The sequence below is a fragment of the Colidextribacter sp. OB.20 genome (genome assembly GCF_009911595.1).
In the GTDB taxonomy this organism is placed as follows: Bacteria; Bacillota; Clostridia; order Oscillospirales; family Oscillospiraceae; genus Lawsonibacter.
The window spans coordinates 1-55,462 of record NZ_QWKG01000005.1; the positions used below are offsets into that span (position 1 = coordinate 1).

A 55,462-nucleotide genomic window follows, 5' to 3' on the forward strand; every position below is an offset into this window, starting at 1 on the left:
CGGCGCTCCAGCCCGGCCCGCTCGGCCTCCAGAGCGGCGGCCTGGCCGGCCACCTCCTCCAGCTCCGCCAGCCGCGCCCGGACCTGGGCCAGCTCCCCCTCCAGCTTGGGAATCTCCCCCACGCTGCGGTTGACCTGCCGGCGGTTTTTCCACTCCTTCAGCCGCCCCATGGCCTGGGAGAAGGACACGTCCTCCTGTCCGGAGGACACCAGAGCGGCGATGCGCCGCTCCAGCTCGGGGGCGGTGGTCAGGGACAGGTTTCCGTCCCCCAGAAAGGCGGAGCGGGCAAAAACCTCCGCCCCCACCCCGGTGAGCAGCTCGCCGCAGCGGGCGGCGGTGAGGCCGGGCACCGGCTCCTGTGTGCCGGTGTAGACGGCGGAGAAGCTCCCAAAGGGGGTGTTCCCCCGGGGGCCCCGTCGGACGGTGATGTCCCGGCCCTCAAATTCCAGGATGATCTCCCCCTCCATGGGGGCGCCCGACCAGGGCTGATAGCGGTTTTTATCCGCCAGATAGCCCTTTTTGTCCCGGTCCCGGGTGTCGATGCCATAGAGCATGGCCCGCCAGAAGGCGGCCCAGGTGGACTTGCCCCCCTCGTTGGGGGCGTGGATCAGGTTGAGGCCGGGGCCGGGCTCCAGCCGGGCCCGCTCCAGCTTGCCAAAGGTGGCGGTCATGGCTTTGATTTTCACGCGCCCGCCTCCTCTCCGCTCTCCAGCGCGGCCAGCCCATACCGGGCGGCCAGCTGGAGCAGGGGGTCGTCAGGGTTTTCCTGGCACTTCTCCCACATGGCCCCCAGAAACAGCCCCGTCAGGTTGTCCTCCTCCCGCCGGGCCCACAGGTCCCGGGGCAGGCGGGTGCGGTCGATGATGGCCAGGCCATAGAACTCCGGGGAGAGCATCTGCTCCAGATTTGCCAGGTTGGGGGCCTCCCCCTCTCCGGTGAGAATGATCCGGCAGACGAGGTCGCTGGTCTTTCCGGGCAAAACCTCCAGGATGTTGGACAGCGCCCCCTCCGGCCCGGTAATATCCACTGTAAAAATTTCATACCGCACCTTCGCCAGAGGGACAAACCGGGCCTTGACCTGCCCCGGCTCCGCCTCCAAATAGAGCACGCCCTTCTCCCCCAGCTCGTCAAAGCCCCTCCCCTCAGGACAGCCGGGGTAGGCCCAGAAGGTCTTTCCCTCTTTTTTCAGGCCGCTGGCCTGGTGGACATGGCCCAGGGCCAGATAGTCCAAACCGCTGGCCGCGATGTCCATGGGGGTGATGGGGCCGTAGCCCCCCGTCCCGTTCAGATCGCCGTGGAGGCAGGCGATGTGAAGCCTTCCGTCGTCGGAAACGGCCAGCCCCTCTAAGGGGCAGCACTCCTCATGGGCGTCAATGAAGGCCCGGCCCCACAGGGCGCACCCGGGCAGATCCACCCGTTCCAGCTCCCGGGAGCGGAAAATATGTACGTTGTCCGGCCAGTCAAGGGCGGCCCAGACGGACCGCTCCGAATAGAAGTCGTGGTTGCCCGGGGAAATAAACACGGGGCAGGGGATGGAGGCCAGAGCGGCACGGAGGGCCTGGGCGGTCTCCCGGTAGACCCGCTCCGAGTCCAGCAGGTCCCCCGCCAGCAGCACCAGGTCGGCCCCCTTCTCCCGGGCCAGCTTGGCCAAGGCGTCCAGCAGCTCCCGCTGCTCCCCCCGGCGCCGGGCGGCCCGCTCCGGAGTCAGGCCGGAAAAGGGGCTGTCCAGATGGAAGTCGGCCCCGTGGATGATTTTCAGCATGGTGTTACCCCTTTGTCGTTTTGTAGGGGCGCACATTGTGCGCCCGCCGGTATGCGGCACGCCCGCATTATTCCATAATATCCGTCCTCGTCACATTGACGCACTTCTTCTTATCCGTGTCGATGGTAAACAGGCAGGCGTTGAGCTTGCAGTTCCCCTCCGCCTCCTCATACCGCCGGGGCAGCCCCCCCAGAAACAGGTTCAGGGAGTTCTCCGGTTTGATGCCCAGCACCGAGCGGGCCGGCCCGGTCATCCCCAGGTCGGTGACAAAGCCGGTGCCCTGGGGGAGAATCTGGCAGTCTGACGTGGGCACATGGGTGTGCGTGCCCCAAACCGCCGCCGCCCGGCCGTCCAGGTGCCAGCCCATGGCCCCCTTCTCGCTGGTGGCCTCGGCGTGGAAATCCACCAGCGCCAGATCGTATTTCTCCCGGCTGAGCAGGAAATTCGCCGCCTTGAAGGGGCTGTCCAGGTTGGAGTTCAGGTCCACCCGGCCCATCAGGTTTAGGACCAGGATGTCCAGCCCTTGGCACTGGTAGACCCCCGCCCCCCGGCCCGGGACCCGGCCGGCGTAGTTGGCAGGGCGGAGAATGCGCTCCTCCTTGTCCAGATAGGCCCCGATCTGGATGCGGTTCCAGGTGTGGTTGCCCAGGGTGATTACGTCCGCGCCGGCCTCCAGAATGCGCCGGGCCTGGGCGGGGGTGATGCCCACGCCGGAGGCGTTCTCCCCGTTGACCACACAGAAATGGACCCCCAGCTTCTCCCGCAGGCCAGGCAGCCGCCGGGACAGAATGTCCTGGCCGCCCTCGCCCACTACGTCGCCTACCGCTAGCACGTTTAACTGCATAACCAATCTCCTCCAGATACAGCCTATAAACTTACAGCCTAATTATAATGCAAAATTGGAAAAACAGCAACAGGAAAAGCGTTAAACCCGCCCGGAATATAAAATCGCTCCGCCTCACTTGACAAAGAGGGCTGTTTTGGTATAATGGACACAGAAAGGGCGCCGTTACCAGCGGCTGGCCCTTATCGCTTCAACTTAAACTAAGTTGACCGCTTGGGGGCTAGCCGAGCGGTCAACACGCTTTTGGGGCGGTGAGGAGCATTACTAAAACAGTAATGCCTGCACACACCACGAAACGCAGGACCTTCGTCCCGCGGCCGTTTCCCATCCGCACCACCTCCCCCATAATGGATTTCGCTATGAGGTACAAACGGTGGGCCAACCGCCAATATGTAACAGCGCTCTTTCAGTCCCCTCTGGCTGAGGGGCATTTTTATTTTATCACAGCAGATCGTTTATTGTCAAATTCTGCCGTATGCCCTACCTTGGGTACGGCGACCTCTCTTTTGTCAGGCCCAGCAGATAATCCACACTGGTATGATACAACTCCGCCAGCTGAATCAGCGTTTCAGGGGTCATCGAGTTGACGCCCGTCTCATATGCGGAGTAGGTGCGGCGGTTAATGTTCAAATAATCTGCCACATACTGCTGGGTCCAGTCGTTATCTTCTCTCAAGCTGCGGATATTATAATAAATCACAGTATTCACCTCAGATTTATTATAAATGCCAGGATTTATGCCATTGATTTTTGGCATAAATTCTGGCATCATGATTTTGAGGTGGTAAAAATGACAGCTTTAGAGATGAAAGTGAACTTTTGTGAAAAAGTAGCCGAGCTTCAGGCAAGGAAAAATATCTCTCTTCAAGATCTGGCCCGCCGCAGCGGGCTTCCACTGAAAATGCTGGAGGAGCTGGAGAAAGGGGTCATTCCCAAGGAAATGACGGTGGACAACGCTATTGACCTGGCGGGAACGTTTGGCTGTGAAATTCAGGAACTGTTCCGGTGAAGCGGGAGCTTTCAGAGGAGCGTCAAAAGCCTCCTTTGGAAAGGAGGTGCCCCCGAAGGGGGCGGAGGATTGCGTTTTGCGAAGCAAAACATACGAAGTAAACAAGATTTTGCAAGACTATGTTTATTTCATACATTTTGCCTGCGGCAAAATACAATCCTCAGTCAGCCTTCGGCTGACAGCTCCTTTCAAAAGGAGCCTTGCCCCGCGGGGGAAGGCAAAAGCGGGGCGGCCGAAGCCGTCCCGCTGAAAATACAGATTTACTTGATGGGCAGACCGGCCTCTTTTTTGGCCTTGATCTCCCGGAGGGCGTCCTTATAGGACAGGTTGACCCGGCCCTTCTCGTCGATCTCGGTGACCTTGACCCAGATCATGTCGCCGATGTTGACCACGTCCTCCACCTTCTCCACCCGGTGCTCAGCCAGCTTGGAGATGTGGACCATGCCGTCCTTGCCGGGGGCCAGCTCCACAAAGGCGCCGAACTGGAGGATACGCACCACCTTGCCGTAGTACAGCTCGCCCACCTGGGGCACAAACACGATGGTCTCGATCATCTTCTTGGCGGTCTCGCAGGAGGCGGCGTCGGGGGAGGCGATGTGGATGGTGCCGTCGTCCTCAATGTCGATCTGAGCGCCCGACTCGGCGGTAATCTTCTGGATGACGGAGCCGCCCTTGCCGATGACCTCGCGAATCTTGTCCGGGTCGATCTTCACGGTGATCATCTTGGGGGCGTACTTGCTCACCTCGTCCCGGGGGGCGGAGATGCAGGGGAGCATGACCTCGTCCAGGATGGCGAACCGGGCGTCGCGGGTGATGTCCAGGGCCTCCTTGATGATCTCGTGGGTGAGACCGTCGTTTTTCAGGTCCATCTGGATGGCGGTGATGCCCGACTTGGTGCCCGCCACCTTGAAGTCCATCTCGCCGTGGAAGTCCTCCACGCCCTGGATGTCGATGAAGGTGGTGAAGCCGCCGTTGTCGTCCTGAATCAGGCCGCAGGAGATGCCAGCCACCGGGGCCTTGATGGGCACGCCGGCGTCCATGAGAGCCAGGGTGGAGCCGCAGATGGAGCCCTGAGAGGTGGAGCCGTTGGAGCTGAGCACCTCAGAGACCACCCGGATGGCGTAGGGGAACTCCTCCACAGAGGGGAGCACGGGAACCAGAGCCCGCTCGGCCAGGAAGCCGTGGCCGTACTCCCGGCGGTTGGTGGACCGGGGAGCCCGGGCCTCGCCCACGGAGTAGGGGGGGAAGTTGTAGTGGTGCATATACCGCTTCTCGGTCTCCTCCCAGATGGTGTCCAGCTTCTGGGAGGCGGCCAGGGTGTTCAGGGTGCACACGGAGAGCACTTGGGTCTGGCCGCGGGTGAACAGGCCGGAGCCGTGGACCCGGGGCAGCATCCCCACCTCGGCGGCCAGGGGACGAATCTCATTCTGGGCCCGGCCGTCCACACGGTGGCCCTCCAGCAGCCATGCCTTGACAATCTTCTTCTGGAACTTGTAGGTGAACTCCTCCAGGTACTGGTCCATATCCGGATACTCCTCCAGATACTTCTCGTGCCAGTGCTCGATCATCTCGTTCCAGCGCTGCTCCCGGACGGTCTTGTCGTCGGTGTCCATGGCAGCCTTGGCCTCGTCCATGAAATTGGCAACGATGTCGTCAAAGAGCTCCTGGTTGAACTGGGCGTGGTCATACTCCATCTTGGGCTTGCCGATCTCCCGGACAATCTGGTCGATGAAGTCAATCTGCTTGCGGATCTCCTCGTGGGCCTTGACGATGCCGGCGTACATGATCTCGTCGGGGATCTCGTCGGCCCCGGCCTCGATCATCACCACCTTCTCCCGGGTGGCGGCCACGGTCACGTCCATACGGCTGGTCCTGCGCTGCTCCTGGGTGGGGTTGAGGACGATCTGCCCGTCGCAGAAGCCCACCTCCAGGCAGCCGATGGGGCCGGCGAAGGGAATTTCACTATAGCTCACGCAGGCGGAGGCGCCGATCATGGCGGCCACCTCGGGGGAGCAGTCGTAGTCCACACTCATGACGGTGCACTGGATGCACACGTCGTTGCGGAAGTCGTAGGGGAACAGGGGGCGCATGGGCCGGTCGATGAGGCGGCTGGCCAGCACGGCGGGCAGAGAGGGCCGGCCCTCCCGGCGCATGAAGGAGCCGGGAATCCGGCCCACAGCGTAGAGCTTCTCCTCAAACTCCACAGACAGGGGGAAGAAGTCGATGCCGTCCCGGGGACGGGGGGAGACGGTGGCGGCCACCATCACGGTGGTCTCGCCGTACTTCACCAGGGCGGAGGCGGAGGCCAGCTCAGCCACCTTGCCCACCTCGATGGTCAGAGGCCGGCCGCACAGGTCCATGGTCCAGCTCTTGTACTTGGGGAACTGTTTGTGCTTGATAATCGTTGACATGTCGATTCTCCTTTTCGTTTGGTGTCCCCGGAGGTTTGTCTGCCCTTTAGCACTTGAATACGGGTTTGGGAACCTTCCTCCCGCCGCAGCGAAAGCCTCCCTTCGCAAAGGGAGGTGGCATTTACGAAGCAAATGGCGGAGGGTTTCTCCTATCGGGACGAATCTGTTTTCGGGAGAACCCCCCAGTCAGCTTCGCTGACAGCCCCCTTCGCGAAGGGGGCCTTTTTGTGCTCTCCAATCCCATATTCAACTGCTAAAAGACCAGAAAAAACGCCGGGGGTATATGCGAACATAGGGCGGAGCGCAAAAACGCCCGCCCTATATTTCACAATCTTACTTACGGATGCCCAGCTTGGCAATAATCGCGCGGTAGCGCTCGATGTCCTTGGCCATCAGGTAATCCAGCAGCTTGCGGCGCTTACCGATCATCTTGTACAGGCCGCGGCGGCTGTGGTTGTCGTGGATGTGCACCTTCAGGTGCTCGGTGAGCTCGTTGATGCGGGCGGTGAGAATGGCAATCTGGACCTCGGGAGAGCCGGTGTCGTTCTCGTGGGTGCGGTTGGCCTCAATGACGGCCGTCTTTTCGTCCTTGCGGATCATGGAAAATTCCACCTTTCAAAATGTTCTGTCCAAGGGCCGGGCAGCGGGCGGGTGAGTCCCCGCGCACCTGCGCGGGCAGTGTCCCAGCAGCCAAGCAGTGGACGGCGCACATTCTCGTGCCCGGATAATATATCATAGTTTTTTCCGGATGTAAAGAAAAAAGTCCGGAATTTCAAGAAAAATTTTTAGCTTTTCTCTTTTGGTTCTTTCCTGGCGGGAAAGGGGATCAAATTTGTGAATGGAACTTCTTCCGCCATTGAAAGCTGAAGCTCCTCTAACTCTTTCATAGCTTCTTCCGCAAGCACACATATCGTATCCAGGCAAGCAAAAGTTTTACAATATAACTCATAATATTGCTGTGCGCTCAGCATGTGTTCTTCATGTTCCATAAGGACCCTCCATTTATGCATAACGATTATTTTCGACAATCATATAATATCAAAGACACGGAAAGACTGTCAAGCGTTTTGATTTTCTTTGATATACAATGATTGTCAAAGGGGGCGTTTGCGTGGATAAGACCCAAACACAAATCAGCTTTCGCGTAACGAATGAGTTTAAGGAACGGCTGGAGGTGCAGGCGGAGAAAGAGCGCCGCAGTGTGGCCGGTATGGTCCGCATTGTGATGGAGGATTACCTTGCCGAAAAGGAGAAGGAAACAAAATAATTGGACAAACAGCTCGCCCGGCGTTATAATGAGGCAAAAGGGGGAACCACTATGCCGAAAATCGACGCCCAGCTGGGTATTCGCCTGACCAAGGACCTGAAAGCCCGTCTGACCGCCCAGGCCAAAAGCGAGATGAAGAGCGTCTCCACCCTGGTGGTTCAGCTGGTGGAGGAATATCTGGAGTCCCAGGGGGACGGAAAAAAAGACTGAAAGGACCGCCCGGCGCGGATACGCGCCGGGCGGTCCCTGTGCTTATGCGTTTTTCGCCATTCTCCGGCAGGCCAGGGCGGTTGCCAGGAAATAGCCTCCGTAGACCACCAGGAGCACCCCGGCGGTGACGGCGCTGCTGGCGGCGCTGTCCACCTTGCCCACGGCCAGAATGACGTCGTTGGCCGCCTTCATGCCCACGGCGGAGTGGATCAGGGCCAGAATCAGGGGCAGGAGGAAGGCCAGAGCCACCTGCTGTGTGGCGGACCGCTTCACCTGCCGCTCCTCGGCGCCCAGACGGCGGAGAATGGCGTACCGCCCGGTGTTGTCCGCCCCCTGGCTCAGCTGTTGGAGGGCCAGCACCGCCGCCGCAGCCAACAGGAAGGTGAAGCCCAGATAGAGCCCCAGGAACAGGGCCAGAATCTTGTTGCCCATGGTATCGCCATAGATGGACAGCCGGGTCTCCTCCCGGATGGCCAGCTTCTCCCACAGGGGGGTCACCAGCTCCAGCAGCCGCCGCTCCGTCTCCTCCCGGTTCTCCCCGGCGTAGTCGGCAGACCAGACCTGGCGGCGGACCTCCAGCTGGCCGGCCATCTCGTCGGGGACGGCCGCGCAGACCATCCCCAGGCCGCCGGTTGCCAGGCCGTCGGAGTCCTTGAAGTCCATCAGGGCAGGCAGGGGGCCGGTGTAGGCGGGCTTCCCCTGGCGCTCCAGCAGGGCGTTCAGGTCGGAGACCCGGATGGCGCCCGAGGCGTCCTCGATGCCGGTGATCTCCTTTTTATTGTAGTAGTACAGCACATCCCGGCTCCAGGCCAGCTCCTTGTCCGGGTCGAAGCCCCCCGCCCGGAGGACCGCGTCGAAGTCCACCGTCTCCACATCCCCGGACTGGTTCTGCACCGAGATGTCGAAGGGGGTCTGACTGCCGCTCATGGCGGACAGGGTGGAGTTGAGCCCCAGGCAGCTGGCGGTGATGCCGATGGCCAGCAGCAGGAGGATGCACACCACTGTCTGGGCCAGGTAGGTGGTGTGGACCTTGCTGATCCACTGGCGCAGGGTGAACATGTTCAGGTTTTTGTAGTACAGCCCCGGGCGGCTCTGGACAAACTTCATCACGAACCCGGACATGGATCGGAAGATGAGCAGGGTGCCCAGCGTCCCCAGCCCCAGCATGGGGAAGCACAGGAAGGGCACCGCCACCGACACGGCCATGCCGAAAATGAGCAGGATGGCGTAGGCGGCCAGCAGGCAGGCCACCCCCAGCACAAACTGAAGCACCGCCACCGACAGGGGCCGGGGCTTCAGGATCTCATTTTTCCGCTCCCCGTGAATCAGGTCGATGAGCTTCGACTTGGACACCTGCACCCCGCTGAGGGCCATCACCAGCAGAAAGATGACGCCGAAGTAGAGGACGGTTTTCACCGCCGCCCCGGGAGAGAAGTTCAGGGCCAGCAGGTCGGACACGTCCATCTCGAACATGGACAGGGTGAGGGCGGACATACCGAAGCTGGCCGCCACCCCCAGAGCCAGCCCGGCCAGCAGGGAGACCACTCCGATGAGTCCCGTCTCCAGGAAGAGCAGCCGGGACACCTGGCCCTGGCTCAGGCCCAGGAGGAGATAGGTGCCCAGCTCCCGCTTCCGCCGGCGGAGGAGGAAGCGGTTGGCATAGAGAATGAGGCAGGCCAGCACCACCGCCACAAAGACGGAGAAGATGTCCATCAGCATGGTGATGGCTTCCACAATGGGGTTGCCGTTCTGGGCCAGATAGACCAGCGCCCCCTGGCCGTCCAGGGAGTTGAAGGTATAGAACAGGCACACGCCGAAGGTGAGGGTGAGGAGGTAGACGCCGTAGTCCCGGAAGGACCGGCGGACATTGCGCACAGCCAGCTTAGAGAACATCGGCCATCCCTCCCCCCATCCGGGCGGTCACCTGGATGATCTTTTGGAAAAAATCCCTCCGGCTGCCCCTCTCCCGGTGGAGCTCCAGGAAGAGCTTCCCGTCCTGGAGGAAAACCACCCGGCGGCAGCAACTGGCGGTGAAGGCGTCGTGGGTGACCATAAGGATGGTGGCCCCCAGCTCCCGGTTCAGCTCCTCCAGCCGGTCCAGCAGCAGCTGGGAGGACTTGGAATCCAGCGCGCCGGTGGGCTCGTCTGCCAGCACCAGGGCCGGGCGGGTCACCATGGCCCGGGCGGCGGCACACCGCTGCTGCTGCCCCCCGGACATCTGGTAGGGGTACTTGTTCAGGCAGTCGGAGATGCCCAGAAGCTCCGCCATCTCTCGCACCCGCTTGTCAATCCTCTGGGCGGGGGCCTTCACAATGGACAGGGCCAGGGCGATGTTCTCAAAGGCGGTGAGGGTATCCAGGAGGTTGCAGTCCTGGAAGATGAAGCCCAGCCGCTCCCGGCGGAACTTGGCCAGCTCCCTGCCCTTGAGGCGGGTGAGCTCCCTACCGTCGATGACGATGGAGCCGGAGGAGGGCCGGTCAATGGTGGACACGCAGTTTAAAAGGGTGGTCTTGCCCGAGCCCGAGGGGCCCATCACACCCACAAACTCACCCGCCTCCAGAGACAGGGACACCCCGTCCAGGGCCCGGGTGACCGCTCCACCCCGGCCGTAGACCTTCTCCAGGCCGGCAACTTTTAAAATTTCAGACATATCGCAGTGCTCCTTTCAGGTTTCCCGTGAACTGTACTAGAGCATATCATACAGTTGTGAAAAATGCTCTAAAGGAAATATGAGGATTTCATTAAGAAGCGATTAAGGTTTCCTGATTTTCCCCTGTAGGGGCGGACATTGTCCGCCCGCTTTTCCCACCCGACCGGTTGACGGCGGGCGCACACTGTGCGCCCCTACATATCTCTGCCCCTTGATTTTTCCCTGAAAATATGCGATACTGCTAAGTAAAGAAAGGGGGGAGGACCATGCTGGAGGTTCGTCAGCTGTGCAAGAGCTACGGCGGGCGGCAGGTGCTCTCGCCCATCCGCTTCCTCCTGCCCCCGGGCCAGTGCCTGGGGCTGGCGGGGCACAACGGCTCGGGCAAGTCCACCCTTCTGCGGCTCATCGCCCAGGTGGAGAGGCCCGACGGGGGAGACGTCCTCTATGAGGGCAGATCCGTCCTGGGGGACCGGGCCTTTCTGCGTCAAAGTCTGGGCTACGTCCCCCAGAGTCCGGAGCTGGCCCGGGAGCTGACGGTGCGCCAACAGCTGGAGCTGTGGCAGGCGGCCTGCGGACTGTCCGGTCCTCTCCCGGACGACGTTCTGGAGCTGCTGGGCTTGGAGCCCCTTTTAAAAAAGCCCATCCGGGCTCTGTCCGGCGGGATGGCCCAGCGGGTGAGCATTGCCCTGGCCCTGCTGTCCCGGCCCCGGGTGCTGCTCATGGACGAGGCCGCCTCCGGCCTGGACCGGGACTATGTTCCCAAGCTGCTGGACTGGCTGGAGGGCTATCTGTCCAGGGGGGGCAGCCTGGTGTGGTGCAGCCACCACCGGGAGGAGCTGGACCGGCTGTGCGGCGCGGTGCTGACCCTGGAAAACGGTGTTTTAGGCGCTTGAAGAAAGGATGGAGAAGCGTATGATTTGCAGAAGCTGCGGACGAGAGATCAGCGACGGGGCAAAATTCTGCCCCTACTGCGGGATGAACCCGGCGGAGTCCGCCGGGTCGGGGAGCACCTGGGGCTCCGCCCCTGAGCCGGCAGGCTATACCGGCCCGGAGGCCCCGGTGCCGGGCGGCGGCAAAAAGAAGGGCCTGCTCATTGCCGGCGCGGCGGCCGCTGTGGTGGTGCTCGCCCTGATTGCGGCGGCAGCCGCCGGCCTGTTCGCCAACCCCAAAAAGCAGGTGGCGGCCGCCCTTGCCAAGTCCGCCGCCGCCTACGCCGCCGCCGAGGAGAAGCTGGGGCTGCCCGACGTGGACCAGTGGCGAAGGGACCAGTCCATCTTCCAGAGCATATCCCTACAGCTGCGGGACATCAACAGCCAGCTGACGGGCTATGATCTGTCCGCCCTCAGCGGTCTGGAGTTCGGTATGTCCGCCGGCTACAGCGGCGAAGACCGGTATATGCTGGCCGAAGCGGCCGCCAGCTGGGGCCCGGATGAGCTGTTCCTCTTCCGGATGGTCGCGGATGACGCCGAGCTGTACTTCCACTCCCCCCAGTTCACCGGCGACGCCTACTACGGCGTGAACACCGAGACCCTGGGGGCCGACCTGACCAGAATGACCGGGGACAACTCCATGGACAGCGTCAGCTTTAACTTCTTTGACCTGATGGAGCTGGCCCTGGAGCGGGTGGAACCGGAGGCCATGGAGCAGGCCGTCCGCGAGGCCAATCAGGCCCTCTGGCAGGCCGCCCAGGTGAAAAAGGCAGGGACCAGGACCCTGACCCAGAACGGCGCCGAGACCAAATCCACCCTCTACCATGTGACCGTCCCCCAGGAGGCCCTGGAGCAGTATGTGGACGATATGGAGACCATGCTGTCCCTCATCAACTACTTCGACCTCTATGAGGAGCTCTATCAGTCCATGGGTATGCCTCAGGACCAGATCGACGAGATCCTGGATATGCTAGAGAACCTGGATATCTACGGCGAGCTGGCCGACGGCCTCCGGGATGCCCTGGACGACCTCGGCGATCTGGAGCTGGACGTCTGTCTCTACGACGGCTATGTGTCCGCCATACTCTTTGAGGACGAGATCTACGGCTCTGACGTCTCTCTGACCCTGTATCTGGGGGGCAGCGGGGCGTATGTGGACAGCCTGAGCGCCAAATTCTCCGTGGATGACACGGAGATCGCCCTGGAGTCCTCGGGCAGCCACGCCATGGACGGCCAGGTCTATACCGACAAGACCACCATCCGGCTCAGGCAGTCAGGGACCGCGGTGGCCAGGATCACCTCTGAGCTGTCCTATGACCCCAGAGAGGACGAGGAGAACTTCCAGTGGGACCTGGAGGTAAACAGCTCCGGCCTCAGCATTTTTTCGCTGGACACCCAGGGCACGCTGTATGTGGAAGAGGACATCATTGACCTGACCCTGGACGACGCTGTCTTACGCGTGATGGGAATGGAGCTATGCAGCCTGCACCTCAACTGCAGGGCCAGCCGCTGCCCGGACTGGCTGGAGCAGCCTATGGAAAAGGCCAGGCTGATTACCGGGATGGAGCAGGCCGAGCTGATAGCCTTCGCCAATGAGCTGCAAAACAACGCCGAGGCCTGGGTGGAGGATATGGAGGCGCTGTTCCTGGCCCGCCTGCCCCAGGAGCTGCTCTGGGCGGTTATGTACGCATGAGTGACCGGCGGTTTTGGGGAAAATATTTTATTCTGACCATGGGACAGCTTCGCCAACAGGGTTGGCTGTTGGCGGGGCTTGTCCTTTTGTGCCTTCTTCTGCCCCTGGGGGCGGGCCTGGCGGCCAGTGAGCTGCTGAGCCGGGGAGTGGACTTCGCCCCCGTCACCCTGGCTGTCACCGCCCCGGAGGGGGACCAGGTCCCCCGACAGCTGGAGCAGTACATGGGGGGCATGGAGGACATCGCCCAGTACTGCAAAATCAAAGCCATGGGGGAGGCGGAGGGGCTGGAGGCCCTCCGCCGGGGAGAGGTCACCGCCGTGCTGGCCCTGCCTGAGGACTTTATCCACGGGGTGATGTGGGGGACCAACCCGGACCTGCGGCTCATTGTGTCCGGAGACCGGCCCCTGGAGTCCCTGCTGCTGCTGTGGGTGGGCCAGAGCGCCAGCGACATTCTGGCCGCCTTTCAGAGCGGGGTATACGCCGTGCTCGACCTGTATGAGGAGGCCCCGCCCCCCGGTCTCACCCGGGATCAGGTGGTCCTCGACATCAACCTGCGGTATATCCGGCTGGCCCTGGACCGGGGCGGGCTGTTCCGGACCGAGACAATCTCCGCCACCGGCGTCCTGCCCGTCTCCCTGCACTATGCCCTGGCCCTGATCTCCTATTTCGCCCTGGCCGCCGCCCCTCTGTTCGTCCCCCTGTACACCGGCAGCTGGCTGACCTTCCAGCGCCGGCTGCGGTGCGCCGGCCGGGGGACTACGGCTGGCTGTCTCGCCGCGGCAGCCGCCCAGACGTTGGCTCTGCTTCTCCTGCTGGTCCCCGCTCTGTTGCTCACGGGGGAGGGGGGTCCCGCCGTTTTGGCCGCCGCCCTGGGGATGGCCCTGTTCTGCTCCCTGTTCGCCTCGGTGTGCTGTCTGGCTACGGAGAGCGCCGCCGGGTGCGGGACGGTATCCTTTTTGACCGCTCTGCTGGCTCTGGCACTGGCCGGGGGGATTGTCCCCCCGGTGCTCCTCCCCGCCGGGGTGCGGCAGCTGGCCCCCCTGTCTCCCGTGACCTGGCTGATGGGTCTGGCCGCCTGGCCCATGGGCTATGACCTGCCCCCGGCCTCTCTGGCCGGGCTGCTGCTGGCCGGGCTGGGGATGCTGGGGGCCGGGCTGGTCCTGTACCGCCGCCGGGCGGACCGTCAGGGGGTGGCCCTATGAGCTTTTTCGCCGCCGCCTTTGCCTCTGGCCTCCGGGCCCGGCTGGCCCACTGGCGGACCTGGGTCCTGCTCCTGCTGCTCCCCCTCACCGCCTTTGGGGCGGCCCGGCTGCTCCCCCCGGAGGAGGTCTCCGCCCCTGTCCAGGTGGGGGTGGTCCTGCCGGAGGAGGGAGGGGAGCTGTTTTGGGAAAAATTACAGGCCCGGAGCGGTCTGGCAGTCACCTTTCACAAGGCCGGGCTGGCTCAGGCCCGGCGTCAGGTGGGGCTGGGCCGGTGGGACTGCGCTCTGGTCCTGCCGGAGGACTTCTACCGCCGGCTGGAGGCGCTGGACACCGGAGAGTTGTTCACCCTGCTCATTGGCCCCGGCTCCGCCGTCTACCCCCTGGTGCGGGAGACGGTGGCCGCCTGTGTGGCCGAGTGCGTCTCCCCCGCCATGGCGGAGGAGTATCTGCTGGACAGCGGCATTACGGCCCGGGATGATCTCCCCACCGTGCGCCCCCGGCTCCGGGAGGTCCTGGGGGACCAGGACCGGGTGCTGCTGGCTCTGGAGACGGCAGACGGCCGGCCCCTGGACCCCCTGACTCTGGCCGGCCGGGGGGTGTCCGATCTGGCCGCCGGCCTGACCGCCATTCTGCTGCTGATCTGGGCCCTGTTCACCGCCATGGATCTGGGCCGCTGGCTGGACAGCCCCTTCGCCCGGCGGCTGGCCCCCCTGCAGGGGACCACCGCCCTGCTCCTGCCCCGGCTGGCGGGGGCCTTGCTTCCCGCTCTGTGCGCCGGGGGGCTGGCCCTGCTGGCGGCGGGGGCTCCCGCTCCATGTGTCCCGGCCCTGATCCCCTACCTGCTGTTCTGGGGCGGGGCGGCACTGGCGCTGGCCCGGTTCCCAGGAGTCTGGACCGCCCTACCGGTGCTCACCCCCTTTGTACCGGCGGCCGGGCTGCTGCTCTCGCCGGTGCTGCTGGACCTGTCCCTGCTCTTTCCCGCTTTGGGGCCGGCGGTGCGGTGGAACCCCGTCACTCTCTACCTCCGCACCTGCGGCGGCAGTCTGGGAGACGGCGCCCTTCTGGCAGCTGGCGGCGGGGTGCTGCTCCTTTTCTCCCTGATGCTGGATCGCAAATAGGAGATGTCCCGCCACACCAGATTCTCAAGTCTATCTAGGAGGCGCACACTGGCCCCCAAAAGCAAAACGCCGTGTATTTTACGAGCGGTAAAATACACGGCGTTTTAAAATTATTCCTTAATAGGCCAGCTTCTCCTCCAGCCAGGCCTTCAGCTCGCTGATGGGCACCCGGACCTGGTCCATAGTGTCCCGGTCCCGGATGGTGACGGCGTTGTCTGCCTCCTCGGTGTCGCTCCCCACGGTCTGGAAGTCCACGGTGACGCAGTAGGGAGTGCCGATCTCGTCCTGGCGGCGGTAGCGCTTGCCGATGGAGCCGGCGTCGTCATAGTCCACCATGAAGTATTTGCTCAGCTCGGCCTGAATCTCCCGGGCCTTGTCCCCCAGCTTTTTGGACAGGGGCAGCACGGCGCACTTGAAGGGGGCCAGGGCGGGGTGGAAGTGGAGGACAGTGCGCACATCGTTCTTGGCCTCGTCCACAACCTCCTCGTCGTAGGCCTGGCACAGGAAGGCCAGGGTCACCCGGTCGGCGCCCAGGGAGGGCTCGATGACGTAGGGAATATAGTGCTCATTGGCCTCCTGGTCGAAGTAGGTCTGATCCTTGCCGGAGGTGGTCTGGTGGGCCTTCAGGTCGAAGTCGGTGCGGCTGGCCACCCCCCACAGCTCGCCCCAGTCGGTGAAGGGGAAGGCGAACTCGAAGTCGGTGGTGGCGTTGGAGTAGTGGCTGAGCTCCTCGGGCTCGTGGTCCCGCAGCCGCAGGTCCTCGTCCTTCATGCCCAAATCCAGCAGCCACTGGTGGCAGAACTTTTTCCAGTAGGCGAACCACTCCAGCTCGGTGCCCGGCTTGCAGAAGAACTCCAGCTCCATTTGCTCAAACTCCCGGGTGCGGAAGGTGAAGTTGCCTGGGGTGATCTCGTTGCGGAAGGACTTGCCGATCTGGCACACGCCGAAGGGCAGTTTGCGCCGGGTGGTGCGCTGAACGTTCTGGAAGTTGACAAAGATGCCCTGGGCGGTCTCGGGGCGGAGGTAGACGGTGTTCTTTGCATCCTCGGTGACCCCCTGGAAGGTCTTGAACATCAGGTTGAACTGGCGGATGTCGGTCCAGTTGAACTTGCCGCAGGAGGGACAGACAATCTGGTGCTCCTCAATGAACTCCTTCATCCGGGCCTGACTCATGGCGTCCACGCTGTGGCCCAGGTCGAAGCTGTTCTCCTGACACCAGTCCTCGATCACCTTGTCCGCCCGGAAGCGCTCGTGGCACTCCTTGCAGTCCATCAGCGGGTCGGAGAAGCCCCCCACGTGGCCGCTGGCCACCCACACCTGGGGGTTCATCAGGATGGCGGCGTCCAGACCCACATTGTAGGGGTTCTCCTGGACAAACTTCTTCCACCAGGCCTTCTTGATGTTGTTCTTCAGCTCCACACCCAGAGGGCCGTAGTCCCAGGTATTGGCCAGGCCGCCATAGATTTCGCTGCCGGCGAAAATGAAGCCCCGGCTTTTACACAGGTTTACAATCTTGTCCATGGTCTTTTCGCTGTTTTTCATTGTGAATGCTCCTTTTCTGATTTCTGCCCTCGCCGGGCGGGCGTTCTTTTCTTGAAAGAAAAGAACCAAAAGAACTTTTGTGCAAAGCTTCGCTTTGCTTTCGGCTCAGAACGAAAAACGCCCCGAGCCTCTTCGGCTCAGGGCGAACAAAATGTCCGTGGTTCCACCTGAATTCGTATCTGGCTGATACGCACTCTGACCCGGTAACGGCGGGGACCGGCGGGGCATTTCCTCCCCGCGCTCCAGGGGGCCTTTCCGCCACAGCTTCGGAGAATTTTCACCGGCCATCCTCTCTCTGACGCCCCGCTGTGAGGTACTGTTCCCTGTCAATGCTTTACGAGCCCTTATTGTATGCTACTTTTTACCCCCTGTCAAGGGGAATCATTCGCTTTTTTCTCGATTTTTGTCCTTGAGTTTTTTATATTGAATTAAAACCATCATGATATAGGCATTGTCCTCCAATGCTTGTTCCATCCATTTCTCTTCCGCCTCCTCCGACATGATTTCCCCCGAATCTATCATATCCAGGATATCCATGTGGTACAAAAGCCACAGAATCGCCCCCTGCTGCTCTTTTTTTAAATGTTCAAGGTTTTGTATCAGCTTCCTTTCCTGCCTTAGATCCTCAATATTGAAAATATTATCTTCTTTATTCTGCATTGTATCCTCTCCTTCATAACTGCGACGTATTATCAATACAATATTACTACAATCAAAATCAAAGTTTGGAATGTATACATTCCAAATTCAATTCTTCTGCCAATTATCTTTAAAAATTTAAAGACTTTCTTTTAAAATACTAAGCAGAATTTTAAAACGCCACTTGACAACCCGGCCAAAACCGGATAAGATATGGGACACATATGAAAAATGCGCGGAAAAGGACAAGTACCCGCTCTCAAGACGCAAAGAGAGCCGCCGTTTGGTGCAAGGCGGACGGGAGGGAGCGGTGAACATCACCTTGGAGCTGAGGGCTGAACATCAGTAGGCCCCTCCGGACGCCCCCGTTATCAGGCAGCTTTTGAGTGGCCGGGCCCTTGCGCCCCGGCAAGAAGAGTGGTACCGCAGAGGTTTGCGCCTTTGTCTCTTTATGGGACAGGGGCGTTTTTATTTTGGGAAAGGAGCGGTCAAAAATGGATTCGGTCTCTATTCAAGTTGTTGACACCCCCGAGAAATTCCACCCTGCGGCTGAGGAGGCCGCCCAGGCGCTGACATCCCTGCTGCGGGAGCTGGCGGCCATGGAGAATAAGAGTTTTGCGCAGTACACCCGCCTGTGCAAAAAAGGGCAGGTTGTCGAGTTTAAGGGCGGTGTGCGCAGGGAATTTACCGACGTCCAGGACTGGAAAGAGGAGAGAAAGCTCCGCTTCGCCGCCCTGCTGGACCCCCACTGCACCCAAAAACTGATTACCCAGCGGCGGGACTGTCTCCATGCGGATCACTTTCCCTCCTCATTCAACTGCGTAAATACCGGCTGTACACTGTCTGTCACCATGAAAAGCGCCGGAAAGGCGGTGGCGCAGCTGGTCCCCGATGAGGACAGCGTGCCCTTTGACCTGTCCGACCCGGATGTGCGCTATCTGGTGGAGGATGCGAAACGCGGCGGGCACGGCGCCCAATGCTATGGCTATTTTCAAAAATATCGCTTTGTCCTCAAGCGCGAGGCGGAGGAGTGGCACATTGACGAGGTGTCCTGCGACAGTCTGCACGGGGACCGCTGGCGACGGGATTATTACTTTTAAGGAGGGAGCCCGGCCTATCTCTGCCAGGCTTGCCGCAAGCTGATTGCGGATTATTGAGAATACAATTTGAAATAAAGTGAAGGAGTAATACAAAATGGACTACAACAAGACCATCAATCTGCCAAAGACCGACTTCCCCATGCGGGCGGGCCTGCCCGCCCGGGAGCCCGATATGCTCAAGCGGTGGGAGGAGATGGACCTCTACCACGAGCTGCTGAAAAAGAATGAGGGCAAGCCCCTGTACTCCCTCCACGACGGCCCTCCCTTCTCCAACGGCGCCCTGCACATGGGTCACGCCCTGAACAAGTCCATCAAGGACTTCATCACCCGCACCGCCGCCATGCGGGGCTGCCTCACCCCCTACATCCCCGGCTGGGACAACCACGGCATGCCCATCGAGAGCGCCATCATCAAGCAGAACAAGCTCAACCGGAAGGCCATGTCGGTGGCCGAGTTCCGCACCGCCTGCCACGAGTTCGCCCAGCACTATGTGGACGTACAGCGGGAGGGCTTCAAGCGGATGGGTGTCATCGGCGACTGGGAGAACCCCTATCTGACCATGGCCCCCTCCTTCGAGGCCGAGGAGGTGAAAATCTTCGGGGCAATGTACAAAAACGGCTACATCTACAAGGGCCTGAAGCCGGTGTACTGGTGTCCCCACGACGAGACCGCCCTGGCCGAGGCGGAGATCGAGTATCAGGACGACCCCTGCACCACCGTCTATGTGAAGTTCCCCATGTTGATGGACAACGCCAAGCTGACCCACCTGGCCCCCGCAAACCTCTTTTTCCTGATCTGGACCACCACCATCTGGACCCTGCCGGGCAACCTGGCCATCGCCCTCCACCCCAGGGAGAGCTACGCCATCGTCCAGGCGGACAACGGAGAACAGTATATCCTGGCTGAGGCCCTGGTGGAGAAGGTCATGAAGGTGGGCGGCGTGGAGAACTATAAGATTCTGGAGACCCACCCCGGCAGCTTCTTTGAGAACATGGAGGCCAACCACCCCTTCCTGGACAAGACCAGCCGTCTTGTGACCGCCGAGTACGTCACCATGGACAGCGGCACGGGCTGCGTCCACACCGCCCCCGGCTTCGGCGCGGACGACTACGAGACCTGCAAGCGGTATAAGATCGAGATGGTGGTGCCTGTGGACGACCGGGGCCGCCACACCGACTACGCCGGCAAGTACGCCGGCATGAAGACCGAGGAGAGCAACCCCGTCATCCTGGCCGACATGAAGGAGTCCGGAGCCCTGTTCGCCTCTGAGGACATCGTCCACTCCTATCCCCACTGCTGGCGCTGCAAGAAGCCCATCATCTTCCGGGCCACCCCCCAGTGGTTCTGCTCGGTGGAGTCCTTCAAGGATGCCGCCGTGGCCGCCTGCGACGACGTGCGCTGGCTGCCCGGCTGGGGCATCGACCGGATGAAGTCCATGATCCAGGAGCGGGCCGACTGGTGTATCAGCCGTCAGCGCCGGTGGGGTCTGCCCATCCCGGTGTTCTACTGCGGTGACTGCGGCAAGCCCATCTGCACCGACGAGACCATCGCCGCCGTGAGCAAGCTGTTTGGCGAGAAGGGCTCCAACGCTTGGTATGAGATGGATGCGGCGGACATCCTCCCCGAAAGCTTCGCCTGCCCCCACTGCGGCTCCCAGAGCGGCTTCACCAAGGAGGAGGACACCCTGGACGGCTGGTTTGACTCCGGCTCCACCCACTTCGCCTCCATGCAGAAGGACCAGGGCTTCTGGCCCGCCACCGTCTATATGGAGGGTCTGGACCAGTACCGCGGGTGGTTCCAGTCCTCCCTGCTCACCGCCGTGGGCGCGCTGGGCAAGGGAGCCCCCTTCAAGGAGTGCGTCACCCACGGCTGGACCGTGGACGGCGAGGGCAAGGCCATGCACAAGTCCCTGGGCAACGGCGTGGACCCCGCCGACATCTTTAAGAAGTACGGCGCCGACCTGATCCGCCTGTGGGCGGGCTCCGCCGACTACCATGTGGACGTGCGCTGCTCCGACAATATTTTCAAGCAGCTCTCTCAGAACTACCTGAAATTCCGCAACACCGCCCGGTACTGCCTGGGCAACCTGGACGGCTTCGACCCCAATAACCTGGTCAAGCCGGAGGAGATGGTGGAGCTGGACCGGTGGGCTGTCACCAAGCTGAACCGGCTCATTGAGAAGTGCTTCGCCGCCTATGACAACTACGAGTTCCATGTGGTATCCCACGCTATCAACGATTTCTGCGTGGTGGAGCTGTCCTCCTTCTATCTGGACATCATCAAGGACCGGCTATACTGTGAGGAGAAGGACGGTCTCCTCCGCCGCTCCGCCCAGACCGCCCTGTGGATGATTCTGGACACCATGACCAAGCTGTTCGCCCCCATCCTGGCCTTCACCTGCGACGAGATCTGGCTGGCCATGCCCCACCGCGAGGGCGACGACCCCCGGAACGTCCTCCTCAACGAGATGAACAAGCCCTTTACTAAGTATGCTCTTGACGAGGACACTATGGCACGCTGGGTCGAGATCATCCAGCTCCGGGACATGGTCAACGCCGAGCTGGAGAAGGCCCGGAACGAGAAGAAGATCGGCAAGAGCCTGGAGGCCAAGGTCATCCTGGGGCTTCGGAAAGAGGACGCTTTCTTTGCCGAAATGGATCAGGAGGAGTTGGCCGACATCCTCATCGTCTCTCAGGTCGAGACCGAGATGGTCAACCTCACCGTTGCCAACGTGGAGCCCGCCCAGGGCCAGAAGTGCGAGCGGTGCTGGAAGGTGCTGCCCGCCGTGGGCTCCGATTCCAGGCACCCCACCCTGTGCCCCCGGTGCGCCCAGGTTGTGCCCGCTATTGAAGTCGAATAACAGCACCCGCCCGGCGCAGACTGACGCGCCGGGCGGTTCTTTGTCAGGAGAATTTAGTGAAGTAAAATTTGCTGTTGAATTTTACAGCGGATTGGTGTATACTATAGGCAGAAAGGAGTTGAATCAAATGCCGAATATCAAGCCGGTCTCCGACCTGCGCAACTACAGCGAGGTTTTGCAGGACGTCGCCGAGGGTTCCCCCGTTTTTCTGACCAAGAACGGCCGGGGCAAGTACGCCATTCTGGACATGCAGGACTATGAAAAAACGCTGGCCACCATCCGTCTGATGAACGAACTGGAAAAGGGCCGGAGGTCCGGAGAGACAAAGGGATGGCTGACCTTGGAGGATGTAGAAAGGAATCTGGGGATTGCGGATGAATAAACTTCATATCTCTGACGACGCGCAAAATGATCTTGCTAAAATTAAGCAATATATTACCGAGGAGCTGGGAAACCCTACTGCTACCCTCTCAACTATGCGCAAGATTACAGCGGATATCCGCGCGTTAAAGCAGCACGCTTTGCTGGGGCTCGATTGTCCTCAATTGCGGCAGTGCCTGACAGTTACCGCTTTCTTGTAACAGGGAATTATCTTACCTTTTATCGTGTCTCTGGCAGTGAGGTCTATATTGACCGTATTATTTATGGCCACCGGGATTATCTTTCCTCTCTGTTCGGTGATCTGTCCGATTCCTGACCAGCACCCGCCCGGCGCAGACTGACGCGCCGGGCGGGCATTATTTCTCCTCCACCGCTTTCCAGTGGGGACAGGCATCTCCAGCCTCCCGGGCCTTATTCCGGGGGTAGGTGCAGTGACCGTAATCAAGGGGATAATAGTAATCTATCCCTCGTTTGATGTAGTGCCGGCGAAAGTGGACACAGCTCCCACAGCACTTCGCTTCACGCTTTATATATGGCGGCATAGAATCACCTCATTAAGATTATATTCGGTGATACCGACTTTTGTCAATATCGGTATTGCCGATGTTGTATATTCTTTTAGGGTGATGCTATGCTTTTTCCCAGGATCAGGGAGTTGCGGGAAGATTACGATAAAAAACAGCTTGAACTAGCAAATTATTTGCGTGTTAAACCAAACACATACTCCGATTACGAGCGAGGGAAGATCAATATTCAAATTGATACTCTAATCAAAATTGCAGATTTTTATCATGTCAGCCTGGACTATCTGGTGGGGCGGGACGACGTAAAAAGCCGAAAATAACAGCCGCGCGGGCATCCGGAGGGGTGTCCGCGCGGTTTTGTATTTTGATGAAATTTTTGCAGGATAGGAGGGGCAAAACCGTCAAAAAGCCGCTAGCCAGGACAGGGGCGGATGGCTATAATAGTGCGGAGATTCTCCGAAGGAAGTGATACCATGACTCAGGACCTGACCCGCGGCAATCCTATGCGGCTGATTATCGGCTTCGCCCTGCCCACCCTGTTCGGGATGCTGTTTCAGCAGCTTTATAATATGGTAGACGCCATGATCGTGGGCAAGCTGCTGGGCTCCGCCGCCCTGGCGGCAGTGGGCTCCACCGGCTCCATCAACTTTTTCGTCATCGGCTTCTGCACAGGGCTGTGCAGCGGCTTCGCCATCCCGGTGGCCCAGCGGATGGGCGCCCGGGAGTACGCCCAGATGCGCCGCTATGTGGCCAACGCGGCCCGGCTGTCCGTTCTGTTCGCCCTTGTCATCACGGCGGCCACCGGCCTGCTGTGCCAGTGGATCCTCACCGTGATGCGTACCCCGGAGGACATCTTTGAGGGCGCTTACACCTATATCTTCATCATTTTCATGGGTATCCCCGCCATCTTCCTCTACAACATGGTCGCTGGCATCATCCGCTCCCTTGGGGACAGCAGAACTCCAGTATACTTCCTGGCCCTGTCCTCCATGCTGAACATCGCTTTGGATTTCGCCCTGATTCTGTGGTTTGAGGCAGGCGTCGCTGGAGCCGCCATCGCCACGGTGATGTCTCAGGGGGTGTCCGGCGCAGCCTGTCTGGTCTATATGGCCAAACGTTACCCCATCCTCCGCATGACCCGGGAGGAACGGCGGCTGGATCTCCACTACTGTGGGGTGCTGTGCTCCATGGGCATTCCCATGGGCCTGCAGTACTCCATCACCGCCATCGGCTCCATCATCCTCCAGGCTGCGGTGAACACCCTGGGCAGCCTCTACGTGGCCGCCGTGGCGGCGGGAACCAAGCTATTCCACCTGCTGGCCTGCCCCCTGGATGCTATGGGGGCCACTATGGCTACCTACTGCGGCCAGAACACCGGGGCCTGCAAGCTGGACCGGCTGTCCAAGGGCATCCGCTCCTGCGTCATCCTGGGCCTGGGCTACTCCATCCTGGCACTGGGGGCCATGCTTCTCTTCGCCCCCCAGTGCTCCATGCTCTTCCTGGACCCCACTGAGACCGAGGCAGCCCTGCTTCTGGAGCTGGCCAGCGAATACATCGTGATTCAGGCGGTCTTTTTCTTCCCCCTGGCCTTGGTGAATATCGTCCGCTTCGCCATCCAGGGGATGGGCTTCAGCTCCTTCGCCGTGCTGGCCGGGGTGATGGAGATGATTGCCCGCACCGCCTCGGGTCTGTGGCTGGTGCCTGCGTTCGGCTACGCCGCCGCCTGTGCCGCCGGCCCCGCCGCCTGGGTGTGCGCCGACCTGTTCCTGGTCCCCGCCTGCGTTTTCTGTATCGCCCGGCTGCGCCGGCTCTATCCCAGCGTCCCCGCAGAGGAGGCCCCCGCAGTCCAGCCCGTCCCCCTCAAGGCCGGGGCGCACCGCTGAACGGAAAAGCAGAGTGCCTTGATCGGCTGACTGAGGATTGTGTTTCTGTTCGTAGGGCGGGACGACCTCGGCGCGCCGCCGAATCAGGCGGCAATACGGCGGGCCGAGTCGTCCCGCCCTACAGAGAGCTCAAAACTCCCGTCCCCCTTGCAGGGAAAAGGAGGCTTTTTGCGCATTCTAATCCGTTTGCACTTTTTTACAGTCAGAACCCCCCGTCCTGAGGCGGGGGGTTCTGTTTCGTTACTTTAGTCGGTGACGTAGGGCAGCAGGGCGATCTGACGGGCCCGCTTGATGGCCTCGGTCAGCTGGCGCTGATGCATGGCGCAGGTGCCGGTGGTACGGCGGGGCAGAATTTTGGCCCGCTCAGAGATGAAGCGGCGCAGCTTGGCGGCATCCTTATAGTCGATCTGCTCCACCTTGTCGGCGCAGAAGGCGCAGACCTTGCGGCGCTTGCGGCCCCGCATGGGCTTGTTTTCCCGTTCCATAGCCATGGAATTAACCTCCTTTTTACGACCTCTAATGGGTCAAAGTCAAAACGGCAGATTGCCGTCGTCGGTAGAGAGCGCGGAGAACTGATCTCCGTCTGCGGGGGGAGCGCTGTAGCCGCCGAAGGGGTCGGCGGGGGCGCTGGCGGGGGGAGCGGAGTAGCCCCGGTCCTGGCCGTAGCCGCCGGAGGCGTAACCGCTGTCGCCGTCCCGCTTGGAGTCTCCGAAATAGATGTTGTCCGCAACAACCTCCGCGGAGCGGCGCTTGTTGCCCTCCTTGTCGGTCCAGTCCCGGATCTGCAGCCGACCCTCCACCACGGCCATGCGGCCCTTGGTGAAGTAGCGGGTGACGAACTCGGCGGTCTGGCGCCAGGCCACCACGTCGATGAAGTCGGTAGCCCGCTCGCCGGTGGACTTGTCCTTAAAATCCCGGTCAACAGCCAGGGAGAAGGAGGCCACCGGAGTGCCGGTCTGGGTCCGCCGCAGCTCGGGGTCCCGGGTGAGGCGTCCCATAATGAAGATCTTGTTCAGCACTTGCCGCTCCTCCTTACTCGTCCTTGCAGACGATCATGGAGCGCATCACGCCGTCGGTGATCCGGAAGATACGGTCCAGCTCAGCGGGGACGGCGGCGGCGGCAGTGAAGGTCATCAGCACATAGTAGCCCTCCATCAGGTCCTGGATGGGATAGGCCAGCCGGCGCTTGCCCCACTCATCGACCTCGGTCACAGTGCCGTTGGCCTCGACCACACCCTTGAACCGCTCCACCAGAGCCTGGATCTGCTCCTCGCTCAGCTCGGGCTTCAGAATGTAGACTGCCTCGTAGTTTGCATTGATTTTTGCCATGTTTTGCACCTCCTTATGGACTTATGGCCCCCAATTTTCCTTGGGAGCAAGGATGTCACTGCCTCCCGATGGAGACAGGCTTAATTATTATATCGGAAATTTCCAAAAAGTCAAGCATTTTTTCCAATTTGGGAGTACTCCCTTCCAATCTCCCCAAAGGAAGCTTGTCAGCGCCGGGTTTTTATGGTATAATATTTACCTGCCAATTTTCTCGGCAAAGAAAGGAAACGGACATGAAGATTTCAAAACGCATTGGGGCCCTGTCTCTGGCCCTCCTGTTGACCCTCACCGCGCTTGCTGGCTGCGGAAAAAAGAATCCGGAGGGCTCCGGTTCCTCCGGCGCCTCCAGCTCCGCCGGGGACAGCTCCCAGCTCCAGGAGATGGACCTGACCAAGGTGACCGACCCCTATCTGACTGTGTCCGGCCTGGCCGGCGACGCAGTGGTGGCTAAGGTAGGCGGGGAGGACATCACCGCCGCCGAGCTGCTCTACTGGCTGTCCCGCACCACCGACAGCTACCTGGACCAGTTCGGCGGCCTATCCGTCAATATCCCCTGGGACACCGATGTGGGGGAGGGCGTCACCATCGCCAGCCGCATGATCGACAGCGCCCTGAACACCGCCGCCACCTACCGCGCCTTCTCCATCATCGCCGGCCGGGAGGGGCTCTCCCCCGACCCCGCCATCCCGGAGAGCGCCAACCAGGAGTTTGCCGGCATGGTGGAGCAGCTGGGCAGCGAGGAGGTGGTCACCCATATCCTCTGGGATCAGCTGCTGAATCAGGACCTGCTCATCTCCCTGAACCAGGCCTCCGACCTCTACGCCAAGCTCCAGGACCGCTACTTCGGCGTGGACAGCGACAGCTACCCCACCGACGCCGAGGTCATGGCCTGGCTGGATGAGGGCGGCTATTTCCGGGTGAAGCACATCCTGCTGATGACCATGGATCAGGACACCCAGGAGTCCCTGGACGAGGAGACCATCGCCCAGAAGAAGGCCACCGCCGACGACCTGCTGGCCCAGCTCCGGGCGGCGGAGGACCCCATCAGCCTCTTCGACACCCTGATGCAGGAGAACAGCGAGGACGGCGGCCTGGCTGCCAACCCCAACGGCTATATCTTCAACGCCCAGGACTCCCTGGTGGGCGGCTTCCGGGAGGCCACCCTGGCCCTGGACGTGGGAGACATCTCCGATGTGGTGGAGACCGACTACGGCTATCACATTATGCTCCGCCTGCCCATCGACCCCGCTGACTACCGGGACGAGGTGATCACCGACGGGATGCAGGCCAAGGCCGACCAGTGGCTGGAGGAGCTGGGGGTGGAAAAGACCGCCGACTTTGACAAGCTGGACCCTGCCGACATCTGGGAGAAGCTGACCGCCCTGCGGACCGCGATCCGCCAGGAGGTCGACGCCGTCCAGTCCCGGGAAGATGCCTCTAACGGAGGCCAGAGCTGACGAAAGGAGCAAAAATGAAAAAATTACTGGCTCTGGCCGTGCTGTCGGCCGCCTTGGCCCTGACCGCCTGCGCCGCCTCTGAGCCCAAGCAGGCTCCGGATGCCTCCGCGCCCCAGCCGCCCGCCGCCAGCTCCTCCCAGACCTTCGGCGACCCCGCTCCCCTGCGCCCCGAGGACTTCCCTGAAAAGCCGTTCTACTCCCAGAAGGAAATCGAGATCATGAACGCCTACCAGCCTCCCGCCCTCACCTCCTACGACGAGTTCCAGGAGCAGCTTGACTGGGATGATACCAGGGGCTACCTCTACCCCGACACCTTCGCTGGGGCCTGGGTGGACCGGGAAAACTGGCTGCTGTGCATGGCCCTCACCGACTGCTCCGCTAAGGTTACCGCCGAGTATGACAAATACTTTTCCCGCCCCGACGCCGTTGTCTATGTTCAGGCGGAGCACTCCTACAATGACCTCTGGGATCTTAAGGAGGAGATCACCGCCTCCTGCGACGGCTGGTCCCGCGCCGGCGTTGACGAGCGGAACAACGTGGTCAGCATAGGGGCCGCCACCGATGAGGCCATCCGGCACATCAGAGAGCAGTACGCCGGACTGCCGGTGGAGGTCTATTATCAGGAATACGCTATACTGCTGACCTGAGCCTTCCTCGTGGAAAAGGAGCGCCCCCACCGGGGCGCTCCTCTTTTTTCTCCGAAAGGCGGGCAATGTAAACTAAAGTTGGTTGCAAAAGGGGGAGAAAACTGCTATTCTGGAAGCAGTCAATCCATCCACTCTATCTTGTTCAGGAGGCAGACCGCTATGGATATGAAAGAAACGCTCTCTTTTTATCGAAAACGCCAGGAGCTGTCCCAGATCGACCTGGCTGACGCCCTGGGGGTCTCCCGGCAGACCGTCTCCAAATGGGAGACGGGGGCCGCCCTGCCCTCGGCGGAAAGCCTGCTGGCGCTGAGCAGGCTGTACGGCGTGCCGGTGGACGACCTGCTCAACGGCGTGGAGACGGAGGCCCCGCCGGAGCCCGCACCCGCCCCACCGCCGGAGCTCGACCCCAGCCTCATCCCCCGGAGGAAGCTGATTGCGCGGATGCTGGCGGCAATCCTCCTGACCGACCTGGCGCTGTTCTTTATGGATATCTCCTGGTACGCAACCTCCTTTCGCTCGGGCTTCCTTACCTTTACCGGGGTTCTACACGTCTTTATAGCCTGCGCCATCGGCCTGTGCTTCGCCTGGTATGACCGCCGCTGGCCCGCGAAAACACGGACTTCCCTTTTGATAGCCGCCGCCGCGCTGCTCCTGGGCCTGTTTCCGCTGCTGTTTCCCCCTCCCCTGCTCTGGCGGCTGTACGATTTAATCGCCTGGGGCGGCGTCCAAACCTTCGAGGCGGTCCTTCCTCCCAACCCCGCCCGTATGTTTATCGGCCTGGTCCTGTGTGACGAAATTACCATCTTCTTCCATATGCTCTGCGTTATCACCTTCCAGCTGGGCCGCCTCTGGTTTTCCCGTAAAAAGAAGAGCCGCGCCCCTCAGCCCCAGACGGCACAGCAGGCTTAACAATGACAGGAGCGCCCCGATTTGGGGCGCTCCTGCGCGTTCTATTTCAGGCAGCTAATGTTCTTTTCGGTTCCTTTTGTTTCAAGAAAAGGAACAAATTCACCGCTCCTCCCGGAAATAGTTCATCCCCAGGGCGGCGGGCTGTCCGGAGCCCTCCCGGGCCCGGATGGAGGAGGCAATCAGGACGATGGCGGTAATCAGGAAGGGCAGGGCCTTGAGCAGGTGGGGCGGGACGGAGCCCAGCCAGCCCAGAGCGCCGGGGAAGGCGCCGGCCAGGGCGCCGGCGTAGATCTGAAGGGTGTTGAAGAAGCCGAAAACCAGGGTGCCCAGAATAGCCAGCACCGGGTTCCAGTTGGCGAAGATCACCAGGGCGATGGCGATCCAGCCGTAGCCGTTGATCCAGCAGTTGGAGCCCTCGAAGGAGCCGCTCATATACAGGGCCATATAGAAGCCCCCCAGACCCATAATGCCCGAGCCGGCAATCAGATGGGCAAATTTATAGAGCACAATGTTTACCCCCACCGAGTCGGCGGCGCCGGGGTTCTCCCCCACCGCCCGCAGGCGCAGGCCGGTTTTGGTGCAGTGGAGATACCACCATACCAGCACCGCCGTCCCGATCCCCAGATAGACCAGCAGGTTCTGGGAGAAGAAGGCCTTGCCCAGCATGGGGATTTTGGACAGCAGGGGGAGCTCCACTGGGGCAAAGCCGTCAACCAGGGCGGAGGAGCTGGTCATGGCGGGCCACTTCTCCCCGATGCCCTTGCCCACAAAGAAGTACAGCCCCAATCCGAAGGTTGTGATGGTCAGGCCGGTGACGTTCTGGTTGGCCTGGAATGAGACCGTGAGCACCGCAAACAGCAGACCGCACAGCCCCGCCGTCAGGAAGGAGACCGCCAGTCCCACCAGCAGGCTGTCGGCGGCGCATCCGGCCAGATAGCCGAAGATGGCGCCGATTGCCATGGTGCCCTCCACGCCCAGGTCCAGACTGCCCGATTTCTCTACCAAAATCTCCCCCACAGTACCGTAGAGCAGGGGGATATTCACCAGAACAATGTTAAACAGAAACAGGGTCAGCACACTGACAGAGTCGTTCATTTGGCCGCCTCCTTTCTGCGGACCAGCTTAAACCGGGTAAAGAAGTCCGCCGCCAGCACAATAAAGAGGATGACGCCCTGGAGCAGCTTGGCGAAATTGGCGTCGATAGAGGGGTAGGTGGTGCTGGCCGCCTGACAGCCGAACTGAAGGACGGTAATCAGCAGGGAGGCCACTACGATGCCCACGGTGTTCAGCTTGGCCAGCCAGGCCACCACCACGCCGGTCCAGCCCACGTCGTTGGTGGGGGAGGCGGACATGATGCCGGCGGAGGACACCTGAAAGGCCCCCGCCATGCCGATGAGAGCAGCGGAGAGGAAGATGGTGCGGATGACGATCCTTCCCACCTTCATCCCGGCGTACCGTGCGGTATTGGGGCTGTCCCCCACCACGGCGATCTCATAGCCCCGCTTGGTGTAGTTGAGGTAGACGAAGAGCAGCGCCGCCAGCCCGATGGCCGCCAGCAGGGTCAGGTTCAGGTTGAAGGGCCCGACGGGGATGGTTATCATCTGGGCGCTGGCCGGGAACTTGGCGAACTTGGGCCGGGCGGACTCCGCGTCCAGGAAGAAGTTCCAGGCCGCCTTGGTTTCGGCGAAATATTGTACAAAATACAGGGCGACATAGTTGAGCATCAGGGTGAGCAGGGTCTCGTTGGTGCCGAATTTCACCTTCAGTGCCGCCACAAACACCCCATACAGTCCGCCCCCCAGGGCTCCGGCCGCCGCCATCACCAGTACCATGGCGGGCTGGGGCAGGGTCTCCCCCAGCTTCATGGCGGCGACGCCCGCCCAGAAGGCTCCCATGATGAACTGGCCCTCGCCGCCGATGTTCCAGAAGCGCATTTTAAAGGCCAGCGCCAAGGCAAGAGAGACAATGAGCAGGGGGACAAACAGGCGGATAAAGTTCTCCACCGCCCGCCAGGGGTAACGGCTGCCCGGAATGCCCATGGTGAGCATCTGCTTATAGAAGGTGACCGGCTCCACCCCCTGGACCGCCAGCAGCACCGCACCCACGGCCAGGGCCAGCACCACCGCCGCCACATAGGCCAGCACCTGCCGGCCCGGGCTGTCGTGGTCCCGTTTCACCACGTGGAAAAGGGGTTGACGGTTTTTCATTCCTCCACCTCCCTGCTCTCCTCAATGCGGCTGTCTCTGGCAATGCCGGCGGGCTTATCCTCATATTTGCTGCTCAGGTCCAAAGCGCCTGTCATCATCAGTCCCAGCTCCTCCTTGGAGGTCTTGTGGGCGTGGACCACGCCCATAACCCTTCCGTGGCAGAGCACCATGATCTTGTCGCACAGGTCGATCATCACGTCCAGGTCCTCCCCCACAAAGAGGATGCCCACGCCGTCCTTTTTCTGGGTGTTCAGGATGTTGTAGATCGCGTAGGAGGAGTTAATATCCAGCCCCCGGACGGGGTAGGCGGTGACAATCACGTTGGGCCCAGACTTGATCTCCCGGCCAAGCAGCACCTTCTGCACGTTGCCGCCGGACAGCCGGCGCACCGGCGTCTCGGTGGAGGGGGTGACAATCTCCAGGTCGGCAATCACCTGCCTGGCCTCCGCCCGGCCCAGCTTCCGGTCCACAAAGGGCCCCTTGGCCTGGTCATATTTCTTTAAAAGCATGTTGTCCGTGATGGACATGGAGGGAGCCAGGCCCATGCCCAGCCGGTCCTCGGGGATAAAGGACATGGATATGCCCTTGGCCAGAATGGCCTTGGGGCTGAGCCCCACGATGTTATCTCCCTGGTGAATCATCATCCCGCCCTCAATGGGCCGCAGGCCAGCGATGGCCTCACACAGCTCCTTCTGGCCGCAGCCGGCGATGCCGGCCACCCCCAGGATCTCGCCCCCCCGGATGTAGAAGTTCACACGGTCAATAGCCACCGCGCCCTCGTCGTTTTTGATGGTCAGGTCCCGGATTTCAAGGAGAGGCCGGGTCTTGTCCACCTCCGGGCGGTCGATATTCAGCTCCACCTTTCGGCCCACCATGTATTCGGTGAGCTGCTGCTCGCTGGTGGAGGCGGTGTCCACAGTGGTAATATACTCCCCCTTCCGGAGGATCGCCACCCGGTCGGAGATCTCCAGCACCTCGTTCAGCTTGTGGGTGATGATGATGATGGCGTGGCCCTCGGCCTTCATCCGGCGCAGGACGTCGAAGAGCTTTGCCGTCTCCTGGACGGTGAGCACAGCGGTGGGCTCGTCCAGAATAATAATTTTCGCCCCGTAGTACAGCACCTTGACAATCTCCAGGGTCTGCTTCTCCGACACCGCCATATTGTACACCTTTTTCCGGGGGTCGATGTCAAAGCCGAATTTTTGGGCCATGTCGCGGATGACGTCGTAGCGGTCCTTTTTCAGCACCTGGCCGGATTTGTCGTCCCCCAGCCAGATGTTGTCCGCAGCCGAGAACACGTCTACCAGCTTGAAGTGCTGGTGGACCATGCCAATGCCCAGCTTCTTGGCGTCCTCCGGGGAGTTGATGCTCACCTCACGGCCGTCCACAAGGATAGAGCCGCTGTCCGGCTTGTAGATGCCCGACAGCATGTTCATCAGGGTGGTCTTGCCCGAGCCGTTCTCCCCCAGCAGGGCCAGGATTTCTCCCGGCTTTACGTTCAGGTTGATATCCTTGTTGGCGGCCACGCTGCCAAAGCTCTTGCAGATGCCCCGCATCTCGATGGCGTATTGCTGCTCCATAGCTCCCCTTCCTTTTTGCAGGGCGCGACGACCTCGGCGCGCCGTAATCTGAAAATGCTTCCGCAGCGGCGCGCCGGGTCGTCGCGCCCTACAGTCTCCTTCTGTAGGGGCGGATATCATCCGCCCGCCTGTCTCCGATGCATAACCGGCGGGCGCATGGTATGCGCCCCTACATCCCCCTCCGGTTCCCTTCTAATAAATCACGGGCCGGCCGGGAATATCCGGCCGGCCCGGTTCGGGTCTGCGTTAAATGGGCGGGAGGCTCAGCCCTCCACGACGCCCGCCACGTTATAGTTCATAGAACCCTTGATAACGCCGTCGTCCACGGAGGGGCCTCCAGCGGGAACCACCTCGGGCTCCATATCCACCAGCTGGCCGTCCACCAGCTGCTTGCCGTCGGACATCAGGGGGGCGTCGGTCTTGACGATCTCCACAGAGCCGTCCTCGCCGATGTTGTAGCTCAGCTTCACGCCGGAGAACACATCCCACTCGCCGGAGACGATCAGCTCCCGGACGGCGTCCATGACGGCGGTGGTGTTGGGGGCGGCAGTGGCCTCATTCACCGGGGAGGCATCCACAAAGCCCTCGGCCAGGCCGGCGTAGTAAGCGTTGCCGCCCATATTCTCCACAAACTTGGAGGCGTCGCCGTTGCAGTCCATGGCGGCCTGGATGGCGGTCTGGTAGTAGACATTCCAGTGCCAGATGGCGGCGGTGATGTGGGCGGTGGGGGCCTGCTCGGTCATGTCGGAATTGTAGCCGCAGCCAAAGATGTTGTTCTGAGCGGCCACCAGCTGAGGCTGGGCAGAGTCGCAGTGCTGAGAGATGACGCAGCAGTTGTAGGCGTCCACCAGGGCCTGGGCGGCCTGCTTCTCCAGGGCCTCGTCGCCCCAGGTGTCGATGGTCTTTACGTGGACCACCGCGTCAGGGTTGGCCGACTGGGCGCCCAGAGCGAAGGCGTTGATGCCCGAGCAGGTCTCGGCGTACTGCCGGTTGAAGGCGGCCACATAGCCGATGCTGTTGTTGCCCAGCTCCAGGCTCTTCATGCCCGCGGCGACGCCGGCCAGATAGCGGGCCTGATAGATGCGGCCGAAGTAGTTGTTGAAGTTGGTTTCGTTGGCCAGGTAGCCGGTGCCGTGGGAGAAGATGACGTCCTGGTACTCCTCGGACTTGTCGGCCATGGGCTGGATATAACCGAAGGAGATGCCAAAGACGATGTCCGCACCCTGGTTTACCACGGTGTCGATGGCGTTGGCCACGGCGGTGTCGTCGTTATCGGGCACATTGTCCACCACGATCAGGTCGGCGGGGTTCAGGCCCAGGGCCTTCATGGCGGCGGTGATGCCGTTGTGGTGCTGGAAGGTGTAGCCGGCCACGTCGTTCTGGCTGGTGATGTAGACGGCGCCCACCTTGAAGTCGGCGTCGCCGACAGGGGCAGCGGAGCTGCTGCCGGGATTGCTGGCGGAGCCAGGGGCCTTGGAAGAGCTGCCGCCGCCCTGGCTGTCGTTATTGCCGCCGCAGGCCACCAGGGACAGGCTCATGGCCGCGGCCAGAGCCAGCGCAAGAAATTTCTTCATTCTTTTTCCTCCTTAAAGTACGATTCGTTTCATTTCCTACCTTATATATTAAAACCGGAGAGCCGGTTTTAACCATTCTGTAGGGGACAGCCTCTGTGCCGCCCCGCTTGGATATGCCCTGATTGACGGGGCGGCGCAGAGACCGCCCCCTACGGGTCAGTCCGCAAACTCCACACCCTGCTCCTCGCTCATGGACTTGATCCGGGCCAGCGACTCCACCTTGACCCCGCTGGCGCGGAGACGGTCGCCCCCGGGCTGGAAAGCCTTCTCGATCACGATGCCCGCTCCGGCCAGCTGGACCCCGGCCTGGTTCACCAGGTCGATGAGCCCCTCCAGGGCGGCGCCGTTGGCCAGGAAGTCGTCGATGATGAGCACCTTATCTCTGGGTCCCAGAAATTTTTTGGAGACAATCACGTCGTACACCTTTCCGTGGGTAAAGGACTCCACCTTTGTGGCGTACACCTCGCCGGTAATGTTCTTCGTCTGGCTTTTCTTGGCGAAAACCACAGGGCAGTGAAAAAACTGCGCCGTGACACAAGCAATCCCGATGCCGGAGGCCTCAATGGTCAGGATCTTGTTCACGCCGCAGCCGTCAAACCGGCGCAGAAACTCCTTGCCGATTTCCTCAAAAAGAGCAACGTCCATCTGGTGGTTCAGAAAACTGTCCACCTTCAGCACGTCGTTTCCCTTCACCGTGCCATCCTTCCGGATGCGCTGCTTCAGCAGCTCCATGGCCTCCACCGCCTTTCTGAAAATAACAGCGGCCCGAAGAGCACCACGGGCCACGTCAATTCATGAGAGTTCCTGAGAAGGAAATACATTTTCATTTTACAGGAACCGCTCCCTTCTTGCAATCTTTTTTTCGCCAAATATTGTACAATTTTCAGCCTCAGGTTTTTTCTTTTTCATCATTTTCCCCCATTCTTCTGCCGGCACCGTTCCTCCTCCTGAGACGCCGGGGTATCTTTCCCAGGAAATTCCAGTTCATCGCCGGTGTTCGACGGTATATTTTCCATTTTATGGTAAACTATTTCCAGAGCATTTACAAAAGAAAGGCGGTCTTATCTATGTGGCCACTGCAAAAAAAAGGACTATTTGACAGCGGGCGGGTGCTCTTTCTTCCGGTGGACGTCATCCTCCCCAACCCCCACCAGCCCCGGCGCACCTTTGTCCAATCTGAGCTGGAGGAGCTGGCCCGATCTATCCAGGAGCTGGGTCTTCTCCAGCCTCTGACCGTGCGCCGGCAGGAGGGCCGCTGGGAGCTGGTGGCCGGGGAGCGCCGGCTGCGGGCCGCCCGGCTGGCCGGGCTGGACACAGTTCCCTGCCTGTCCGTCCAGACGGACAGCCAGTCCTCCTCCCTGCTGGCTCTGGTGGAGAATCTTCAGCGCCGTGACCTGGACTTCTGGGAGGAGGCCCTGGCCCTGCGTCGGCTCATCGACACCTTTCATGTCTCTCAGGAGGAGGCCGCCCGGCGCATCGGAAAGAGCCAGTCCGCTGTAGCCAATAAGCTGCGGCTGCTGAGGCTGTCCCCTGAAACGCTGGCCCTCCTCCGGGACGGTGGGGCCACCGAGCGCCACGCCCGGGCACTGCTCCGGCTGGAAACCCCGGAGCAGCAGCTGGAGGCCGCCCGTCAGGCGTTGGAGCAGGGCCTCACCGTGGCCCAGACCGAGGCCCTGGTGGACAGTATCCTGAAGGACCGGCCCGCCCCCTCCCGAAAGAAGCCCACCTTTATTGTAAAGGACGTCCGGCTTTTTCTCAACACCATCACCCACAGCCTGGATATCATGCGCTCCGCCGGGGTTAACGCCCAGTGCAGCCGCCAGGACAGCGATGAGGAGATCACCCTCACCATCCATATTCCCCGCCGGGCGGGGTAATGTTTCACGTGGAACATTGTCGTCCTAATCTTTACATCCTCCGATTTCCGCCAGCGCGAGGGCGCACTCATTTCGCCGCTCCCCTCTCCAGGTCGAACCCGCTTCGGCAGTAAAGGCTCCTTTTCAGGAGCCTTTTTATTTTTCTCTAAAAACAGTTGAAATCTTTTCCTGCCGTTGCTATAATATAAAGTTGCACAACTCTTTTTACAGTTCGACCACATAGGAGGCCTATCCATGGCTAAGATCATCGCCGTTGTCAACCAAAAGGGCGGAGTGGGCAAAACCACTACCACCGTTAATATCACCGCCGCTCTCCACGACCTGGGCAAGCGGGTCCTGCTGTGCGATTTCGACCCCCAGGCCAACGCCACCTCCGGCATGGGGGTGGACAAGAATACCGCCTCCCCCAATGTCTACGACCTGCTCATCAGCGCTGCGGACCCGGCCAAGGCGGTGGTCTCCACCAAATTCGGCGACCTGCTGCCCTCCAACAAGGCGCTGGCGGGAGCGGGCATCGAAATGATCGGCATCGACAATCGGGAGATGCTGCTGAAAAACGCTCTGACCACCCTGGCAGACCGCTACGACTTTATCTTTATTGACTGCCCCCCCTCTCTGGAGCTGCTCACCGTAAACGCCCTGTGCGCCGCCAACTCTCTGCTGGTGCCTGTTCAGTGCGAGTACTTTGCCCTGGAGGGGCTGAGTGATCTGCTGGCCACTGTCCGGCTGGTAAAGCGGAAACTGAATCCCCCCCTGACCATGGAGGGAGTCCTGCTCACCATGTTCGACAGCCGGACCAACCTGTCCCTCCAGGTGGCGGAGGAGGTCAAGCGCCACTTCTCCGGCCAGGTCTACGCCACCGTCATCCCCCGGAATGTCCGGCTCTCTGAGGCTCCCAGCCACGGCAAGCCTATCTCCGCCTACGACCCCTACTCCCGGGGGGCCGAGGCCTATAAGCTGCTGGCCGAGGAGATGTGCGCAGGGGGGACGTAGGGTTTGTTCCTTTTTCTTGAAAGAAAAAGGAACCGAAAAAGAACTTTCCCGCAAAACTCCGTTTTGCTCTCCGCTCCCATATAAAAAAGCGCCCGGGGCAAGACAGAGGAAAAACGAAGTTTTTCCTAAAAGTTTTCCTTTGGTTCTTTCCTTTTTTAAAAGGAAAGAACAAGAATACACTGCGAGGTAACAATATGGCAAAACGAACGAAAGAACTGGGTCTGGGCCGGGGACTGAACGCCCTGCTGGGCGATCCGGAGCTGCCGGCCCAGGGGGAGGGGTCAATGACCCTGCCCATCTCCCAGGTGGAGCCCGGTCTGAATCAGCCCCGGAAGCGCTTCGACCAGGAGACCCTGGATGACCTGGCCGAGTCCATCCGGGTCCACGGCATCATTCAGCCCCTGACGGTGCGGCGGCTGTCCACCGGCTACTACCAGATCATCGCCGGGGAGCGGCGGTGGCGGGCAGCCAAAGCCGCCGGGCTCCAGGAGGTGCCCGCTGTCATCATTGAGGCGGACGACCGCAAGGTGATGGAGCTGGGCCTCATTGAGAACCTCCAGCGGGAGGACCTGAACCCCGCCGAGGAGGCCCGGGGCTACCGGACTCTGATGGAGGATTACGGCCTCACCCAGGAGCAGGTGGCCCAGCAGATGGGCAAGTCCCGCCCGGCCATCACCAATACCCTGCGCCTGCTTGCACTGCCCGACGAGGTCATGACCATGGTGGAGGAGGGCGCCCTCTCCGCCGGACACGCCCGGGCCATCCTGGGCGCTCCCACCCCCGCCCTCCAGCGGGAGGCCGCCAAAAAGGTGGCGCAGGACCAGCTGTCGGTGCGGCAGACGGAGGCCCTGGTGAGAGCCCTCCAGAAGGAGAAGAAGGAGAAGGTCAAAGCCGAAGGCCCTGACCTCTCCCTCTATCTGGGAGAGCTGGAGAAAGACCTGTCCGGCCGCCTCGGGCGGAAGGTGAAGATCGCCCACAAGGGGAAAAAGGGCCGGATTGAGCTGGAGTACTACAATGATCAGGATCTGGAAACACTCTTAGCGCTGCTCCAGCACCTGAACACCGGGGGAGGTGTCCCCCATGGCTGAAAACTTCGAGGAGCTGCCGGCACAGGGGCCCGCCCAGGAGTCCGGCGCCCCGCCCCCCCTGGCCTCCCACTCCAGCCGCGGCCAGCAGCGCCGCCGCCAGCGGTCGGTATTCCAATATATTACCATCCTCTTCGCGGCCGCCCTGGTGCTGCTGCTGTACACCTTCATGATGGAGCGGCGGCAGTTCGAGCAGCAGCAGCAACAGGACAAGGCCGACATCAGTGACCTGCAGCAGCAGTCCGTCTCCGCCGTCCAGCGTCTGGAGGGGTTGCTTACCGAGAACGAGCGCCTGAAGCAGCAGGTCCAGGACCTCCAGGCGGACCAGTCCAAGCTGGAGGACAACATTTCCATCCTGGAGGACCAGACCATCCAGCTTCAGGAGCAGCTGACCCAGGTCAGCCAGGCGATGGACTGGTTCTGGCAGATTAACGAGGCCTACGCCCGCGGGCGGAACGCCCTCTGCAAGGAGCTCATCACCTCTATGGAGGCAGCCGGGCTCCAGGAGCACCTGCCCCGGGAGAACACCACTGACACCGACCGCTTCTCCCCCTATGATCGGTATATGGAGATACGGGATAAAATCATCAAATAAAATGTTTCACGTGGAACATCGCCGTCGCACGCTTCATATCCCTTGCTTCCGGCTAAAGCCGAAAGCTCGCTCATTACGCTGCTCCGTCTCTCCAAATCGAACCCGCTTACCCGCAAGGGGTACGCCGCATCCGTAAGGCGGCAAAGCCGCCAACGGCTGCGCAGTCGCTGGGCTTCGATTTGGGTGCCGCCTGTAGCGGCACAGGATAAATAACAAATAAGGAGAGAATTACCATGCTGGACATTCGCTTTATCCGGGAGAATCCCGAGGCTGTAAAGGAAAACATCAAAAAGAAGTTCCAGGAGGAAAAGCTCCCCCTGGTGGACCAGGTCCTGGCCCTGGACGAGGAAAACCGCGCCGCGATGTCTGAGGCCAACGAGCTCCGGGCCGCCCGGAACACCCTGGCCAAAAAAGTGGGGATGCTCATGGGCCAGGCCAAGAAGGACCCCTCCAAGCTGGCCGAGGCCGAGGAGGCCAAGGCCCAGGTGAAGGCCAACGCCGGCCGGCTGGCCGAGCTGGAGCAAAAGGAGGCCGAGCTGGCCGCGCAGATCAGGAAGATCATGCTGGTCATCCCCAACATCATTGACCCCTCCGTCCCCATCGGCCCCGACGATTCAGCCAACGTGGAGGTGGAGCGCTTCGGCGAGCCCGTCACCCCCGATTTTGAGATCCCCTATCACACCGAGATCATGGAGCGGTTCAACGGGGTGGATATGGACGCCGCCGGCCGGGTCTCCGGCAACGGCTTCTACTACCTGATGGGCGACGTGGCCCGCCTCCACGAGGCGGTGCTGGCCTACGCCCGGGACTTTATGGTCGGCAAGGGCTTCACCTTCTGCATCCCCCCCTTCATGATCCACGGCAACGTGGTGGAGGGCGTCATGAGCCAGACCGACATGGAGGCCATGATGTATAAAATTGAGGGGGAGGACCTGTACCTCATCGGCACCAGCGAGCACTCCATGATCGGCAAATTTATCGACCAGATCATCCCCGAGGACTCCCTGCCCCAGACCCTCACCTCCTACTCCCCCTGCTTCCGGAAGGAGAAGGGCGCCCACGGCATTGAGGAACGGGGGGTTTACCGCATCCACCAGTTTGAGAAGCAGGAGATGATCGTGGTCTGCCGGCCCGAGGACTCCATGGCCTGGTACGAGAAGATGTGGCGGTTCTCGGTGGAGCTGTTCCGCTCTCTGGACATTCCCGTCCGCCAGCTGGAGTGCTGCTCCGGCGATCTGGCCGATCTGAAGGTAAAATCCTGCGACATCGAGGCCTGGTCCCCCCGTCAGCAAAAGTATTTTGAGGTTTGCTCCTGCTCCAATCTGGGTGACGCCCAGGCCCGGCGCCTGAAGATGCGGGTCAAGGGCGAGAAGGGCACCTACCTGCCCCACACCCTGAACAACACCGTGGTAGCGCCCCCCCGTATGCTCATCGCCCTGCTGGAGAATAACCTCCAGGCTGACGGCAGCGTAAGGATTCCCAAGGACCTCCAGCCCTACATGGGCGGCCTGGAGGTCATGCTTCCCAAGCAGTAAGCCCACAACACAACGATGGAAAAGGCGGTATATCATGAGTATTTTTAACTTCTTCTCCCGGGATGACGATGATGAGGAAGAGCTGATGCAGGACCCTGCGGACCGAGTGGGCCGCCAGCCGGACAGCGCCCCCTCAGGAGAGCTGTATGAGGGAATGCGTCTGGATGTGATGACCAGGGAGGGCGACCCCCTGCTCTCCGGACGGATCGTCAGCCGCACAGAGGACACCCTGACTCTGGGCCGCCTGCCCGGCGAACTGTCCTTTAAGGTCAGCACCCTGGGCAGCGAGGTCAGCCTCAGCGGCTATGACAAAAAGCTGCTGCCCATCTGCCTGAGCGCCACGGTCCAGGAGTCCACCCGCACCTCCCTCGTCCTGAAAAATCTGAAAATAGAGCGGCACGCGGAGAACCGGGAGACCTTCCGGCTGCCCTGCAACGCCCCCCTGTCCCTCTACCGAAAGGACGACGAGAACTTTAGAAATCCGGAGGCCTGCCAGCTGGTTAACATCAGCATCGGCGGCTGCTGCCTCCAGTCGGAGTATATCCATATGGAGGACGAGGTCGTCCGCATCCGGGTGAAACTGGAGGACTACGCCCCCCTCACCTTTCTGGGACAGATCGTCCGCTGCACTGAGCACACCCCCGGCGTGTTCTGGTATGGCATCCTCTTTGCCCAGCTCACCGAGCAGGAGATTACCTCCCTGAACAAGACCCTCTATAATCTGCAAATGGGCATCAGAGACACCCACCTGCGCACAGAGGAGGGCAGCTGGTTCAACAGCGGCTACAAAAAGGACAGGTAAGGAGGCAGCGGCATGAAAAAATTTATGGAAGAGTTCAAGCAGTTCATCTCCCGGGGCAATGTGATGGATATGGCCGTCGGCGTGATTATCGGCGGGGCTTTCAGCAGCATCACCACCTCCCTGATTAACGACATCGTCATGCCCCTGCTTGGTATCCTCACCGGCAGTATCTCCTTCGCAGAGCTGCACGTTACCATCAACGGGGCTGAGATCGCTTACGGCAACTTCATCCAGGCGATTTTCAACTTCCTGATTATGGCCTTTGTGGTGTTCTGCCTGATTAAGGCCATCAACCGCTTCCACCGCAAGAAGGAGGAGGCCCCTCCCGCTCCCCCCGAGCCCTCCAACGAGGAGAAGCTGCTGGCTGAGATCCGGGACCTGCTGAAGGAGAAGGGGAATGCCTGAGGACAAGCGCAAGACAGAGCAGGAGCGGGGTTACACCCCCGCCTCCCCGGTAAAGCGGACCCTGGCCTGGATCGGCCTGGTCTATATGGTTATCCTGCTGGCCCTGACCACCTACTTCTACTTCACCGGCGCCGGCCTGGGCAATCTGGGTCCCTTGCTGGCCGTCCCCGGGCTGATCGGCCTGGGAATCGTCTCCCTGGTGTCCTGGAAAACCACCGGGAAATTGGGCAGGCTGCCCGCTATCGCCCTGGCAGCTGTCTGTTGGCTGCTGGCCGCTGCCACGCTGCCCATCGGCATCGCCGGGCTGATGTCCAACTTCGGAGGCTGAGCTATGGAAGAAATTATTTCCGCCGGACTGGAGGAGCTGGGGCTCACCGGCCGCGTCCCAGAGGACGCCCCCGCCCAGCTGGCCCAATACGGACAAATGCTTCTGGAGAAAAATCAGGTAATGAACCTCACCGCCATCCGGGAGCCGGAAGGAGTGGCCCGGCTACACATGCTGGACTGCGCCGCCCTCCTCAAGTTCTGCGATTTTGAGGGCAAGACCCTCATTGACGTGGGCACCGGGGCGGGCTTTCCGGGGATGGTTTTGAAAATCCTGGTCCCCTCTCTGCGCATCACCTTCCTGGACTCCCTGGCCAAGCGGCTGGACTGGCTCTCAGAGGTCTATGAGGACCTGGGCTGCATAGACAGCATCACCGCCTTCCACGGCCGGGCAGAGGAATTTGCCGCCCCACTAATGGGCTATCGGGACAGCTTCGACCTTGTCACCGCCCGGGCGGTGGCCGACCTGCGGGTGCTGTGTGAGCTGTGTCTCCCCTTTGTAAAGGTGGGCGGACAATTTCTGGCTATGAAGTCCACCAACAGCGACTCGGAGTTGGCCGAGGCGGCCCACGCCATTCAGCTCCTGGGGGGCAGGGTGGCCGGGATTCACAACTACCTCATCCCCGGAACAGAGATCACCCACCGCCTGATTGTCATCCAAAAAATGGCTCCCACCCTGAAGGGCCACCCCCGCCGGTGGGCTAAAATCCAGAAGGAGCCGCTGTAGGCAGGTTTTTCAGGAGAAATCCGGAAAATTGTAAATTTTTTCTAAAATATGTTTCAAAAATAGTTGACAGGCCATAGGTTTTTGCTATATTATTTCTTTGCAGCAAGGAGGTCGTTTCCATGGGCACCGTAATTGCCATCACATCGGGAAAGGGCGGCACCGGCAAGACCTCCATCACCGGCGGCGTGGCCGCCTGGCTGGCCCTCATGGGCCGGACCGTGCTGTGTGTCGATATGGACATCGGCCTGCGGAACCTGGACATTTCCCTGGGCCTCAACGACCGGGCCCTGATGGACTTTTCCGACGTGGCCCTGGGGCGCTGTCCCTTAGCCAGAGCGGCGGTGGACCACCCCAACCTGAAGGGGCTGTCTCTGCTCACCTCCCCCATGGCGCTGCCGGCCAGCCTCACCCCGGAAAAGATACGCTATATGCTGGACACCGCCCGGGACATGTACGACTATATCCTCATCGACTCCCCCGCCGGCCTGGGCGTCGGCTTCCGGCTTGCCACCTGCGGGGCCGACCGGGTCCTGGTGGTATCCACCAACGACGCCTCCTCCCTGCGGGACGCCCAGCGCACAGTGGCCGAGCTGGACCACATCCGTCAGGTCCATCTGGTCATGAACCGAATCCAAAGCAAGCTGCTGCGCAGGCTGCGCGCCACCATTGACGACGCTATGAACACCGCCGGCCTGCCCCTTGTGGGGGTGGTGCCGGAGGACCCTCAGGTCATCCTTTGCGCCAACCTGGGCCAGCCCCTCACAAGCCGGGGGCAGCGGGGAGCCTCGCTGGCCTGCCGGAATATCGCCAGGCGGCTGGAGGGCCAGCGCGTGCCCATCATGCGCATCCGATAGAAGCCATTCAGCATACTAAGGAGGTATTGACGCCATGAATATTGCTGTTATGAGCCATACCAAAAAGCAGGAGCTGATGGTGCAGTTCTGCACCGCCTACTGCGGCGTTTTATCCAAGCACTCTGTCTGTGCCACCAATGCCACCGGACGTATGGTTGCGGAGGCCACCGGCCTGCCCGTTCAGCTCTTCCTGTCCCATGAGCACGGGGGGATCGAGCAGATCGGCCAGCGCATCATCTATAACGAAATCGACATGGTCCTTTTCTTCAACTCCCCCCAGGACAATGAGATGGACAAGGATGTGCTCTATATCACCCGCCTGTGCGACCAGCACTCCGTCCCTGTGGCCACCAACGTAGCCACCGCCGAGCTGCTCATCCACGGCCTGGCCCGGGGCGACTTGGACTGGCGGGAGGGGATGAACCCCAACCGTGTTCCCTTTTCCCTGTAAGACTGGCCCCAACGTGGGCGCTCTCGTCCCCGCGCCGGGATGGGAGCGCCTGTTTTTGTGAAAGTGAGGAAGATCCGATTATGGCAAAATTACAGCCCCGCACACTGTCCGGCTTTATGGAGCTGCTGCCCCAGCGGCAGGTCCAGTTTGACCGGATGCTGGCTATTATTCGCCAGTCCTTTTCCCTGTACGGCTTCACTCCCCTGGACACCCCCCTCATCGAGGCCAGCGAGGTCCTGCTGGCTAAAGGCGGCGGCGAGACGGAGAAGCAGATCTACCGCTTCACCAAGGGGGACTCCGACCTGTCCCTGCGCTTTGACCTCACCGTCCCTCTGGCCAAGTACGTAGCCCTGAACTACAGCAGGCTGGCCTTTCCCTTCCGCCGGTTCCAGATCGGCAAGGTCTACCGGGGGGAGCGGGCCCAGCGGGGCCGATTCCGGGAGTTCTATCAGGCGGATATTGACGTGATCGGCGACGGAAAGCTGGATATCTCCAACGAGGCGGAGATTCCCTCCATCATCTACCGCACCTTCACCGCTCTCGGCCTGAAGCGGTTTCAGATTCGGGTAAACAACCGGAAGGTCCTCAACGGCCTGTTCGCCGTACTGGGTCTGGAGGCCCAGGCCGGAGAGGTGATGCGTACCATCGACAAGCTGGAAAAGATCGGTCCGGAAAAGGTCAGGACTATTTTGGTGGATGACCTGGGCGTCCAGGCCGCCAGTGCCGATCAGCTGCTCGCTCTGCTGGCTGTAGAAAACCCCCTCGATGAGCTGAGGGCGATCCGGAGCAAGGACGAGCTCCTTCACCAGGGCGTGGAAGAGCTGGAGACGGTTGTGAAGAACCTGAAGGCCTTCGGCGTCCCGGAGGACCACTTCAAGGTGGATTTAACCATCGCCCGGGGGCTGGACTACTACACCGGCACCGTCTACGAAACCACCATGCTGGACCACCCGGAGATCGGCTCCATCTGCTCCGGGGGCAGATATGATAACTTGGCGGAATATTATACCGATAAACAACTCCCCGGCGTTGGAATTTCCATCGGTCTGACCCGCCTGTTCTTCGTTTTGGAGGACCAGGGCTATCTCAATGACGCCCTGAACACCGCCCCCGCCGACGTGCTCATCCTCCCCATGACCGACGACCTGAGCCCGGCCATTGAGCTGGCGACCAGCCTGCGAGCCTCGGGAATCCGGGCGCAGCTCTACAGCGAACAGAAAAAATTCAAACAGAAAATGGCCTACGCAAACAAATTGGGCTTCCAATATGTGGCTATCCTGGGGGAGGACGAGATTAAGCAGGGGAAAATTTCCTTAAAGGATATGGACTCCGGCGAGCAGCTCCTCCTTACCAAAGAGGAAGTTAAGAGTGAAATATTTACCCACACCGATTTGAAGAGCGGTGCAAAGCCCATCCGGGAAGTGTAAGGAGGGCCACGCTATGGAGACGTTGGACACCCTCTACCCCGCCTTCTGCCTGGCAGACTGTCAAAGAATAGACCTCATAGCCGACAACAGCCCCTACCCTGTCCCCATGCGGAAGGTGACCCTCCAGTCCGTCCAGCAGGGATTCCGGGAGGTCATGGAACTGTTGGAGGGCCGAAGCTACCGTCGCTCCGCTCTGCGCCGGATATCAGACAGGCTCCTAAAGGGCCACACCTGGCGGGAGGGGGATTTCCGTTGGGACATCAACCTCCGCTGGAAGGACGGGAGGAGCCTCCTGCTGCGAAACTTCTTCGGTCGATTATCTTGGCACGGCGGCGGGGTCTGGCATCCGGTGAGCACCAACGATCAAAAGGCATTCCTCCAGCAGACGCTGGATCTGATTCTCAGGCTGGAGGGCGAATCCAGAGCGGATTGATCCCAAATCGTTATTTATTTCATGTATAACTCCATTGCAGCGCGCCTAGCAGCTGTACCTTATAAGCAGATATTTGACACAAACAGATATATATATGATAAATAATACAAATAGGAGTTGATTTTATGGGTGACACAAGCACCTTTTACCGTACCCACACCTGTGGGGAGCTGCGCATCGAGCAGGTGGGCCAGGAGGTAACCCTGGCCGGCTGGATGGAGAACGTCCGCGTCGTGTCGGGCAATCTGGCCTTCCTGGTCCTCCGGGACTTCTACGGCACCACCCAGGTGGTGCTGGAGACGGAGGAGATGATCCAGACCGTCAAGGAGCTGAACAAGGAGACAGTCATCTCGGTCACCGGTGCCGTCCGGGAGCGGGACAGCAAAAACCCCAAGCTGCCCACCGGCGACATTGAGGTGGTCCCCGCCAGGATCGAGGTACTGGGCCGCTGCCGCCACAATGAGCTGCCCTTCCCCATCAACCGCTCCCGGGAGGCGGACGAGTCCGCCCGGCTGAAGTACCGCTATCTGGACCTGCGCAACCTGGAGGTGAAGGACAACATTGTCCTGCGCTCCCAGGTGGTGTCCGCCCTGCGCTCTGCCATGACGGACCACGGCTTTCTGGAGATCACCACCCCCATTTTGACCGCCTCCTCCCCCGAGGGCGCCCGGGACTACCTGGTCCCCTCCCGGAAGCACCCGGGCAAATTCTACGCCCTGCCCCAGGCTCCCCAGCAGTTCAAGCAGCTGCTCATGGCCTCCGGCTTTGACAAGTACTTCCAGATCGCCCCCTGCTTCCGGGACGAGGATGCCCGGGGCGACCGCTCCCCCGGCGAGTTCTATCAGCTGGACATGGAGATGGCCTTCGCCAGCCAGGAGGATGTGTTCGCCGTCCTTGAGGACGTCCTGCCCCCCATCTTTGCCAAATACGGCAAGTACAACACCGCCTCTCAGGCCCCGTTCAGGCGCATCCCCTACCTGGAGGCCATGGAGAAATACGGCACCGACAAGCCCGACCTGCGCATCGACCTGACGGTACAGGACGCCACCGCTCCGCTGGCCTCCTGCGGCTTCGGCCCTTTCGAGAACCAGACCGTGAAGGCGGTGGTAGTCTCCGGCTTCGAGGGCACCCGCAAGCAGATCGACAAGCTGTGCGCCGATGTGGAGGTCCAGACCGGCCATAAGGCCTACTGGTTCCGCCTGGACGAGAAGGGCGAGGTTGTGGGCGGCATCGCCAAGTTCGTCCAGCCCATCAAGGACCAGGTGGCGGAGGCACTGAGCCTCACTCCCGGATGCTTTGTGGGCCTCACCGCCGGAGCCAGGGGCGCGGCCCAGAAGACGGCAGGCGTGCTGCTGAAGGCGCTGGGGGCCTTCTGCCCCGCCCACATGGACAAGGAGCGCTACGAGTTCTGCTGGATTGTGGACTTCCCCATGTACGAGATTGGCGAGGAGTCGGGCGGGCTGGAGTTCTGCCACAACCCCTTCTCCATGCCCTCCGGCGGACTGGAGACAGTGGAAAAGGCCATCAAGGGGGAGATCGACCCCCTGTCCATCACCGCCTTCCAGTACGACCTGGTGTGCAACGGGGTGGAGCTCAGCTCCGGCGCGGTGCGCAACCACAACCCGGAGCTCATGGTCAAGGCCTTCTGGATGGTGGGCCTGGAGGAGGAGGACGTGCGGAGCAAGTTCCCCGCCATGTACAACGCCTTCACCTACGGCGCGCCCCCCCACGCGGGCATCGCCCCTGGAGTGGATCGGATGGTGATGCTCCTGTCCGGGGAGGACTCCATCCGGGAGGTCATCCCCTTCCCCATGAACAAAAACGCCCAGGACCTGATGATGGGGGCCCCGGGCACAGTGGAGCAGAAGCAGCTGGACGAGCTGAACATCGCCATCACCAAGACGGAGGAAGAATAAACAGGGGCCTGCCCCCTCAAAGGCGGGCTGCCCTCTACGGAGACCGCTATGAAATATTATCTTGCCCTTGTACTCACCGCCCTGCTGCTGGCCGGCTGCGCCTCCGGAGGCGCTCCGGCGGCAAGCAGCACGCCTCCTCCCTCCCCTCCCACGGAGGATCAGGCGGTTTTTGCCCCCGTCGAGCCTCCGGAGCCTGAACCGGAGCCCGACCCCCGGCAGGAGGCCATTGACACGCTGCTCTCCCTCATGACGACGGAGGAGAAGGTTGGCCAGCTCTTTTTCGCCCGCTGTCCCGCAAACGACTATGGAGGCGAAATCGCGGCGGAATATCTCCTGGGGGGCTACCTCCTCTTCGGCCGGGATTTTAAGGACAAGACCGCCCAGGAGGTGCGGGATCAGATTTCCATCTATCAGGCGGCCAATCACCTCCCCATGCTCATCGGCGTGGACGAGGAGGGGGGCACGGTGGTCCGGGTGAGCGCCAACCCCCAGCTGCGTGAGAGGCGGTTCTCCTCCCCCCAGAAGCTGTACCAGCAGGGCGGGCTGGAGGCCGTGCTGGCCGACTGCCGGGAAAAGGACGAGCTGCTCCGCTCTCTGGGGATCAACGTCAACTTTGCCCCGGTGGCCGACCTGTCCACCAACCCCAAGGACTTCATCTACCCCCGCGCCCTGGCACAGAGCGCGGAGGAAACCAGCTCATATATTTCCGCCGTAGTGGACCAAATGGGGGCGGACAACATGGGCAGTGTGTTAAAGCACTTCCCCGGCTACGGCCCCAACAAGGACACCCACACCGGCTCCGCCCTGGATACCCGGCCCCTGGAGACCCTTCGGGGGGAGGACTTCCTCCCCTTCCAGGCGGGCATTGAGGCTAGTGGCGGGACCACCGCCGTGTTGGTATCCCACAACGTCATTCAGGCGCTGGACCCGGAGCGCCCCGCCTCCCTCTCCCCCGCCGTGTACCAAATCCTCCGGGAGGAGCTGGGCTTCGACGGTCCCGCCCTCACCGACGACCTGGCTATGAAGGCCATCACTCAATACGCCGGGGAGCAGGGACAGTCCCCCGCCGTGCTGGCTCTGGCCGCCGGGTGCGACATGGTGGTCACCACCGACTTTCAGGCTCAGATCCCCCAAGTCCTGGCCGCTCTGGAGGAGGGAAGCCTCTCCCGGGAGCGGGTTGACGAGGCCGCCGCCCGGGTGCTGTGCTGGAAATACAATCTGGGGCTGATTACTTAAAAAAGAGGACTGCCTGGCAGTCCTCTTTGTATTTTATATTGCTTATAAAACTGACCGGATTTTATCCGCCTATCATCAGCATCAGGATGGGCAGCGTCACAAAGCAGCCCAGAATGGACAGACAGGCCCCGGTGGCGGCGTACTCCTCGTCAGCGCCGTAGGCCCCGGCCATCACCGTCACCTGACTGACCACCGGCAGGGCGCTCTCCACCAGAAAGACATCTCTCACCAGGCCCTCCAGACCAAAGAGGCGGCAGAAAACAAGACAGACCGCCGGCGCGGCCACCAGCCGCAGCACCAGCATGGCGGGCAGGCCGGGCAGCAGCCGCAGATTTTTCAGGCCCACCTCATAGACAATAAATCCGCAGTAGATCAGGGCCAGAGGGGACACGGTGTCGCCAATATACTTGGCAAAGCGCATCACCGGCCCGGGCAGCTCCGCTCCCAGCAAAAGCAGCACCACAGCAGCCAGCACCCCCAGAATGGGGGGCTTGGTCAGGGTCTCCCAGAGGAAACGGGCTGGGCTGCCCCCTTCCCTCTCCCGGTCCCCCGACCAGCTGATGAGAATCGTGCCCACCGACTGGAGGAAGCTGGTATTGCCCAAATAGTAGATCATGATAAAGGGCATGGCCTCCTCGCCAAAGAGCTGGGTACAGACGGGAATGCCGATAAACAGGGTGTTGGACAGCCCGGCCATAGCCACAAAGACACCCCACCGCCGTTTCGGCAGGCGGAGCAGGGCGGCCGCGCCCACTGACAGCAGCAGGGTGGCTCCCACCCCCAGCAGAGCGGAAGCCAGCTGCACCCCCGCCTGGACCAGGTTGTCCCGGTCCAGGTTATTCAGCAGACCCACGATGCAGTTGGCGGGTACTGCGATGTTGATGATAAACTTTCCTAAAAACTTCTTTTCTCCGGCGGCCATCCAGCCCAGGCGGCCCATAAGATAGCCCACCGCCATCAGCAGCATCAGCACCAGACAGGCCGACACCGCGTTCATAAAGCCAGCCATCAGCTCTGGGCCTTCCCGCCGCCCTTGTTAGGACGGCGCCTCCGGCGGCGGCTGTTGGGGCGGCGGACTCCCGCGCCTTCAGCCCGCTCCTCCTGGGGCGCCGCTGTCTCCGGCGGCTGGCCGGACTCACCGCTCCCCCGGCTCCGGCGGCTCCGGTTCCGGCGGTTCGGCCGACGCTCCTCCTCCGGAACAGGCTCCCTCCGCTCCCGGCTGGGGAAGGCCGCCTCAATGGCGGCGGCCAGGGAGGCCTCCTCAGTCACAGTCTCCCCCTCCTCTACCCGGCGCAGCTTGGCCAGCTCCTCCAGAGGGGGCTCCACATAGCCCTCGGGCCGCCGGCCCTTCCCGCTGCGGACCACGCACAGCTCACAGTTGTGGTAGGTCCTGGGGGTCTCCGGGTCGGACTCCAGCCGCACCTGAGCGGTCTGGCGCAGCAGGTTGATCCCGCACACCGTCCCCGCCCCGTCGGGGGTCTCCACAAAGGACTCCTGCTTGGGGGCGTGCTTCACCAGGTCCTCATAGGCCTCCTGCTCATACTTCAGGCAGCACATCAGCCGCCCGCAGGTGCCGGAGATCTTGGTGGGGTTGAGGGACAGATTCTGTGTCTTGGCCATTTTGATGGACACCGGCTGGAACTCGTCCAGGAACTGGGCGCAGCAGAAGGGCTTGCCGCAGATGCCCAGGCCGCCCAGCAACTTTGCCTCGTCCCGGACGCCGATCTGCCGCAGCTCAATGCGGGCGTGGAGGGTGCCGGCCAGATCCTTCACCAGGGCCCGGAAATCCACCCGGCCCTCGGAGGTAAAGTAGAACAAAATCTTGCTGCCGTCGAAGCCGTACTCCGCGCTGACCAGCTTCATGTCCAGGCCGTGCTCAGCAATCTTTTGCTGGCAGATGGACATGGCCCGCTTCTCCCGGTCCCTGTTCTTCTCCACCGTTTTGGCGTCCTCCAGCGTAGCCAGGCGCACCACCGGGCGCAGAGGAGCGGTGAGCTCGATCTCGTCGATCATGGTGTTTCCCTGGACACAGTGGGCGTACTCCGTCCCCTTGGTGGTCTCCACAATGACCCCGTCTCCCACCTGGAACTGGATTCCCTTGGGATTAAAATAGTATTCCTTGCCGCCGTTCTGGAAACGGACGCTGATAATCTCTACCATAGGTATTTTCTCCTCAATATATCGCAATTTGTAAACTAACTCAGGTGGCTTCAAACATTCCCGCGCACAGCCAGCCGGACAGCTGTCCGGCACTGACATTGAGCCGGGCGGCCCCTCTCAGCTGCTTTACCAGCTCCGCCGCCCGCAGCAGCCTGCGCCGGTCCCCGGCCCGGACAGCCCGGCTCCCCAGCTCCATCCAGAGGTCGTCCAGCAGGGCGGACAGCTCCTCCCGCTTACCCTCCATAGACAGGGCGGCCTCCATCAGCTCCAGCTCCTCCGACCGCTCCAGGGCGTCGGCCAGCTTCTGTACCAGAGCCTGCCGCTCCGGGTCCGGGAGAACCTCCTCCCGCCCCACCGGAGACAGGGCCAGCTCCTCACACCGGGAGCGCACCGTCTGGAGCAGACCGCCGGAGCTGCCGGCAATCAGGAGAAAGGCGGCGTAGGGCGGGCCCTCTTCCAGCAGCTTGAGCATGGCGTTCTGAGCGGAGGGATTCATCCGGTCCGCCTCCTCCAGGAGGTACACCTTCCGCTCCCCCTCGTTGGGGCGGATGTAGGCGTCGGCCCGGAGCTGGCGCACCTGGTCCACCGTGATGGGCTTACCCGTCTCTGGGTCGGAAATGACCGACACATCGGGATGGACAGCCCTTTCCACCTTAATGCAGGGCCCGCAGCGCCCGCAGGGCTTCTCTCCCTGCCCGGTACACAGCATAGCCGCCGCCAGCAGCCGGGCCAGGGCGTGCTTTCCGGAGCCGGGAGGCCCGGAGAGGATATAGGCGTGAGACAGCCCCCGCTCTCCCTCCTGCCGGGACAGCTGGTCCTTCAGTTTTTCATTGCCTTTCAGGGCGGAAAGGTTCATATCGTGCCTCCATGTTCTTTCCTTTTTGCAAAAAGGAAAGAACCAAAGGAAAAACTTTCTGGAAAAACTTCGTTTTTCCTCTAGGTCTCAATAACGCGGACCTCTGACTGCATATTATACCCTATTTCCCGCAAATAGGCCAGTTCTTTTTTTGAAATTCGTTCCCCGGGGGCCACAACGGGGACGCCGGGGGGGTAGGGGGCGATCTGACAGGCGGCAATCTCCCCCTCGCAGTCCTCCAGGGGCCAAACCCGGCTAGGGGCGAAGAGGGCTTGCCGGGGGGAGATCACCCGCTCCGGGATGGGCGGGGCGGGGATGGGCGGGCAGTCCCCCATCATATCCCGCAGCCCCTCCAGCCGATCGGCCAGATAGGGGATGGCCTTCCCCGTGTCCTGACAGGTGCAGATAAAGACCACATGGCCCCCATCCTCCATCTCGGGGACATAGAAGTGCTTCCGCAGCGCCCGGACAAAGGCGGGGCCGTCCTTCACCTTCAGCACAAAGCGGGTGGGGTCCAGGGAGAAACCCCGGTAGGGCCGGTCGGTCAGGCTGGGGAATCTCTGCCGCAGCTCAGCCACCTGGACGGCGACCCACTGGTACTTCTCCGCCCCCCACCGCACCATCCAGTCCCGGACCACGTCCAGGGAGGCCATCATGGGGTAGGAGGGGCTGGAGGTGCCGAAAATGGAGGCGGTCCGCCGCACCAGGTCGGGGTCGAAGCCGCTGGCGAAGAGCAGGGCGGCCTGGCCCATGGCGGGGAGGGTCTTGTGGGCGGAGACGGTCACCACATCCGCCCCCCAGAAGGGGGCCAGCCCCAGAAAGGGCAGGTGAGCCCCGTGGGCCCCATCCACAAAGAGCCTTCCCCCGCGGGCGTGGACAATTTGAGAGATAGCCCCGATATTTGACAACACTCCGGCATAGGTTGGCGAGGTAATACACACTGTTTTCACATCCGGGTGCTCCTCCAGGGCCCGTTCCACCTCCCCCGGGGAGATGGGGCCGGGAAGATTTTCCGATTTCAGCCAGGGCCGCTCCAGCCAGACGGGTTCCAAATTCAGGAGGGCCAGGGCATTGAAGGCGGAGCGGTGACAGCTCCGGTCCATGAGCACCCTGTCCCCCGGACGGCAGCATAGGGCCAGCCCGGTGTGGACCCCCATGGTGGACCCCCCGGTGAGGAACTGGCACTGGTCAAAGCCGAACAGCTCCGCCCACAGGGCCTGGGCGGAGTCGAAGGGCTCACCGGCCTCGTAGAGGTTGCCCGTCTCGGGCAGCTCGGTCACGTCGATGGGGGCCATCCACCTCAAATCTGAGGGCTGATAGATGATCCCCTTGTGTCCCGGCATGTGGAAGCGGAAGGGCCCGCTGTCGGCGTAGCTGCGCAGTGCGTCGTAAAGGGGGGTTGGCATAGGATTACCTCCATAAAGTAGGGGGCGGCCTCTGCGCCGCCCCGCAATCCACAAAATCGCGGGGAATCGGGGCGGCACGGAGGCCTCCCCCTACAAGAAAAAGGCGGAAGGGTCGCCCCTTCCGCCTTTTTCTTATTTCTGATGGGGGGCGTAGGCTACCACGGTGCGGCGGTTGGGCTCCACGCCGGTGGAGTAGGTTGTGACGCCCTTGTAGTCCTGAAGGGCGGTGTGGATCACATGGCGCTCGTAGGCGTTCATGGGCTCCAGAGTCATGTTTCTCCGGTACTTGACCACCTTGCCCGCCACCTTCACGGCCAGCCGCTGGAGGGACTCCTCCCGCTTGGCCCGATAACCCTCGGCATCCACATGGATGCGCACCCGCTTGGACTGGCCCCGGTTGACGGTGTAGCTGGTGAGCTGTTGAATGGCGTCCAGCGTCTCGCCCCGGCGACCGATGATGGTGCCCAGGTCCTGACCCTGGAGGATCACCTTATAGTTGCCCTCGCTGGTGATAAAAATCTCGGGGGAGGCCTGAACATTCAGGTGCTCTATCAGGCCCACCAGGAAGGCGCGGATGCGGTTGGCCTTCTCGTCCTCGGGGCTCACGGGGTCCATCGTGACCGGCTCTCTGGGCGCGGAAACGCTGCCAATAAGCACCTCGTCGCCCTTTTGCAGCCGCTCCTCCGGGCGGGGACGGGGGCGGCGCTCAGGCCGGGGCTGGTTCCTTCTGGGTGGAGCCATGCCCGGCTTGGCGGCGAGAATGGTCTCCTCCGCCACAGGGGCGGCGGGGGCCTCCTCCTTTTTGGGGACCTCCCTGGGGACGGGCTTGGCCATCGGCTTGGCGGCAAGGACGGTCTCCTCCGCCACGGGGGCGAGTCGCTCCTGCTTGGGGGCAGGGGGAGCCTTGGGCTCCTCCTTCTTCTCGAGAACCTCGGTGGTGATGGGGCGGGCCACCCCGTCTACCTCCTGATAGCTCACCCGGACCTTGGCCGGGTTGCTGCCAAAGCCCAGAAAGCCGGACTTTGCCCGCTCAATCACTTCTACAGATACGTCGTCCCGGTCCAGGCCCAGCTGGAACAGAGCGGCGGAAATGGCGTCCTCCTCGGAGCGTCCGGTGGTCTCAATCCATTTCAACATCACTTAACCCTCCTTATCTTCGTCCTCGTCCACTTCAACCTCAATCTCCTCCACCTCAATCTCGACCTCCTCGGTAAGAAGCTCGGCGGGAGTCTCGGGCTGAACGGGGGCGGCAGTCAGCTGCTCCTCCACGGGCGGAACAGGGGTCTCAGGGGTCTCGGCGGTCTGGAGCTCCGGGGTCTCCTTCTTCTCCTCCGCCTTGGCGGGGGCGGATTTGCCCTTCTTCTTGCTCGCCTTGGCCGCCTCGATGGCGCGGAAGAGCTCGTCAGGGTCGGTGTAGGGGGTCACGCCGCCGTAGCGGCCGGGGATATAGGACCGGCCCCGGGCATAAGCCCGGATGCCCTCCCGGCTGTCCTCTCTGTTGACCCCCTCCTGGTCGGACTCCTCCTCCTTCTTCGGAGCGGGCTTCTTCTTGCCCCGGTTCTTTTTCTCCTCCTCAAGGCGGCGCTGGCGCTCCTGCCGGGCCTCCTCCTTGCGGCGCTTCTCCTCCTCCTTCTCCTCAGCCTCCCGGCGGGCGGAGGCCTCCCGGGCGGCCTCGTAGTCCTTTTTCAGCATCTTGCCGCAGATATACTCCTGGACCATAGTGACAAAGTACTGGGCAATCCAGTAGACAGACAGGCCGGCGGGGACGGTAAAGCCAATCCACAGGGACATAATGGGCATCATCCACAGCATCATTTTATTAGTGCTGTCCATCTGGGGATTTTTCTGCTCCCGGCTCATCTGGTTGGTGACCATAGACACCTTCATGGACAGGAAGGACACCGCCGTGGACACCAGAGGCAGGATAAACAGGCCGATAAAGCTCCATTCCAGCTTTCCGGTCCAGAATTTCCAGGTGGGGATATCGGCCAGATTGATGCCTAAAAACTCGAAATTCAGCACAAACAGGCTGTTGGCCCCGGTGGCAGCCTTGAGGACCTCCAGATTCTCCGGCTTGACCAGAGAGAGCAGGTACAGCTGGTTATAGGCCCCGTTCTGGAACAGGTTTTCCGCCTTTTCCATCACAGCGGCGGTCACCCAGCCGTTGGACACCGCCACCCTGGACCAGTCCAGCTGGGTGGCCAGGGTCTGAATCTGCTCGGCGGACATGCTCATAAAGTAAGTCAGGGGCTCACGGATAATGCCATAGAGGGCAATGAGCACAAACATGGGGATGAGGGACCACAGACAGCCCCCCATGGGGTTGACGTGCTCCTTCTCATAGAGCTTCTGGAGCTCCACATTGTAGCGCTCCCGGTCCTTGCCGTACTGCTTCTGGAGCTTTTTCATCTGCTCGGAGAGCATAGTGGTCTGAATCATGCTCTTCTTCTGCTTCAGCGTGACAGGGAACAGAATCAGCTTGACCACAATGGCAAACAGGATCAGGGCTATGCCGTAGCTGTTGAACAGGTTATAAAAAAACAGCAGCAGCCAGGCAAAGGGTTGTAAAATAATACCCACTAAGATTTACCTCCGCATATTTAAGGTTCTGTAGGGGCCGGCCTCTGCGCCGGCCCGCTCTTCTGAGGCAGAGC

General features: G+C 61.4%; 57 protein-coding genes and 2 other annotated features. Of the genes, 31 read left to right on the forward strand and 26 right to left on the reverse strand.

Annotated elements, in window-relative coordinates:
• The 4 genes from D1641_RS01360 to D1641_RS01375 form a co-directional block, all read right to left on the reverse strand.
• On the reverse strand, positions 1-686 hold a 686-nt coding region (locus tag D1641_RS01360; RefSeq protein ID WP_160662602.1), incomplete at its 3' end, for an AAA family ATPase.
• Positions 683-1,762: a DNA repair exonuclease gene (locus D1641_RS01365; protein WP_160662603.1), complete on the reverse strand. Its 1,080-nt coding sequence runs from the start codon at positions 1,760-1,762 to the stop codon at positions 683-685. The genes D1641_RS01365 and D1641_RS01360, both read right to left, overlap by 4 nt.
• Positions 1,763-1,829: 67 nt before the next feature.
• Positions 1,830-2,606, reverse strand: a complete 777-nt coding sequence (locus tag D1641_RS01370; RefSeq protein ID WP_160662604.1) for a TIGR00282 family metallophosphoesterase — start codon at positions 2,604-2,606, stop codon at positions 1,830-1,832.
• 480 nt (positions 2,607-3,086) lie between these two features.
• A complete protein-coding gene (locus D1641_RS01375) occupies positions 3,087-3,305 on the reverse strand; it encodes a helix-turn-helix transcriptional regulator (protein ID WP_347707362.1) in 219 nt (72 codons plus the stop codon).
• A gap of 90 nt (positions 3,306-3,395) precedes the next feature.
• Between D1641_RS01375 and D1641_RS01380 the strand changes: the two genes are divergently transcribed.
• Positions 3,396-3,614, forward strand: coding sequence for a helix-turn-helix transcriptional regulator (locus tag D1641_RS01380; protein ID WP_160662605.1), 219 nt, complete (start codon positions 3,396-3,398; stop codon positions 3,612-3,614).
• Between the two features lie 260 nt (positions 3,615-3,874).
• Here D1641_RS01380 and D1641_RS01385 read toward each other — a convergent pair whose 3' ends face one another.
• From D1641_RS01385 to D1641_RS01395, 3 genes are all read right to left on the reverse strand, one after another.
• Positions 3,875-6,025 carry a polyribonucleotide nucleotidyltransferase gene (locus D1641_RS01385; protein ID WP_160662606.1) on the reverse strand — a complete coding sequence of 717 codons (2,151 nt, stop codon included), beginning with the start codon at positions 6,023-6,025 and terminating at the stop codon, positions 3,875-3,877.
• A gap of 333 nt (positions 6,026-6,358) precedes the next feature.
• Entirely contained in the window at positions 6,359-6,625 is a 267-nt protein-coding gene (rpsO, locus tag D1641_RS01390) for a 30S ribosomal protein S15 (RefSeq protein ID WP_160662607.1), read from the reverse strand.
• Between the two features lie 185 nt (positions 6,626-6,810).
• Complete coding sequence (locus D1641_RS01395) at positions 6,811-7,014, reverse strand: hypothetical protein (RefSeq protein WP_160662608.1); 204 nt, start codon at positions 7,012-7,014, stop codon at positions 6,811-6,813.
• A 122-nt stretch (positions 7,015-7,136) separates the two neighbouring features.
• On the opposite strand from D1641_RS01395, the gene D1641_RS01400 reads away from it, so the two are divergent.
• Both D1641_RS01400 and D1641_RS01405 read left to right on the forward strand, forming a co-directional pair.
• Positions 7,137-7,292 (forward strand): hypothetical protein, encoded by a 156-nt coding sequence (locus tag D1641_RS01400; protein WP_201757190.1) that lies wholly within the window; start codon positions 7,137-7,139, stop codon positions 7,290-7,292.
• Positions 7,293-7,343: 51 nt separating this feature from the next.
• Positions 7,344-7,502 carry a hypothetical protein gene (locus tag D1641_RS01405; protein ID WP_160662610.1) on the forward strand — a complete coding sequence of 53 codons (159 nt, stop codon included), beginning with the start codon at positions 7,344-7,346 and terminating at the stop codon, positions 7,500-7,502.
• Between the two features lie 42 nt (positions 7,503-7,544).
• Here the strand turns inward: D1641_RS01405 and D1641_RS01410 are convergent, their stop codons facing one another.
• A complete protein-coding gene (locus D1641_RS01410; RefSeq protein WP_160662611.1) occupies positions 7,545-9,395 on the reverse strand; it encodes an ABC transporter permease in 1,851 nt (616 codons plus the stop codon).
• Positions 9,385-10,152 (reverse strand): ABC transporter ATP-binding protein, encoded by a 768-nt coding sequence (locus tag D1641_RS01415; protein WP_160662612.1) that lies wholly within the window; start codon positions 10,150-10,152, stop codon positions 9,385-9,387. The genes D1641_RS01410 and D1641_RS01415 overlap by 11 nt, the downstream gene beginning before the upstream one ends.
• A gap of 266 nt (positions 10,153-10,418) precedes the next feature.
• Between D1641_RS01415 and D1641_RS01420 the strand changes: the two genes are divergently transcribed.
• The 4 genes from D1641_RS01420 to D1641_RS01435 are packed head-to-tail and all read left to right on the forward strand — an operon-like array spanning position 10,419 to position 15,094.
• Positions 10,419-11,045, forward strand: a complete 627-nt coding sequence (locus D1641_RS01420) for an ABC transporter ATP-binding protein (protein ID WP_160662613.1) — start codon at positions 10,419-10,421, stop codon at positions 11,043-11,045.
• Between the two features lie 19 nt (positions 11,046-11,064).
• On the forward strand, positions 11,065-12,774 hold the full coding sequence (locus tag D1641_RS01425; protein ID WP_160662614.1) for a zinc ribbon domain-containing protein: 1,710 nt from the start codon (positions 11,065-11,067) through the stop codon (positions 12,772-12,774).
• Complete coding sequence (locus D1641_RS01430) at positions 12,771-13,976, forward strand: ABC transporter permease (RefSeq protein ID WP_160662615.1); 1,206 nt, start codon at positions 12,771-12,773, stop codon at positions 13,974-13,976. Before D1641_RS01425 ends, D1641_RS01430 begins: the two co-directional genes overlap by 4 nt.
• On the forward strand, positions 13,973-15,094 hold the full coding sequence (locus tag D1641_RS01435; protein ID WP_160662616.1) for a hypothetical protein: 1,122 nt from the start codon (positions 13,973-13,975) through the stop codon (positions 15,092-15,094). Before D1641_RS01430 ends, D1641_RS01435 begins: the two co-directional genes overlap by 4 nt.
• A gap of 117 nt (positions 15,095-15,211) precedes the next feature.
• Here the strand turns inward: D1641_RS01435 and D1641_RS01440 are convergent, their stop codons facing one another.
• Together D1641_RS01440 and D1641_RS01445 are read right to left on the reverse strand one after the other, a co-directional pair.
• Complete coding sequence (locus D1641_RS01440; protein WP_160662617.1) at positions 15,212-16,636, reverse strand: glycine--tRNA ligase; 1,425 nt, start codon at positions 16,634-16,636, stop codon at positions 15,212-15,214.
• Positions 16,637-16,771: 135 nt separating this feature from the next.
• Positions 16,772-16,975, reverse strand: a binding site (T-box leader).
• A 42-nt stretch (positions 16,976-17,017) separates the two neighbouring features.
• Positions 17,018-17,296: a hypothetical protein gene (locus tag D1641_RS01445; protein ID WP_160662618.1), complete on the reverse strand. Its 279-nt coding sequence runs from the start codon at positions 17,294-17,296 to the stop codon at positions 17,018-17,020.
• Positions 17,297-17,502: 206 nt separating this feature from the next.
• Positions 17,503-17,727 (forward strand) — a binding site (T-box leader).
• A 42-nt stretch (positions 17,728-17,769) separates the two neighbouring features.
• Between D1641_RS01445 and D1641_RS01450 the strand changes: the two genes are divergently transcribed.
• The 4 genes from D1641_RS01450 (at position 17,770) to D1641_RS19350 (ending at position 21,816) form a co-directional block, all read left to right on the forward strand.
• Positions 17,770-18,375, forward strand: coding sequence for a hypothetical protein (locus tag D1641_RS01450; protein ID WP_160662619.1), 606 nt, complete (start codon positions 17,770-17,772; stop codon positions 18,373-18,375).
• Positions 18,376-18,469: 94 nt separating this feature from the next.
• Positions 18,470-21,235: an isoleucine--tRNA ligase gene (gene ileS / locus D1641_RS01455; protein ID WP_160662620.1), complete on the forward strand. Its 2,766-nt coding sequence runs from the start codon at positions 18,470-18,472 to the stop codon at positions 21,233-21,235.
• Between the two features lie 127 nt (positions 21,236-21,362).
• Entirely contained in the window at positions 21,363-21,617 is a 255-nt protein-coding gene (locus tag D1641_RS01460; RefSeq protein ID WP_160662621.1) for a type II toxin-antitoxin system prevent-host-death family antitoxin, read from the forward strand.
• Positions 21,610-21,816: a hypothetical protein gene (locus tag D1641_RS19350; RefSeq protein WP_243149213.1), complete on the forward strand. Its 207-nt coding sequence runs from the start codon at positions 21,610-21,612 to the stop codon at positions 21,814-21,816. Before D1641_RS01460 ends, D1641_RS19350 begins: the two co-directional genes overlap by 8 nt.
• Before the next feature lie 156 nt (positions 21,817-21,972).
• On the opposite strand, the gene D1641_RS01470 is transcribed toward D1641_RS19350, so the two are convergent.
• A complete protein-coding gene (locus D1641_RS01470) occupies positions 21,973-22,158 on the reverse strand; it encodes a hypothetical protein (protein ID WP_160662622.1) in 186 nt (61 codons plus the stop codon).
• An 89-nt stretch (positions 22,159-22,247) separates the two neighbouring features.
• On the opposite strand from D1641_RS01470, the gene D1641_RS01475 reads away from it, so the two are divergent.
• Both D1641_RS01475 and D1641_RS01480 read left to right on the forward strand, forming a co-directional pair.
• Positions 22,248-22,460 (forward strand): helix-turn-helix transcriptional regulator, encoded by a 213-nt coding sequence (locus tag D1641_RS01475; RefSeq protein ID WP_160662623.1) that lies wholly within the window; start codon positions 22,248-22,250, stop codon positions 22,458-22,460.
• A gap of 153 nt (positions 22,461-22,613) precedes the next feature.
• Positions 22,614-24,023, forward strand: a complete 1,410-nt coding sequence (locus D1641_RS01480; protein ID WP_160662624.1) for an MATE family efflux transporter — start codon at positions 22,614-22,616, stop codon at positions 24,021-24,023.
• A 245-nt stretch (positions 24,024-24,268) separates the two neighbouring features.
• Here D1641_RS01480 and rpsR read toward each other — a convergent pair whose 3' ends face one another.
• The 3 genes from rpsR to rpsF are packed head-to-tail and all read right to left on the reverse strand — an operon-like array spanning position 24,269 to position 25,352.
• Positions 24,269-24,514, reverse strand: a complete 246-nt coding sequence (gene rpsR, locus D1641_RS01485; RefSeq protein WP_160662625.1) for a 30S ribosomal protein S18 — start codon at positions 24,512-24,514, stop codon at positions 24,269-24,271.
• A gap of 39 nt (positions 24,515-24,553) precedes the next feature.
• Complete coding sequence (locus tag D1641_RS01490) at positions 24,554-25,042, reverse strand: single-stranded DNA-binding protein (protein WP_160662626.1); 489 nt, start codon at positions 25,040-25,042, stop codon at positions 24,554-24,556.
• A gap of 13 nt (positions 25,043-25,055) precedes the next feature.
• Positions 25,056-25,352 (reverse strand): 30S ribosomal protein S6, encoded by a 297-nt coding sequence (gene rpsF / locus D1641_RS01495; RefSeq protein ID WP_160662627.1) that lies wholly within the window; start codon positions 25,350-25,352, stop codon positions 25,056-25,058.
• 233 nt (positions 25,353-25,585) lie between these two features.
• Between rpsF and D1641_RS01500 the strand changes: the two genes are divergently transcribed.
• From D1641_RS01500 to D1641_RS01510, 3 genes are all read left to right on the forward strand, one after another.
• Positions 25,586-26,809, forward strand: coding sequence for a peptidylprolyl isomerase (locus tag D1641_RS01500; RefSeq protein WP_160662628.1), 1,224 nt, complete (start codon positions 25,586-25,588; stop codon positions 26,807-26,809).
• 14 nt (positions 26,810-26,823) lie between these two features.
• Positions 26,824-27,456 (forward strand): hypothetical protein, encoded by a 633-nt coding sequence (locus D1641_RS01505; protein WP_160662629.1) that lies wholly within the window; start codon positions 26,824-26,826, stop codon positions 27,454-27,456.
• A 159-nt stretch (positions 27,457-27,615) separates the two neighbouring features.
• A complete protein-coding gene (locus tag D1641_RS01510) occupies positions 27,616-28,365 on the forward strand; it encodes a helix-turn-helix transcriptional regulator (protein ID WP_160662630.1) in 750 nt (249 codons plus the stop codon).
• A gap of 99 nt (positions 28,366-28,464) precedes the next feature.
• Here the strand turns inward: D1641_RS01510 and D1641_RS01515 are convergent, their stop codons facing one another.
• From D1641_RS01515 to D1641_RS01535, 5 genes are all read right to left on the reverse strand, one after another.
• Positions 28,465-29,460: an ABC transporter permease gene (locus D1641_RS01515; RefSeq protein ID WP_160662631.1), complete on the reverse strand. Its 996-nt coding sequence runs from the start codon at positions 29,458-29,460 to the stop codon at positions 28,465-28,467.
• Positions 29,457-30,572 (reverse strand): ABC transporter permease, encoded by a 1,116-nt coding sequence (locus D1641_RS01520; RefSeq protein WP_160662632.1) that lies wholly within the window; start codon positions 30,570-30,572, stop codon positions 29,457-29,459. Before D1641_RS01520 ends, D1641_RS01515 begins: the two co-directional genes overlap by 4 nt.
• Positions 30,569-32,152, reverse strand: coding sequence for an ABC transporter ATP-binding protein (locus D1641_RS01525; protein ID WP_160662633.1), 1,584 nt, complete (start codon positions 32,150-32,152; stop codon positions 30,569-30,571). The genes D1641_RS01520 and D1641_RS01525 overlap by 4 nt, the downstream gene beginning before the upstream one ends.
• Before the next feature lie 263 nt (positions 32,153-32,415).
• On the reverse strand, positions 32,416-33,726 hold the full coding sequence (locus D1641_RS01530) for a BMP family ABC transporter substrate-binding protein (RefSeq protein ID WP_160662634.1): 1,311 nt from the start codon (positions 33,724-33,726) through the stop codon (positions 32,416-32,418).
• A 156-nt stretch (positions 33,727-33,882) separates the two neighbouring features.
• The gene (locus D1641_RS01535; protein WP_160662635.1) at positions 33,883-34,458 is read right to left on the reverse strand and encodes a xanthine phosphoribosyltransferase; all 576 of its coding nucleotides are present in this window, start codon (positions 34,456-34,458) and stop codon (positions 33,883-33,885) included.
• A gap of 335 nt (positions 34,459-34,793) precedes the next feature.
• Here D1641_RS01535 and D1641_RS01540 point away from each other — a divergent pair, with 335 nt between their 5' ends.
• The 15 genes from D1641_RS01540 (at position 34,794) to D1641_RS01610 (ending at position 48,386) form a co-directional block, all read left to right on the forward strand.
• Positions 34,794-35,603, forward strand: coding sequence for a ParB/RepB/Spo0J family partition protein (locus tag D1641_RS01540; RefSeq protein WP_160662636.1), 810 nt, complete (start codon positions 34,794-34,796; stop codon positions 35,601-35,603).
• 234 nt (positions 35,604-35,837) lie between these two features.
• Positions 35,838-36,596: a ParA family protein gene (locus D1641_RS01545; RefSeq protein WP_160662637.1), complete on the forward strand. Its 759-nt coding sequence runs from the start codon at positions 35,838-35,840 to the stop codon at positions 36,594-36,596.
• 194 nt (positions 36,597-36,790) lie between these two features.
• Positions 36,791-37,684: a ParB/RepB/Spo0J family partition protein gene (locus D1641_RS01550; protein WP_160662638.1), complete on the forward strand. Its 894-nt coding sequence runs from the start codon at positions 36,791-36,793 to the stop codon at positions 37,682-37,684.
• Entirely contained in the window at positions 37,677-38,276 is a 600-nt protein-coding gene (locus D1641_RS01555; protein WP_160662639.1) for a hypothetical protein, read from the forward strand. Before D1641_RS01550 ends, D1641_RS01555 begins: the two co-directional genes overlap by 8 nt.
• 233 nt (positions 38,277-38,509) lie before the next feature.
• Positions 38,510-39,811, forward strand: a complete 1,302-nt coding sequence (serS, locus tag D1641_RS01560; RefSeq protein ID WP_160662640.1) for a serine--tRNA ligase — start codon at positions 38,510-38,512, stop codon at positions 39,809-39,811.
• Between the two features lie 34 nt (positions 39,812-39,845).
• Entirely contained in the window at positions 39,846-40,613 is a 768-nt protein-coding gene (locus D1641_RS01565; protein WP_160662641.1) for a PilZ domain-containing protein, read from the forward strand.
• Positions 40,614-40,625: 12 nt separating this feature from the next.
• Complete coding sequence (gene mscL / locus D1641_RS01570) at positions 40,626-41,018, forward strand: large-conductance mechanosensitive channel protein MscL (protein ID WP_160662642.1); 393 nt, start codon at positions 40,626-40,628, stop codon at positions 41,016-41,018.
• Positions 41,011-41,346 (forward strand): hypothetical protein, encoded by a 336-nt coding sequence (locus tag D1641_RS01575; RefSeq protein WP_160662643.1) that lies wholly within the window; start codon positions 41,011-41,013, stop codon positions 41,344-41,346. Before mscL ends, D1641_RS01575 begins: the two co-directional genes overlap by 8 nt.
• Before the next feature lie 3 nt (positions 41,347-41,349).
• Complete coding sequence (gene rsmG / locus D1641_RS01580) at positions 41,350-42,069, forward strand: 16S rRNA (guanine(527)-N(7))-methyltransferase RsmG (protein ID WP_160662644.1); 720 nt, start codon at positions 41,350-41,352, stop codon at positions 42,067-42,069.
• 119 nt (positions 42,070-42,188) lie between these two features.
• Positions 42,189-42,923 (forward strand): AAA family ATPase, encoded by a 735-nt coding sequence (locus D1641_RS01585; protein WP_160662645.1) that lies wholly within the window; start codon positions 42,189-42,191, stop codon positions 42,921-42,923.
• A 34-nt stretch (positions 42,924-42,957) separates the two neighbouring features.
• The gene (locus D1641_RS01590; RefSeq protein ID WP_160662646.1) at positions 42,958-43,374 is read left to right on the forward strand and encodes a methylglyoxal synthase; all 417 of its coding nucleotides are present in this window, start codon (positions 42,958-42,960) and stop codon (positions 43,372-43,374) included.
• An 80-nt stretch (positions 43,375-43,454) separates the two neighbouring features.
• A complete protein-coding gene (hisS, locus tag D1641_RS01595; RefSeq protein WP_160662647.1) occupies positions 43,455-44,801 on the forward strand; it encodes a histidine--tRNA ligase in 1,347 nt (448 codons plus the stop codon).
• Positions 44,802-44,814: 13 nt separating this feature from the next.
• Complete coding sequence (locus D1641_RS01600) at positions 44,815-45,234, forward strand: hypothetical protein (protein ID WP_160662648.1); 420 nt, start codon at positions 44,815-44,817, stop codon at positions 45,232-45,234.
• Between the two features lie 125 nt (positions 45,235-45,359).
• Entirely contained in the window at positions 45,360-47,150 is a 1,791-nt protein-coding gene (gene aspS, locus D1641_RS01605; protein WP_160662649.1) for an aspartate--tRNA ligase, read from the forward strand.
• A gap of 48 nt (positions 47,151-47,198) precedes the next feature.
• Complete coding sequence (locus D1641_RS01610) at positions 47,199-48,386, forward strand: glycoside hydrolase family 3 N-terminal domain-containing protein (protein WP_160662650.1); 1,188 nt, start codon at positions 47,199-47,201, stop codon at positions 48,384-48,386.
• A 61-nt stretch (positions 48,387-48,447) separates the two neighbouring features.
• Here the strand turns inward: D1641_RS01610 and D1641_RS01615 are convergent, their stop codons facing one another.
• The 6 genes from D1641_RS01615 to D1641_RS01640 form a co-directional block, all read right to left on the reverse strand.
• Positions 48,448-49,395, reverse strand: coding sequence for an AEC family transporter (locus D1641_RS01615; RefSeq protein WP_160662651.1), 948 nt, complete (start codon positions 49,393-49,395; stop codon positions 48,448-48,450).
• Positions 49,395-50,546: a stage 0 sporulation family protein gene (locus D1641_RS01620; protein WP_160662652.1), complete on the reverse strand. Its 1,152-nt coding sequence runs from the start codon at positions 50,544-50,546 to the stop codon at positions 49,395-49,397. Before D1641_RS01620 ends, D1641_RS01615 begins: the two co-directional genes overlap by 1 nt.
• A 40-nt stretch (positions 50,547-50,586) precedes the next feature.
• Positions 50,587-51,402, reverse strand: a complete 816-nt coding sequence (locus D1641_RS19635) for an AAA family ATPase (RefSeq protein ID WP_160662653.1) — start codon at positions 51,400-51,402, stop codon at positions 50,587-50,589.
• Between the two features lie 80 nt (positions 51,403-51,482).
• Positions 51,483-52,808: a beta-eliminating lyase-related protein gene (locus D1641_RS01630; protein ID WP_160662654.1), complete on the reverse strand. Its 1,326-nt coding sequence runs from the start codon at positions 52,806-52,808 to the stop codon at positions 51,483-51,485.
• Between the two features lie 132 nt (positions 52,809-52,940).
• Positions 52,941-53,945, reverse strand: a complete 1,005-nt coding sequence (jag, locus tag D1641_RS01635; RefSeq protein ID WP_160662655.1) for an RNA-binding cell elongation regulator Jag/EloR — start codon at positions 53,943-53,945, stop codon at positions 52,941-52,943.
• A 3-nt stretch (positions 53,946-53,948) separates the two neighbouring features.
• Positions 53,949-55,388, reverse strand: coding sequence for a YidC/Oxa1 family membrane protein insertase (locus D1641_RS01640; protein WP_347707363.1), 1,440 nt, complete (start codon positions 55,386-55,388; stop codon positions 53,949-53,951).
• Positions 55,389-55,462: the final 74 nt, after the last annotated feature.

Excerpts from the sequence above, each read along its gene's own strand:
- D1641_RS01550 (WP_160662638.1), top strand. The coding sequence starts at position 36,791 with ATGGCAAAACGAACGAAAGAACTGGGTCTGGGCCGGGGACTGAACGCC.
- D1641_RS01385 (WP_160662606.1), bottom strand. The coding sequence starts at position 6,025 with ATGTCAACGATTATCAAGCACAAACAGTTCCCCAAGTACAAGAGCTGG.
- D1641_RS01435 (WP_160662616.1), top strand. The coding sequence starts at position 13,973 with ATGAGCTTTTTCGCCGCCGCCTTTGCCTCTGGCCTCCGGGCCCGGCTG.
- D1641_RS01470 (WP_160662622.1), bottom strand. The coding sequence starts at position 22,158 with ATGCCGCCATATATAAAGCGTGAAGCGAAGTGCTGTGGGAGCTGTGTC.
- D1641_RS01505 (WP_160662629.1), top strand. The coding sequence starts at position 26,824 with ATGAAAAAATTACTGGCTCTGGCCGTGCTGTCGGCCGCCTTGGCCCTG.
- D1641_RS01535 (WP_160662635.1), bottom strand. The coding sequence starts at position 34,458 with ATGGAGCTGCTGAAGCAGCGCATCCGGAAGGATGGCACGGTGAAGGGA.
- D1641_RS01445 (WP_160662618.1), bottom strand. The coding sequence starts at position 17,296 with ATGCAGAATAAAGAAGATAATATTTTCAATATTGAGGATCTAAGGCAG.
- D1641_RS01615 (WP_160662651.1), bottom strand. The coding sequence starts at position 49,395 with ATGGCTGGCTTTATGAACGCGGTGTCGGCCTGTCTGGTGCTGATGCTG.
- D1641_RS01520 (WP_160662632.1), bottom strand. The coding sequence starts at position 30,572 with ATGAAAAACCGTCAACCCCTTTTCCACGTGGTGAAACGGGACCACGAC.
- D1641_RS01395 (WP_160662608.1), bottom strand. The coding sequence starts at position 7,014 with ATGGAACATGAAGAACACATGCTGAGCGCACAGCAATATTATGAGTTA.
- D1641_RS01460 (WP_160662621.1), top strand. The coding sequence starts at position 21,363 with ATGCCGAATATCAAGCCGGTCTCCGACCTGCGCAACTACAGCGAGGTT.
- D1641_RS19635 (WP_160662653.1), bottom strand. The coding sequence starts at position 51,402 with ATGAACCTTTCCGCCCTGAAAGGCAATGAAAAACTGAAGGACCAGCTG.
- jag (WP_160662655.1), bottom strand. The coding sequence starts at position 53,945 with ATGTTGAAATGGATTGAGACCACCGGACGCTCCGAGGAGGACGCCATT.
- D1641_RS01585 (WP_160662645.1), top strand. The coding sequence starts at position 42,189 with ATGGGCACCGTAATTGCCATCACATCGGGAAAGGGCGGCACCGGCAAG.
- D1641_RS01480 (WP_160662624.1), top strand. The coding sequence starts at position 22,614 with ATGACTCAGGACCTGACCCGCGGCAATCCTATGCGGCTGATTATCGGC.
- D1641_RS01365 (WP_160662603.1), bottom strand. The coding sequence starts at position 1,762 with ATGCTGAAAATCATCCACGGGGCCGACTTCCATCTGGACAGCCCCTTT.
- D1641_RS01410 (WP_160662611.1), bottom strand. The coding sequence starts at position 9,395 with ATGTTCTCTAAGCTGGCTGTGCGCAATGTCCGCCGGTCCTTCCGGGAC.
- mscL (WP_160662642.1), top strand. The coding sequence starts at position 40,626 with ATGAAAAAATTTATGGAAGAGTTCAAGCAGTTCATCTCCCGGGGCAAT.
- D1641_RS01590 (WP_160662646.1), top strand. The coding sequence starts at position 42,958 with ATGAATATTGCTGTTATGAGCCATACCAAAAAGCAGGAGCTGATGGTG.
- D1641_RS01430 (WP_160662615.1), top strand. The coding sequence starts at position 12,771 with ATGAGTGACCGGCGGTTTTGGGGAAAATATTTTATTCTGACCATGGGA.
- D1641_RS01525 (WP_160662633.1), bottom strand. The coding sequence starts at position 32,152 with ATGGAGCAGCAATACGCCATCGAGATGCGGGGCATCTGCAAGAGCTTT.
- rpsO (WP_160662607.1), bottom strand. The coding sequence starts at position 6,625 with ATGATCCGCAAGGACGAAAAGACGGCCGTCATTGAGGCCAACCGCACC.
- D1641_RS01450 (WP_160662619.1), top strand. The coding sequence starts at position 17,770 with ATGGATTCGGTCTCTATTCAAGTTGTTGACACCCCCGAGAAATTCCAC.
- rpsF (WP_160662627.1), bottom strand. The coding sequence starts at position 25,352 with ATGGCAAAAATCAATGCAAACTACGAGGCAGTCTACATTCTGAAGCCC.
- rpsR (WP_160662625.1), bottom strand. The coding sequence starts at position 24,514 with ATGGCTATGGAACGGGAAAACAAGCCCATGCGGGGCCGCAAGCGCCGC.
- serS (WP_160662640.1), top strand. The coding sequence starts at position 38,510 with ATGCTGGACATTCGCTTTATCCGGGAGAATCCCGAGGCTGTAAAGGAA.
- D1641_RS01440 (WP_160662617.1), bottom strand. The coding sequence starts at position 16,636 with ATGAAAAACAGCGAAAAGACCATGGACAAGATTGTAAACCTGTGTAAA.
- D1641_RS01630 (WP_160662654.1), bottom strand. The coding sequence starts at position 52,808 with ATGCCAACCCCCCTTTACGACGCACTGCGCAGCTACGCCGACAGCGGG.
- aspS (WP_160662649.1), top strand. The coding sequence starts at position 45,360 with ATGGGTGACACAAGCACCTTTTACCGTACCCACACCTGTGGGGAGCTG.
- D1641_RS01510 (WP_160662630.1), top strand. The coding sequence starts at position 27,616 with ATGGATATGAAAGAAACGCTCTCTTTTTATCGAAAACGCCAGGAGCTG.
- hisS (WP_160662647.1), top strand. The coding sequence starts at position 43,455 with ATGGCAAAATTACAGCCCCGCACACTGTCCGGCTTTATGGAGCTGCTG.
- D1641_RS01475 (WP_160662623.1), top strand. The coding sequence starts at position 22,248 with ATGCTTTTTCCCAGGATCAGGGAGTTGCGGGAAGATTACGATAAAAAA.
- D1641_RS01565 (WP_160662641.1), top strand. The coding sequence starts at position 39,846 with ATGAGTATTTTTAACTTCTTCTCCCGGGATGACGATGATGAGGAAGAG.
- D1641_RS01380 (WP_160662605.1), top strand. The coding sequence starts at position 3,396 with ATGACAGCTTTAGAGATGAAAGTGAACTTTTGTGAAAAAGTAGCCGAG.
- D1641_RS01405 (WP_160662610.1), top strand. The coding sequence starts at position 7,344 with ATGCCGAAAATCGACGCCCAGCTGGGTATTCGCCTGACCAAGGACCTG.
- D1641_RS01420 (WP_160662613.1), top strand. The coding sequence starts at position 10,419 with ATGCTGGAGGTTCGTCAGCTGTGCAAGAGCTACGGCGGGCGGCAGGTG.
- ileS (WP_160662620.1), top strand. The coding sequence starts at position 18,470 with ATGGACTACAACAAGACCATCAATCTGCCAAAGACCGACTTCCCCATG.
- D1641_RS01415 (WP_160662612.1), bottom strand. The coding sequence starts at position 10,152 with ATGTCTGAAATTTTAAAAGTTGCCGGCCTGGAGAAGGTCTACGGCCGG.
- D1641_RS01370 (WP_160662604.1), bottom strand. The coding sequence starts at position 2,606 with ATGCAGTTAAACGTGCTAGCGGTAGGCGACGTAGTGGGCGAGGGCGGC.
- D1641_RS01600 (WP_160662648.1), top strand. The coding sequence starts at position 44,815 with ATGGAGACGTTGGACACCCTCTACCCCGCCTTCTGCCTGGCAGACTGT.
- D1641_RS01620 (WP_160662652.1), bottom strand. The coding sequence starts at position 50,546 with ATGGTAGAGATTATCAGCGTCCGTTTCCAGAACGGCGGCAAGGAATAC.
- D1641_RS01530 (WP_160662634.1), bottom strand. The coding sequence starts at position 33,726 with ATGAAGAAATTTCTTGCGCTGGCTCTGGCCGCGGCCATGAGCCTGTCC.
- D1641_RS01610 (WP_160662650.1), top strand. The coding sequence starts at position 47,199 with ATGAAATATTATCTTGCCCTTGTACTCACCGCCCTGCTGCTGGCCGGC.
- D1641_RS01500 (WP_160662628.1), top strand. The coding sequence starts at position 25,586 with ATGAAGATTTCAAAACGCATTGGGGCCCTGTCTCTGGCCCTCCTGTTG.
- D1641_RS19350 (WP_243149213.1), top strand. The coding sequence starts at position 21,610 with ATGAATAAACTTCATATCTCTGACGACGCGCAAAATGATCTTGCTAAA.
- rsmG (WP_160662644.1), top strand. The coding sequence starts at position 41,350 with ATGGAAGAAATTATTTCCGCCGGACTGGAGGAGCTGGGGCTCACCGGC.
- D1641_RS01515 (WP_160662631.1), bottom strand. The coding sequence starts at position 29,460 with ATGAACGACTCTGTCAGTGTGCTGACCCTGTTTCTGTTTAACATTGTT.
- D1641_RS01575 (WP_160662643.1), top strand. The coding sequence starts at position 41,011 with ATGCCTGAGGACAAGCGCAAGACAGAGCAGGAGCGGGGTTACACCCCC.
- D1641_RS01540 (WP_160662636.1), top strand. The coding sequence starts at position 34,794 with ATGTGGCCACTGCAAAAAAAAGGACTATTTGACAGCGGGCGGGTGCTC.
- D1641_RS01425 (WP_160662614.1), top strand. The coding sequence starts at position 11,065 with ATGATTTGCAGAAGCTGCGGACGAGAGATCAGCGACGGGGCAAAATTC.
- D1641_RS01545 (WP_160662637.1), top strand. The coding sequence starts at position 35,838 with ATGGCTAAGATCATCGCCGTTGTCAACCAAAAGGGCGGAGTGGGCAAA.
- D1641_RS01555 (WP_160662639.1), top strand. The coding sequence starts at position 37,677 with ATGGCTGAAAACTTCGAGGAGCTGCCGGCACAGGGGCCCGCCCAGGAG.